This window comes from Streptomyces sp. NPDC104381, from assembly GCF_055583745.1.
On the sequence record NZ_JBVJNK010000003.1, the window covers coordinates 517,244 to 573,496 of the forward strand.

The 56,253-nt window shown below is 72.4% G+C and carries 53 protein-coding genes (2 of these 53 only partly in view); 30 read left to right on the forward strand and 23 right to left on the reverse strand.

Annotated elements, in window-relative coordinates:
* On the reverse strand, positions 1-1,336 hold the 5' portion of the coding sequence (locus tag ACZ607_RS11760) for an ABC-F family ATP-binding cassette domain-containing protein (RefSeq protein ID WP_469734249.1). It extends 524 nt beyond the left edge of the window; the window shows 1,336 of its 1,860 coding nt (coding positions 1-1,336); the start codon lies at positions 1,334-1,336; its stop codon lies beyond the left edge, outside the window.
* 250 nt (positions 1,337-1,586) lie between these two features.
* Positions 1,587-2,255, reverse strand: coding sequence for a DUF4232 domain-containing protein (locus tag ACZ607_RS11765; protein ID WP_469734251.1), 669 nt, complete (start codon positions 2,253-2,255; stop codon positions 1,587-1,589).
* 149 nt (positions 2,256-2,404) lie between these two features.
* On the opposite strand from ACZ607_RS11765, the gene ACZ607_RS11770 reads away from it, so the two are divergent.
* Both ACZ607_RS11770 and ACZ607_RS11775 read left to right on the forward strand, forming a co-directional pair.
* On the forward strand, positions 2,405-3,523 hold the full coding sequence (locus ACZ607_RS11770; protein WP_469734253.1) for a PP2C family protein-serine/threonine phosphatase: 1,119 nt from the start codon (positions 2,405-2,407) through the stop codon (positions 3,521-3,523).
* Positions 3,524-3,665: 142 nt separating this feature from the next.
* Positions 3,666-5,330 (forward strand): MFS transporter, encoded by a 1,665-nt coding sequence (locus tag ACZ607_RS11775; protein ID WP_469734255.1) that lies wholly within the window; start codon positions 3,666-3,668, stop codon positions 5,328-5,330.
* Positions 5,331-5,357: 27 nt separating this feature from the next.
* Here ACZ607_RS11775 and ACZ607_RS11780 read toward each other — a convergent pair whose 3' ends face one another.
* The 3 genes from ACZ607_RS11780 to ACZ607_RS11790 form a co-directional block, all read right to left on the reverse strand.
* Entirely contained in the window at positions 5,358-6,161 is an 804-nt protein-coding gene (locus ACZ607_RS11780; RefSeq protein ID WP_469734257.1) for a DeoR/GlpR family DNA-binding transcription regulator, read from the reverse strand.
* Between the two features lie 86 nt (positions 6,162-6,247).
* Positions 6,248-7,606 carry a GntT/GntP/DsdX family permease gene (locus ACZ607_RS11785; RefSeq protein WP_124278571.1) on the reverse strand — a complete coding sequence of 453 codons (1,359 nt, stop codon included), beginning with the start codon at positions 7,604-7,606 and terminating at the stop codon, positions 6,248-6,250.
* Positions 7,606-9,015 carry a homoserine dehydrogenase gene (locus ACZ607_RS11790; RefSeq protein ID WP_469734258.1) on the reverse strand — a complete coding sequence of 470 codons (1,410 nt, stop codon included), beginning with the start codon at positions 9,013-9,015 and terminating at the stop codon, positions 7,606-7,608. The genes ACZ607_RS11785 and ACZ607_RS11790 overlap by 1 nt, the downstream gene beginning before the upstream one ends.
* 200 nt (positions 9,016-9,215) lie before the next feature.
* Here ACZ607_RS11790 and otnK point away from each other — a divergent pair, with 200 nt between their 5' ends.
* The 5 genes from otnK to ACZ607_RS11815 all read left to right on the forward strand — a co-directional run bounded on the left by otnK (position 9,216) and on the right by ACZ607_RS11815 (position 14,043).
* On the forward strand, positions 9,216-10,499 hold the full coding sequence (gene otnK, locus ACZ607_RS11795; protein ID WP_469734260.1) for a 3-oxo-tetronate kinase: 1,284 nt from the start codon (positions 9,216-9,218) through the stop codon (positions 10,497-10,499).
* A complete protein-coding gene (locus tag ACZ607_RS11800; RefSeq protein WP_469734262.1) occupies positions 10,496-11,137 on the forward strand; it encodes a class II aldolase/adducin family protein in 642 nt (213 codons plus the stop codon). Before otnK ends, ACZ607_RS11800 begins: the two co-directional genes overlap by 4 nt.
* Before the next feature lie 89 nt (positions 11,138-11,226).
* The gene (locus ACZ607_RS11805; protein WP_469734263.1) at positions 11,227-11,793 is read left to right on the forward strand and encodes a PadR family transcriptional regulator; all 567 of its coding nucleotides are present in this window, start codon (positions 11,227-11,229) and stop codon (positions 11,791-11,793) included.
* Between the two features lie 47 nt (positions 11,794-11,840).
* Complete coding sequence (locus ACZ607_RS11810; protein ID WP_469734265.1) at positions 11,841-13,559, forward strand: acyl-CoA dehydrogenase family protein; 1,719 nt, start codon at positions 11,841-11,843, stop codon at positions 13,557-13,559.
* 127 nt (positions 13,560-13,686) lie between these two features.
* The gene (locus tag ACZ607_RS11815; RefSeq protein ID WP_469734267.1) at positions 13,687-14,043 is read left to right on the forward strand and encodes a hypothetical protein; all 357 of its coding nucleotides are present in this window, start codon (positions 13,687-13,689) and stop codon (positions 14,041-14,043) included.
* Between the two features lie 66 nt (positions 14,044-14,109).
* Here the strand turns inward: ACZ607_RS11815 and ACZ607_RS11820 are convergent, their stop codons facing one another.
* Positions 14,110-14,739 (reverse strand): TMEM175 family protein, encoded by a 630-nt coding sequence (locus tag ACZ607_RS11820; RefSeq protein WP_469734268.1) that lies wholly within the window; start codon positions 14,737-14,739, stop codon positions 14,110-14,112.
* Between the two features lie 111 nt (positions 14,740-14,850).
* Entirely contained in the window at positions 14,851-15,114 is a 264-nt protein-coding gene (locus tag ACZ607_RS11825) for a DUF5133 domain-containing protein (protein ID WP_469734271.1), read from the reverse strand.
* 198 nt (positions 15,115-15,312) lie between these two features.
* On the opposite strand from ACZ607_RS11825, the gene ACZ607_RS11830 reads away from it, so the two are divergent.
* Positions 15,313-15,972, forward strand: a complete 660-nt coding sequence (locus ACZ607_RS11830) for a DUF998 domain-containing protein (protein ID WP_469734273.1) — start codon at positions 15,313-15,315, stop codon at positions 15,970-15,972.
* 53 nt (positions 15,973-16,025) lie between these two features.
* Here ACZ607_RS11830 and ACZ607_RS11835 read toward each other — a convergent pair whose 3' ends face one another.
* The 4 genes from ACZ607_RS11835 to ACZ607_RS11850 all read right to left on the reverse strand — a co-directional run bounded on the left by ACZ607_RS11835 (position 16,026) and on the right by ACZ607_RS11850 (position 19,308).
* A complete protein-coding gene (locus ACZ607_RS11835) occupies positions 16,026-16,253 on the reverse strand; it encodes a ferredoxin (RefSeq protein WP_469734919.1) in 228 nt (75 codons plus the stop codon).
* On the reverse strand, positions 16,250-17,443 hold the full coding sequence (locus ACZ607_RS11840; RefSeq protein ID WP_469734275.1) for a cytochrome P450: 1,194 nt from the start codon (positions 17,441-17,443) through the stop codon (positions 16,250-16,252). The genes ACZ607_RS11835 and ACZ607_RS11840 overlap by 4 nt, the downstream gene beginning before the upstream one ends.
* A 138-nt stretch (positions 17,444-17,581) precedes the next feature.
* A complete protein-coding gene (locus ACZ607_RS11845; protein WP_469734277.1) occupies positions 17,582-18,397 on the reverse strand; it encodes an SAM-dependent methyltransferase in 816 nt (271 codons plus the stop codon).
* 212 nt (positions 18,398-18,609) lie between these two features.
* Positions 18,610-19,308 (reverse strand): polysaccharide deacetylase family protein, encoded by a 699-nt coding sequence (locus tag ACZ607_RS11850; RefSeq protein WP_469734279.1) that lies wholly within the window; start codon positions 19,306-19,308, stop codon positions 18,610-18,612.
* Positions 19,309-19,637: 329 nt separating this feature from the next.
* On the opposite strand from ACZ607_RS11850, the gene ACZ607_RS11855 reads away from it, so the two are divergent.
* From ACZ607_RS11855 to ACZ607_RS11865, 3 genes are all read left to right on the forward strand, one after another.
* Complete coding sequence (locus ACZ607_RS11855; RefSeq protein ID WP_469734281.1) at positions 19,638-20,207, forward strand: TetR/AcrR family transcriptional regulator; 570 nt, start codon at positions 19,638-19,640, stop codon at positions 20,205-20,207.
* A gap of 58 nt (positions 20,208-20,265) precedes the next feature.
* Positions 20,266-21,450 (forward strand): GDSL-type esterase/lipase family protein, encoded by a 1,185-nt coding sequence (locus ACZ607_RS11860; RefSeq protein WP_469734283.1) that lies wholly within the window; start codon positions 20,266-20,268, stop codon positions 21,448-21,450.
* 269 nt (positions 21,451-21,719) lie between these two features.
* Positions 21,720-23,780, forward strand: coding sequence for a SpoIIE family protein phosphatase (locus ACZ607_RS11865; protein ID WP_469734920.1), 2,061 nt, complete (start codon positions 21,720-21,722; stop codon positions 23,778-23,780).
* A gap of 30 nt (positions 23,781-23,810) precedes the next feature.
* Here the strand turns inward: ACZ607_RS11865 and ACZ607_RS11870 are convergent, their stop codons facing one another.
* Entirely contained in the window at positions 23,811-24,404 is a 594-nt protein-coding gene (locus ACZ607_RS11870; RefSeq protein WP_469734285.1) for a TetR/AcrR family transcriptional regulator, read from the reverse strand.
* Between the two features lie 63 nt (positions 24,405-24,467).
* On the opposite strand from ACZ607_RS11870, the gene ACZ607_RS11875 reads away from it, so the two are divergent.
* A complete protein-coding gene (locus ACZ607_RS11875; RefSeq protein WP_469734287.1) occupies positions 24,468-25,295 on the forward strand; it encodes a class I SAM-dependent methyltransferase in 828 nt (275 codons plus the stop codon).
* A 60-nt stretch (positions 25,296-25,355) separates the two neighbouring features.
* Here the strand turns inward: ACZ607_RS11875 and ACZ607_RS11880 are convergent, their stop codons facing one another.
* Positions 25,356-26,801 carry a glyceraldehyde-3-phosphate dehydrogenase gene (locus tag ACZ607_RS11880; RefSeq protein ID WP_469734289.1) on the reverse strand — a complete coding sequence of 482 codons (1,446 nt, stop codon included), beginning with the start codon at positions 26,799-26,801 and terminating at the stop codon, positions 25,356-25,358.
* Between the two features lie 233 nt (positions 26,802-27,034).
* On the opposite strand from ACZ607_RS11880, the gene ACZ607_RS11885 reads away from it, so the two are divergent.
* Positions 27,035-28,000, forward strand: a complete 966-nt coding sequence (locus ACZ607_RS11885; RefSeq protein ID WP_469734291.1) for a YihY/virulence factor BrkB family protein — start codon at positions 27,035-27,037, stop codon at positions 27,998-28,000.
* Positions 28,001-28,055: 55 nt separating this feature from the next.
* A complete protein-coding gene (locus ACZ607_RS11890) occupies positions 28,056-28,538 on the forward strand; it encodes a hypothetical protein (protein ID WP_469734293.1) in 483 nt (160 codons plus the stop codon).
* Between the two features lie 27 nt (positions 28,539-28,565).
* On the opposite strand, the gene ACZ607_RS11895 is transcribed toward ACZ607_RS11890, so the two are convergent.
* The 5 genes from ACZ607_RS11895 to ACZ607_RS11915 form a co-directional block, all read right to left on the reverse strand.
* Entirely contained in the window at positions 28,566-29,102 is a 537-nt protein-coding gene (locus tag ACZ607_RS11895; RefSeq protein WP_469734295.1) for a MarR family winged helix-turn-helix transcriptional regulator, read from the reverse strand.
* Positions 29,103-29,186: 84 nt separating this feature from the next.
* Positions 29,187-29,795 (reverse strand): SRPBCC family protein, encoded by a 609-nt coding sequence (locus tag ACZ607_RS11900; protein WP_469734297.1) that lies wholly within the window; start codon positions 29,793-29,795, stop codon positions 29,187-29,189.
* 41 nt (positions 29,796-29,836) lie between these two features.
* Positions 29,837-32,227, reverse strand: a complete 2,391-nt coding sequence (locus ACZ607_RS11905) for a xanthine dehydrogenase family protein molybdopterin-binding subunit (protein ID WP_469734298.1) — start codon at positions 32,225-32,227, stop codon at positions 29,837-29,839.
* 5 nt (positions 32,228-32,232) lie between these two features.
* Entirely contained in the window at positions 32,233-32,769 is a 537-nt protein-coding gene (locus ACZ607_RS11910) for a (2Fe-2S)-binding protein (protein ID WP_469734299.1), read from the reverse strand.
* Positions 32,769-33,638, reverse strand: a complete 870-nt coding sequence (locus ACZ607_RS11915) for an FAD binding domain-containing protein (RefSeq protein ID WP_469734301.1) — start codon at positions 33,636-33,638, stop codon at positions 32,769-32,771. The genes ACZ607_RS11910 and ACZ607_RS11915 overlap by 1 nt, the downstream gene beginning before the upstream one ends.
* A gap of 164 nt (positions 33,639-33,802) precedes the next feature.
* On the opposite strand from ACZ607_RS11915, the gene ACZ607_RS11920 reads away from it, so the two are divergent.
* Together ACZ607_RS11920 and ACZ607_RS11925 are read left to right on the forward strand one after the other, a co-directional pair.
* Positions 33,803-34,894 (forward strand): XdhC family protein, encoded by a 1,092-nt coding sequence (locus tag ACZ607_RS11920; protein WP_469734302.1) that lies wholly within the window; start codon positions 33,803-33,805, stop codon positions 34,892-34,894.
* Between the two features lie 49 nt (positions 34,895-34,943).
* Positions 34,944-36,179, forward strand: a complete 1,236-nt coding sequence (locus tag ACZ607_RS11925; protein ID WP_469734304.1) for a TetR/AcrR family transcriptional regulator — start codon at positions 34,944-34,946, stop codon at positions 36,177-36,179.
* 39 nt (positions 36,180-36,218) lie between these two features.
* Here ACZ607_RS11925 and ACZ607_RS11930 read toward each other — a convergent pair whose 3' ends face one another.
* Complete coding sequence (locus ACZ607_RS11930; protein ID WP_469734306.1) at positions 36,219-37,586, reverse strand: MFS transporter; 1,368 nt, start codon at positions 37,584-37,586, stop codon at positions 36,219-36,221.
* A gap of 290 nt (positions 37,587-37,876) precedes the next feature.
* Here ACZ607_RS11930 and ACZ607_RS11935 point away from each other — a divergent pair, with 290 nt between their 5' ends.
* The 11 genes from ACZ607_RS11935 to ACZ607_RS11985 are packed head-to-tail and all read left to right on the forward strand — an operon-like array spanning position 37,877 to position 47,935.
* Positions 37,877-39,361: an aldehyde dehydrogenase gene (locus tag ACZ607_RS11935; RefSeq protein WP_469734308.1), complete on the forward strand. Its 1,485-nt coding sequence runs from the start codon at positions 37,877-37,879 to the stop codon at positions 39,359-39,361.
* A 32-nt stretch (positions 39,362-39,393) separates the two neighbouring features.
* On the forward strand, positions 39,394-40,377 hold the full coding sequence (locus tag ACZ607_RS11940; RefSeq protein WP_469734310.1) for a VOC family protein: 984 nt from the start codon (positions 39,394-39,396) through the stop codon (positions 40,375-40,377).
* Complete coding sequence (locus ACZ607_RS11945; RefSeq protein ID WP_469734312.1) at positions 40,374-41,171, forward strand: aspartate dehydrogenase domain-containing protein; 798 nt, start codon at positions 40,374-40,376, stop codon at positions 41,169-41,171. The genes ACZ607_RS11940 and ACZ607_RS11945 overlap by 4 nt, the downstream gene beginning before the upstream one ends.
* Positions 41,168-41,965, forward strand: a complete 798-nt coding sequence (locus tag ACZ607_RS11950; protein WP_469734313.1) for an alpha/beta fold hydrolase — start codon at positions 41,168-41,170, stop codon at positions 41,963-41,965. The genes ACZ607_RS11945 and ACZ607_RS11950 overlap by 4 nt, the downstream gene beginning before the upstream one ends.
* A gap of 9 nt (positions 41,966-41,974) precedes the next feature.
* Positions 41,975-42,496: a cupin domain-containing protein gene (locus ACZ607_RS11955; RefSeq protein ID WP_376374394.1), complete on the forward strand. Its 522-nt coding sequence runs from the start codon at positions 41,975-41,977 to the stop codon at positions 42,494-42,496.
* Positions 42,489-43,244, forward strand: coding sequence for an SDR family oxidoreductase (locus ACZ607_RS11960; protein ID WP_469734315.1), 756 nt, complete (start codon positions 42,489-42,491; stop codon positions 43,242-43,244). The genes ACZ607_RS11955 and ACZ607_RS11960 overlap by 8 nt, the downstream gene beginning before the upstream one ends.
* 19 nt (positions 43,245-43,263) lie before the next feature.
* Complete coding sequence (locus ACZ607_RS11965; protein ID WP_469734317.1) at positions 43,264-44,052, forward strand: SDR family oxidoreductase; 789 nt, start codon at positions 43,264-43,266, stop codon at positions 44,050-44,052.
* A gap of 10 nt (positions 44,053-44,062) precedes the next feature.
* Positions 44,063-45,688, forward strand: a complete 1,626-nt coding sequence (locus tag ACZ607_RS11970) for a thiamine pyrophosphate-binding protein (RefSeq protein ID WP_469734319.1) — start codon at positions 44,063-44,065, stop codon at positions 45,686-45,688.
* Between the two features lie 38 nt (positions 45,689-45,726).
* Positions 45,727-46,662 (forward strand): PDR/VanB family oxidoreductase, encoded by a 936-nt coding sequence (locus ACZ607_RS11975; protein ID WP_469734321.1) that lies wholly within the window; start codon positions 45,727-45,729, stop codon positions 46,660-46,662.
* A gap of 29 nt (positions 46,663-46,691) precedes the next feature.
* Complete coding sequence (locus tag ACZ607_RS11980; RefSeq protein ID WP_129260685.1) at positions 46,692-46,916, forward strand: recombinase-like helix-turn-helix domain-containing protein; 225 nt, start codon at positions 46,692-46,694, stop codon at positions 46,914-46,916.
* A gap of 2 nt (positions 46,917-46,918) precedes the next feature.
* The gene (locus tag ACZ607_RS11985; protein ID WP_469734323.1) at positions 46,919-47,935 is read left to right on the forward strand and encodes a Rieske 2Fe-2S domain-containing protein; all 1,017 of its coding nucleotides are present in this window, start codon (positions 46,919-46,921) and stop codon (positions 47,933-47,935) included.
* On the opposite strand, the gene ACZ607_RS11990 is transcribed toward ACZ607_RS11985, so the two are convergent.
* Together ACZ607_RS11990 and ACZ607_RS11995 are read right to left on the reverse strand one after the other, a co-directional pair.
* The gene (locus ACZ607_RS11990) at positions 47,893-48,402 is read right to left on the reverse strand and encodes a MarR family winged helix-turn-helix transcriptional regulator (protein WP_469734325.1); all 510 of its coding nucleotides are present in this window, start codon (positions 48,400-48,402) and stop codon (positions 47,893-47,895) included. The genes ACZ607_RS11985 and ACZ607_RS11990 overlap by 43 nt on opposite strands.
* A gap of 107 nt (positions 48,403-48,509) precedes the next feature.
* Positions 48,510-49,457: a methionyl-tRNA formyltransferase gene (locus tag ACZ607_RS11995; protein ID WP_469734327.1), complete on the reverse strand. Its 948-nt coding sequence runs from the start codon at positions 49,455-49,457 to the stop codon at positions 48,510-48,512.
* A 250-nt stretch (positions 49,458-49,707) separates the two neighbouring features.
* Here ACZ607_RS11995 and ACZ607_RS12000 point away from each other — a divergent pair, with 250 nt between their 5' ends.
* Positions 49,708-51,063, forward strand: coding sequence for a lysine N(6)-hydroxylase/L-ornithine N(5)-oxygenase family protein (locus ACZ607_RS12000; protein WP_469734329.1), 1,356 nt, complete (start codon positions 49,708-49,710; stop codon positions 51,061-51,063).
* Positions 51,064-51,125: 62 nt separating this feature from the next.
* Here the strand turns inward: ACZ607_RS12000 and ACZ607_RS12005 are convergent, their stop codons facing one another.
* Positions 51,126-52,778, reverse strand: a complete 1,653-nt coding sequence (locus ACZ607_RS12005) for an FAD-dependent oxidoreductase (RefSeq protein ID WP_469734331.1) — start codon at positions 52,776-52,778, stop codon at positions 51,126-51,128.
* 9 nt (positions 52,779-52,787) lie between these two features.
* Positions 52,788-53,702 carry an AurF N-oxygenase family protein gene (locus tag ACZ607_RS12010; protein ID WP_469734333.1) on the reverse strand — a complete coding sequence of 305 codons (915 nt, stop codon included), beginning with the start codon at positions 53,700-53,702 and terminating at the stop codon, positions 52,788-52,790.
* A 466-nt stretch (positions 53,703-54,168) separates the two neighbouring features.
* On the opposite strand from ACZ607_RS12010, the gene ACZ607_RS12015 reads away from it, so the two are divergent.
* Together ACZ607_RS12015 and ACZ607_RS12020 are read left to right on the forward strand one after the other, a co-directional pair.
* On the forward strand, positions 54,169-55,509 hold the full coding sequence (locus tag ACZ607_RS12015; RefSeq protein ID WP_469734334.1) for an extracellular solute-binding protein: 1,341 nt from the start codon (positions 54,169-54,171) through the stop codon (positions 55,507-55,509).
* Positions 55,506-56,253: the 5' portion of a carbohydrate ABC transporter permease gene (locus ACZ607_RS12020; RefSeq protein WP_469734336.1), read on the forward strand. 215 nt of this gene lie beyond the right edge of the window; only the first 748 of its 963 coding nucleotides appear in the window; its start codon is at positions 55,506-55,508; the stop codon falls past the right edge of the window. The genes ACZ607_RS12015 and ACZ607_RS12020 overlap by 4 nt, the downstream gene beginning before the upstream one ends.

Sequence of the window (56,253 nt, forward strand, 5' to 3'; positions counted from 1 at the left end):
CCGCACGCTCGGGGCCGAGCGCCTGGGCGTACAGGTCCCGGACGGTGCGCTCCGGACGGCGGAACACGGTGTCCTGGCCCAGCAGCCCCACGGAGAGCCCGCCCCTGTGCCGTACACGGCCCTCCGCGGTGAGACGCCCGGCGAGTACCGCGAGGAGCGTCGACTTGCCCGCGCCGTTCTCCCCCGTCACGAGCAGACGCTCGCTCGCCGACACGTCGAGGCGGTCGAGGGCGAGACGGCCCGGCACCCGTACGTCACGCACGGAGACGAGCAGCCCTTCCGCCGACGGCCCCGTGAGCGCGGTGCGCCGGAACCGCAGCGGCTGCGGAGGCTCGGCGACCCGGCTCCGCTCCAGCTCGTCCAGCCTGCGGGCGGCGTTCCGCGCCCGGCGCGAGATCTGGCTCTGCACCCGGTTGGCCCGGACGCCGTAGCCCATCTTCTCGCTGTCGCGGGGCCCCCGGTCGGGGGCGACGCGATGCGTGGTCGTGCCGATCGACCCGCGCAGTACGTCCACTTCCTCCTGCTCCTCGGCGTGGCGCCGCTCCCAGCGCTCGCGTTCGGCCCGCTTCTCGGCCTGGTAGGCCGTGTAGCCGCCGCCGTAGTGCACCGGGCCGTCCACGGCGGGGTCGAGGTCGATCACGTCCGTGCAGACGGCGTCGAGGAAGGTGCGGTCATGGCTGGCCACGACGACCGCGCCGGGCAGTCCGCACACCTGCTCCTCCAGGAACGCGGCGGCACTGTCGTCTAGGTGGTTGGTCGGCTCGTCCAGCAACAGGGCCGAAGGCCTCCGGACCAGCAGGCAGGCCAGAGCCAGGCGCCCGCGCTGCCCGCCGGAGAGGGAGCCGAGCGTGCGGTCCCGCCGGATCCCGCCGAGGCCCAGACCCTCCAGCACCATCGTGGCGCGCCGGCCGGCGTCCCAGGCCTCCTGCTCCTGCGCCCGCTCCAGCCGCCGGCCGTAGGCGTCGAGGAGGGCGGCGTAACCGGGGGAGCCCTCCTCGGCCCGGGCGAGCCGCGCGGAGAGGCGCTCGATCTCGGCGAGAGCGTCGCGGACCTCGCTCAGTGCCTCGTCGAGCACGCCGGCGACCGTCGCGGCGGCGGTGAACGGCATCTCCTGGTGCAGGAAGCCCAGATCGGCCGGGCGGGTGATGCTCCCCGCGTCCGGTTCGTCCGCCCCCGCGAGCAGGCGGAGCAGCGTCGACTTGCCGACGCCGTTCTCCCCGATCAGCCCGATGCGGTGGCCGGGAGGTGCCGTCAGGGAGAAGCCGTCGACCACCCGTCCGGAGCCGAAGGAGCGGACGATGTCGTGGGCGAGCAGGACTGCGGGAGCGTCGGGCATGGGAGACGACCTCGAGTGACATGCGGGCGGACAGGCTTCCGCCCGGGCGGGCAGGGGGAGAGGGGAACGACACAGGGCCTCGCGGCAGCGGCGCTGTCGCGCACCTGCCCACGGGCGAGCACATCCGGGTGTGTCACCCGGAGATGTCGTCGTCTCCCACCATGTCCGGTCTCCTCACCGAGAGAGCGATGTCCTCGGCGACCCTAGCAGCCGGCCGTCCGCCGGTGCTGAAGTGCCGTCACTCCCGCCGCTACTTGCCCGAGCCGACCGGGGTCACCGTGATGCGGGAGGTGGAGCCGGACCCCGCGGGGACGTTCACCGAGAGGGACATGCTGTGGGAGTGGGTCTCGTTCGGTGGTGTGACGAGCGCCGAGGTGAACGTGACACCGGAGCCGCCGCTGGAGTTCGGCGGGAAGTAGAGGGAGAAGTTGGTGGTCTCGCCGGGCGCCAGCGTGACCACCGGCGCCGACCGGCCGCTGTTACGGGCGGCACTCACGGTGCCGTCCTTGCCCTTGAGGTCCAGGCCGGGGAACCCGTGCATGGAGCAGGACGCCGATCCGGTGTTCTTGAGGTTGATCAGGAACTCGCCCTCGGCCATGCCCCCGGAACTGCTGAAGGAGAGGTCCGCAGTCCGGCAGGCGCCGCCGCCCGAGGAGCCGCCCGAGGAGCCGGACGGACTGGCGGAGGCGGTCGCGGATGCCGACGCCTGGCCGTCCCCGTCGCCGGAACCGTCCGCTCCGCTGTCCGTGCCGTCCGTGGCGCCCCCGTCGCTCGGGCTCGCCGAGCCCGCCGACGTCTCCGACGGCGTGGACGTGGCCCCCGCCGCCCCGGCGTCCCTGCTGCCGCCGCCGTCGTCGCAGGCGGCGAGGGAGAGCGCGGCCACCACCGCGACCGCGACAGATGTCTTCCGAAGGCGCATGAGTTCCCCTGCCGTCAGGCACCGGCTGCTCCGTACGAGCGGGTGCATGTGTCCTACATATGTGCTCATGCCCGTCAGAGGCCCCGGCATGTACGGCGGAAGGCACCGCAGGGGATGCGGAGCTCCGTGCTTGCGGGCAGCGTGGGGGAGTGCCGCAGCTCCTGAGAACCCAGTGGATCCCCGTAGGCCTCATCGTGCTGGCCGTGGTGGTCGACGTGGTCACGCCGCACGACGTGACGTCCGCGCCGCTCCTCATGGCGGCGCCCGTCGCGGCCGCACCGCTCTGCGGTGTCCGCGGGATCATCGGCGTCGGCATCACGGCGATGGTCGTCCACGCGTTCCTCGCACGGGTCGACGGGACCTTCGGCTGGCGGTCGGGCGTGGCCAACCAGATCACCCTCGCGGCCGTCACCGCGCTCGCCGTGCTGATCCACCGGGCCCTGCGCCGGCAGGACGCCCGCGCGCGGCGCGCCCTGCAGGTCGCGGCCGTCGCCCAGCGGGCCGTACTCCCGAGTCCTCCCTCACGGCTCGGGGACCTGCACATCGACGCGCGGTACGTGCCCGCCGAGAGCGAGGCCCTGATCGGCGGAGACCTGTACGTCGTGCAGAACACCCCGTACGGAATCAGGGTCATGGTCGGCGACGTACGGGGGAAGGGCCTCGGGGCGGTCAGTGCCGTCAGCGCCGACCTGGGCGCCTTCCGTTACGCGGCGGACGAGGCCGAGGACCTCCCGCAGCTGGTGGCGCGCCTGGAGCGGGCCCTGCTGCGCGAGGGCGGCCGGCGCGGGGGCCAGCAGCAGGAGGAAGGCTTCACCACGGCGCTCATCGCTGAGTTCTCCCCGGACCTGGAGACCGTGCGCGTGGTCAACCGAGGCCATCCGCCCCCGCTGATCCTGGACGCCGAGGGCCGGGCGACCCTGCTCGAGGCATCCGAGGAGGCGCCCCCGCTGGGCATGAGCGATCTGGGCGTCTGGTCCTCCCCGGTCGACAGCTTCCCCTTCCCGGCCGGCTCCACCCTGCTCTGCTACACCGACGGCGTCACCGAGTCGCGCGACGCCGCGGGCCTCTTCTACGACCCCGTCGCCCGTCTGCCGCTCGTGCTCGGCAGGCGGGCGCTCTCCCATGGGCGCGTCACGCCGGGGCAGATCCTGGACGCGCTGATCCTCGACGTACGGCGCCACCTCGGCGGCCGGCCCCAGGACGACCAGGCCATGCTGGCCCTGCACCGGGCGCGCCCCGCCCCCGCTCCCGGCCACGCCCCGGCCTGAGTGCCCGGTGTGCCGCGCGTGGAGGACACCGGGTCCGCTCCCGCGGACGCGCTGAAGCACCACGGCCCGGCCATCAGCCATCCGCCGTACACCGGACCTGACCTGGAGTGCGCGTGTCAGCCCTCCGGTTCACACTCGGACCATGCGCACCGACCCTCCTCCGGCCCCCGGCCCGGGCCCGGCCGGCCCCCCTGCCGGAGGGGGCGCCCACCAGAAGCTGGCCCTTGCGGCGATGCTCTTCGCGGTGTCGATGACGTTCATCGACCAGACGATCGTGGCCGTCGCCGCACCGAGCATCATCGACGAACTCAGCCTGTCGTCCTCCGGGATGCAGTGGGTCGTCAACGCCTACCTGCTCGCGCTCGCCGCCTTCTTCGCGCTGGGCGGGAGGCTGGCCGACATCTTCGGCCACCGCCGGGTGATGATCATCGGCACGCTCCTGTTCGTCATCTCCTCCGTGCTGTGCGGGTGCGTCCCCCGCGGTGACTTCGCGCAGAGCTGGCTGATCATTTTCCGCGCCACCCAGGGGCTCGGCGCGGCGCTGATGTTCCCCGCCGCGCTCGCCGTGGTCATCGCCGTCTTCCCCGTGGACAGGCGCGGGCGCGCGCTGGCCCTGTTCTTCGGTCTGTCCGGCGCGCTCACCGCGGTCGGACCGCTGCTCGGCGGCTGGCTGACGGCCTGGACTTGGCGCGCGATCTTCTGGGTCAACGTGCCGATCGCCGTCATCGCGCTGGTCCTGGCCGTCATGGCCCGCATCCCCGAGAGCCGCCGGCGCGAGAAGCTCGACGTGCCCGGTGCCGTCCTGGTCGCCGTGGGCATGGGGCTGAGCGTGCTCGGGTTCCAGCAGGCCTCGGCATGGGGCTGGAGCAGCGTCGCCACCTGGGCGTGCATCGTGGGCGGGCTGGCCGTCCTGGCGCTGTTCTGCCGTTACGAACTCGGAGTGGCGGAACCACTGATCAAGCTGCGTGTCTTCCGCGACCGGGCCTTCACCGTGGACACGCTCGTCCTCTTCTTCGCGATGCTGGCCTTCGTCCCGGTGTTCTTCTTCGCGTCCGTCTACGCGCAGGTGTCGCTGAGCGCCTCGCCGAACCAGGCGGCCCTGTACCTGCTGTACTTCTTCATCGGCTTCGGGATCGCCTCCCAGTGGGGCGGCCGCATCCTGGACCGGCGCGGAGCCCGTCCGGCGATGAAGATCGGGACGGCGCTCGGCGCCGTCGGGTTCGCCCTGTGGGCGAACAAGCTGACGGACCTGTCGATGCACGACCAGTGGCCGTACGCCGCTCTCGCCGGCGCGGGCATCGGCTTCCTCCTCGCCCCCGCCTCCACCGACGCGGTCAACCGGTCGATCGGCGCCTCGTACGGCGAGGTCACCGGCATCACCCAGACCGTACGCAACTACGCGGCGGCCGTCGGCATCGCCGTCTTCGGGACGGTCCTCACCCACGTCACCACCGACCGGGTCGTGGAGACCCTCACCGCCAAGGGGGTGCCGGCGGGCGCGGCGAACGACGCCGCCAGATCCGTCGCGGAGGCCGTCACCGGCAACCCGGACGCGCAGGAGCCGACCGGCTCGGGCCCGGTCGCCACCCTGATGCGGGACTCGATGGACGCGGTCCGGATGGACTTCGCCGAGGCCAACCAGTGGGTGTTCTACGGGATGGCCATCGCCCTCGGCATCGCCTACCTGTGCGCGGTCCGGCACCCGGGGACACGGGTCACCGGGGACTCGTCCACGGAGCCCGCCCCCCGGCCGGAGCAGGGCGGCGGACAGCAGGCCGACGGCCGGAGCCGGAGAGCCGACGGCTGAACGCGCGTCCTCCGTACGGCCCGGCGGTCAGAGGCCCGTTCGGACGGCGGCCAGCCGCAGGTCGGCACCGCCGGCCCGCAGGCCCTCGGCGGCGGCCTCCGCCAGGGAGTCGTCGGTGACGATGGTGTCGAACGCGCTGAGCGGCGCCACCCGGAACTTGCCGAACGTCCCGTACTTCGACGCCCCGGCGACCAGCACACTCGATCCGGTGCACTCCATCGCCGCCTGCTTGACCTCCACCTTCGCCGCCGAAGGGGTCGTCACCCCGCGCAGCAGATCCCAGGAGCTGGTGCTGATGAAGGCGATGTCGAGAGCGAGCTGACGCAGCGTCGTGGCCGCGAGCCGGCCCACGCTCGACCGGTTGGACGGGTCCACCTGGCCGCCGATGTGTATGACGTCGAGGTGCGACGAGGCCATGAGCCGGTCGACGGTCGTGAAGTCGTTGGTGACGACCGTCAGTGACGCGTGGCGGGCGAGCAACGGCACCATGGCCAGCAGTGTGGTCCCCGCGTCCAGGTAGACCGTCATGCCCTCCCGTACGAGCCCGGCGGCCGCCGTGGCCATGGCCTGCTTCTCCGGCTGCTCCACCGCCGACTTGGCCTGGAAGCTGGGCTCGCTCTGGAGGTGGCTGGCGATCCGTGCCCCGCCGGGCACGGAGAACACCAGCCCCTGACGCTCCAGTTCGGCGATGTCGCGGCGGACGGTCATGTGGGAGACGCCGAAGAGCTGGGTGATCTGCTGCACGCTGAGTACCCCGTCGCGCCGCAGATGCTTCAACAGGAGCTCCCGCCGTTGATCCGGGATCAGGGGCAACTGCTCTTCGTCGGCCACTGCTTCTTACCTTTCCTTCCGCGACCACCGCGGTCGCTGCTCGATTGTGCCGTCCCGGCGGGCGGCGCCCCAACAGGGCGCGGCCTTCAGGACCCCACGAAGGTGCTGAGCAGGAGCACTCCGCCGAGGCTGAGCAGCGACTGCAGGGACAGCATCAGGGTCCAGGTGCGGAACGTCTGGGCCACGGAGAGCTGGTAGTACTCCTTGAACAGCCAGAACCCGGAGTCGTTGACGTGCGACAGCATCACCGCGCCCGACGCCGTAGCCAGCACCAGCAGTTCGGGGGAGAGGCCCGGGTAGGCGCCGATCAGCGGGGCGACGATCCCGGTGGCGGCGGCCGTGGCCACCGTCGCCGAGCCGAGGCAGATCCGCAGCAGCGCGGCGACCAGCCAGGCGAGCAGCAGCGGGGGGACCGACCAGTCCACCGCGTAGTCGGAGATCAGCTTGTCGATGCCGGTCGCGGTGAGCATCGCCTTGAGGCCGCCGCCGGCGCCGAGGATCAGCACGATCCCGCCGACCGGGCCGAGGCCCTTGCCCGCCATCTTCTGGAGCTGGCCCAGGCCGAAGCCGGAGCGCAGACCCAGCGCGAAGAAGGCGAAGATCACCGCGGCCAGCAGGGATATGACCGAGGAGTCGCACGCCTCGAAGATCGCGTACGGGAGCGAGCCCTCCGCGGTGTTCGAGGTGCCGACCGTTCCGATGAGCATCAGGACGGGCGGCAGCAGCACCGTGATCAGCGCGAGGGCGAACGAGGCCGGCCGCTTGCGGTTCTCCGGCTCGGGGCTCGTCTCCGGGATGGGGCCCTTGTCGAGGTCCGGGGCCGGGCCGAACCACCGGGAGGCGAACTTCGTCAGCAGCGGTCCGCTGATCACCGCGATCGGGATGCCGATGATCAGGCCGTACATGATGGTCAGGCCCGTGTTCGCCCCGTACGCCGAGACGGCGAGCGTGGGGGAGGGGTGCGGGGGCAGCAGGCCGTGCGAGATGTACAGGCCGGCGGCGAGCGGCAGCCCCACGTACAGCAGGTGGGTGCCCGTGCGCTTGGCGACCGCGTACACCAGGGGCACCAGCATCACGAAGCTGACGTCGAACAGGTGCGGCATGCCGATGAGCAGGGCGGCGGCGGTGATCGCCGTCGGGATCCACTTCACCGGCCGGGAGCCGATGAAGACGGTGGCGATCCGGTCGGCGCCTCCGGAGCCCAGCAGGATGCCGCCGAGGATGGTGCCGAGCCCGATGGTGGGGCCGGTGCTCTTCAGCGCGTCGCCGAAGCCGTCCTGGAAGTGCTCGACGGTGTCGCCGGGGCCGAGGCCCGCCGCGAGTCCCAGGCCGAGGGCGGACAGGGCCAGTGCCAGGAACGGATGGAGCTTGGCCTTGGTGATCAGCAGGATCAGGACGACGACCGCGGCGGCGCCCAGCAGGAGGTGTTGGAGGTCGGTACCCATCATCGGCTCACGTAGGGGGCGGAGGAGTCGGTGGCGCGGGAGGTACGCCCGGACGTCCAGGCGTGCAGCAGGTCCGCGTCCGGGTCGGCGAGATCGCCGAGGGTGATCAGGTCGCCGGCCCGGACCTCGCGCGCGAGGGTGGCGTGCGCGGCGAGGTAGAGCGGCGCCGTGTCGGCGGGCGCGTCCTCGTCACGGAGCAGGACGGCCTGGACGCCCGTGACGTCGTGGTGGTGGCCGCCCATGTCCAGCACCGTGCCGGCGGGCAGGTCACGCCTGGCCCGGCCGGCGAGCACGGCGTGGGCGCGCGGGTCGGTGCCGCCGGAGGGCCGGCCGTGGAGCACCGCGGAGAGCAGGGAGACCGGGGTCTCGACACCCATCAGGTGGTACGGCAGGTAGACCGCCGCGTAGCGCCCGTCCCGGCTGACCACGTGTCCCTTGCCGCGCAGCGTCTCCCAGGTGACCGGGTCACCGGTCCGTACGACGACGAAGACGCCGCCGGCGAACGAGGCCTCGTCCGGCAGCCGCAGCGCGCTGAACACGTCGACGGCACCCGCGCGGTGCAGCAGCCCGCCGTCCTCGCGCAGGGCGTACACGTCGGCGAGCTCGGCGATCCGGGCGACCGGGTAGTGCAGGCGCTCGGTGTCCGGGCGGAAGCCGGTGCTGGTCGCGACCACCGCCATCTCGCAGTAGTCGGCGGTGGCGCCGGTCGGCAGGGCGGTCACCGCGGCGGCGCGGGCCGCGAGTGTGGCGCGTACGTCGGAACCGAGGCTCAGCAGCCCGGCCAGCTCCGGGGCGGGCACCGTGGTGTCGAGCTGGGTGACCGTGCCGGCCTCGGGGTCGAGGACCAGGTCGTACTCGCTGGACTTGCCGATCGCCACGATGTCCAGGCCGAGCAGCTCCGCCCAGGTCACGAGCGCGATGAGGTTGGCCGGCTGGTCGCCGTCGGCCGTGGTGTAGACGACGCCGTTGTCACGGGCCAGATCCGCGAGATGCAGGCCGGCGACGGAGTCGACCTCCTTGCTCACCATGGCGACGTGACGGCCGGCGGTCAGCGCCTCGCGGGCCATCGCGTAGCCGTCGGCCGGGCTTCCGGTCGCCTCCACCAGGATGTCCCAGGGGGCCGCGGAGAGCAGTGAACCGTCCGCGACCAGGGCGATCGACCCCTCGCCGGCGGCCCGTGCGACCTCGTCGGCGTCCGCGCAGACCGCCAGGCCCTCCGCCGGGTAGCCGAGCTCGACGAGCATCCCGCGCAGCCGCTCCACGTCACGGTCGCACAGGACGGCGGGGGCCAGACGCCCGATGCGCGGGGTCTGGGCCAGCAGGGTCCGGGCGAAGCCGCCGCCGGCTCCGGACAGTGCGTAACGCACGGTCCGGTCGCCGGTTCCGGCGAACAGGTGATGCAGATTCATGGGCTCTCCTAGACGGGCACACGGCTCGGTTCAACGGCTCCGGCGGACGCGGTCTCGGCCACGGCACGAGCACCACAGGGGAGCGTGTTAACAAGATGTACCAGCACATCTCGTCTGCGTAAAGTCTGTTAACATTTTTTCACACACAGGCTGTCGGGGAATCCCACTCGGCACCGCACCCCCCAACGCAAGGAGGTCCGATGCCGACCCTCGGGGCCATCGCCGACGACTTCACCGGAGCCACCGATCTCGCCACCATGCTCGTCGCCCGGGGCCACCGGACCGTGGTGACCGTGGGCCCGGACGCCCTCGCCGAGGGCCCGGGGGAGACGGCCGTGCGTGACGCCGACGCGGTCGTGGTCGCCCTCAAGTCACGCACCGCGCCCGTGGAGGAGGCCGTCGGTACGTCGATCGCGGCCCTGCGTGCCCTGCGCGCGTCCGGCTGCGCCCGCTTCTACTTCAAGTACTGCTCCACCTTCGACTCCACCCCGCGCGGCAACATCGGCCCGGTGGCCGACGCCCTCCTCGCGGAACTGGGCGAACGCCGCACGGTCGTCGTCCCCTCCTTCCCCGCCACCGGACGCACCGTCCGGGAAGGCCGCCTCTTCGTCCACGGCGAACCCCTCGACGAGAGCCCCATGCGGCACCACCCGCTCACACCGATGCGCGACTCGGACCTCGGCCGGCTGCTCACCCCGCAGACCGGCCACCCGGTCCACGCCGTCGGCCTCGACACCGTGCGGCAGGGCGGCGACGCGCTGCGTGCCGCACTCGACGCGCCCGGACTCGCCGACGCCCTCGTGGTCGTGGACGCCGTGACCGACGAGGACCTGGTGACGATCTGCGCCGCCACCACCCACCTCACCCTCGTCACCGGCGCGGCCGGACTCGCCCTCGGCCTCACCGGCCCGCACGCCGAGGCGGCCCGCGCCGCACCGGCCTCCCGCCCCGGTGACCCCGGCGTCGTCCTCTCCGGAAGCGCCTCCTCCGCCACCAGGGCCCAGGTCGCCCACGCGCGTGCCCGTCTCCCGCACCGCAAGCTGGACCTCGCCGCCCTGCGCGCCGACTTCGCCGGGACGGTCGCCGGACTCGTCGCCTTCGCGCGCCGGGCCTGGGACGACGACCCCGGAAGGCCGCCCCTGATCTACTCCGTGGACGACCTCGGCGACCTCGACCAGCCGGCGCCGCACGACGGCCCCGACTCCTCCGAGCTGGTCGAGCGGGCCCTCGCCACCTGCGCCACCGACCTGGTCGCGGCAGGCGCGCGCCGCCTCCTCGTGGCCGGCGGCGAGACCTCCGGAGCCGTCGTCACCGCCCTCGGCGTCCGCACCCTGGCCATCGGCTCACCCATCGCACCGGGCGTCACCTGGGCGCGCGCCGAAGGCCGGGCCCACGGCCGCGACCACACGGTGGACCTCGCCCTCAAGTCGGGCAACTTCGGCGACACCGCCATCTTCACGGAAGCCTGGAGCGCGCTGGCATGAGCGACCCCCGCACCGACCTCGCCGCCGCGGGCGCCCGGCTGGCCGCCCTCGGGCTCAGCCCCGGCTCGTCCGGCAACCTCAGCGTCCGGATCGACGACCGCGTCCTCATCACCCCCACCGGGGCCGACCTCGCCGACGTCGACCCCGACGGGCTCAGCGTGCTCGCCCTCGACGGCACCCACCTCGACGGGCCGCGCCCGTCGAAGGAGTTCCCCCTGCACAGCGCCTTCTACCGGCGCGACCCCGCCACCCGCGCCGTCGTCCATCTGCACGCCCGGCACGCCACCGCGGTGTCCTGCCTCGACCCGTGGTCGACGAGGAGCGCGGTGCCGCCGCTGACCCCGTACTTCGTCATGCGCGTCGGCCAGACCCCCCTCCTCCCGTACGCGCCGCCCGGCGACGCCGGCCAGGCCGAGGGCCTCGCCCGGCTGCCGTTCCCCTTCCGCGCCGCGCTCCTCCAGAACCACGGCCCCGTCCTCGCCGGCCCCACCATGGCCCGTGCCGTCGACGCCGCGGTGGAACTGGAGGAGGTGTCCGCGCTGCTCCTCGCCCTGGGCGAACGGTCCCCGCGCCTGCTGACACCCGAGGAGACGGGCGCGCTCGCCTCGGCGTACGGATCGCCCTGGGGCGAGCACTGAGGTCGTCCACGCGGCGGCGGGCGGGTGAGGAGCGTCTCACCCGGCCGCCGCCGCTTGCTATGCAACCAGTTGCATAGAACGATCGGGGCATGGCGCTCGAACACGCGATCCTCGTCTCCCTGCTGGAGCAGCCGGGTTCGGGCTACGAGCTCGCCCGGCGCTTCGAGCGGTCCATCGGATACTTCTGGACCGCCACGCACCAGCAGATCTACCGCGTACTCAAGCGCATGGAGAGCGACGGCCTGCTCGACGTCCGCGACGTCCCGCAGGAGCGCCGGCCCGACAAGAAGGAGTACTCCGTCGCCGGACCCGGCCGTTCCGCGCTCTCCGCGTGGCTCCACGAACCGATCGAACCCGAGAGCCTCCGCCACGACCTCGCCGTGAAGATCCGTGGCGCGGCCTTCGACGACCCGGCCGCGCTGCTCCACGAGGTCGAGCGGCACCACCGGGTCCACAGCGACCGGCTCGCGCACTACCTCGCCGGGGAAGCACGTGACTTCACCGGCCCCGGCGCACCCGTGCCGCTCGACGCCGGACAGGAGCTGCAGCACGTCGTGCTGCGCGGCGGCATCGCCTACGAGCGCATGACGGTCGCCTGGCTCGACGACGTACTCGCCACGCTCCACCGGCTCGGCGCGGCCGGCCCGCACCGCTGAACCGCCCCGCACCCTCCCGCCCGTACCCCTTCGGAAGGCGAACCACCATGGCCGACCCGCTGCTGTTCAACCCGCGTACCTACGACCCGGCGCACTTCGACGCCGAGACCCGCAGGCTGCTGCGCGCCACCGTCGACTGGTTCGAGGCCCGCGGCAAGCGCCGGATCATCGAGGACTACCGGGCCCGCGCCTGGCTGGGGGACTTCCTGGAGTTCGCCGCGAAGGAAGGCCTGTTCGCCACCTTCCTCACCCCCGCCTCCGCCGCCGCGCGGGAGGACCAGCGCTGGGACACCGCCCGGATCGCCGCCCTCAACGAGATCTTCGGCTTCTACGGACTCGACTACTGGTACGCCTGGCAGGTGACCATCCTCGGTCTCGGCCCGGTCTGGCAGAGCGACAACGCCGCCGCCCGCAGCCGCGCGGCGGAACTCCTGTCCCAGGGCGAGGTGTTCGCCTTCGGCCTGTCGGAGAAGGCGCACGGCGCCGACATCTACTCCACCGACATGCTCCTGGAACCGGACGGCGACGGAGGCTTCCTGGCCACCGGATCCAAGTACTACATAGGCAACGGCAACGCCGCCGGCCTCGTCTCCGTCTTCGGCAGGCGCACCGACGTCGAGGGCCCCGACGGCTACGTCTTCTTCGCGGCCGACAGCCGCCACCCCGCCTACCACCTGGTGAAGAACGTCGTCGACTCCTCCAAGTACGTCAGCGAGTTCCGCCTCGACGGCTACCCGGTCGGCCCCGACGACGTCCTGCACACGGGCCGCGCGGCCTTCGACGCCGCCCTCAACACCGTCAACGTCGGCAAGTTCAACCTCTGCACCGCCTCCATCGGCATCTGCGAGCACGCGATGTACGAGGCCGTCACCCATGCGCACAACCGCGTCCTCTACGGCCGCCCCGTGACCGCCTTCCCGCACGTCCGCCGTGAGCTGGCCGACGCCTACGTCCGGCTCGTCGGCATGAAGCTGTTCAGCGACCGCGCCGTCGACTACTTCCGCTCGGCGGGGCCCGACGACCGCCGGTACCTGCTGTTCAACCCCATGACGAAGATGAAGGTGACCACCGAGGGCGAGAAGGTCATCGACCTGATGTGGGACGTCATCGCCGCCAAGGGCTTCGAGAAGGACAACTACTTCGCCCAGGCGGCCGTGGAGATCCGGGGCCTGCCCAAGCTGGAGGGCACGGTCCACGTCAACCTCGCCCTCATCCTGAAGTTCATGCGCAACCACCTGCTGGACCCGGCCGGGTACGAACCCGTGACGACGCGTCTGGACGCGGCCGACGACGCGTTCCTCTTCCGCCAAGGGCCGGCCCGTGGCCTCGGCTCCGTACGCTTCCACGACTGGCGCCCGGCCTACGACGCGTACGCCTCGGTCCCCAACGTCGCCCGCTTCCGGGAGCAGGCGGACGCCCTGTGCGCCTTCGTGTCGGACTCCGCCCCCGACGAGGAGCAGAGCCGCGACCTCGACTTCCTGCTGTCGGTGGGCCAGCTCTTCGCGCTCGTGGTCCACGGGCAGCTGATCCTGGAGCAGGCCCGGCTGACCGGCCTCGACGAGGACGTGCTCGACGAGCTGTTCTCCGTACTCGTCCGCGACTTCTCCGCGCACGCCGTCGAGCTGCACGGCAAGGACTCCGCGACCGGGGAACAGCAGCGGTGGGCCCTCGCCGCCGTACGCCGCCCCGTCGTCGACGAGGCGCGCGCGGCACGGGTCTGGGAGCGCGTCGAGGCGCTGTCCGGGTCCTACGAGATGGCTCCGTAGACCACGCCGCCCGCCGGACCGCGCCCGGCCGCCGTTCCGTCCGCCTCCGGGCCGCATCGCCCGGGCGCGCCGGGGCATATGGAAGGTCCGGCGGCCGGATCGGGCCGGCTGCCAGGAGGAGGAGAGCATGGACACGGTCTGGGCAGTTCCGGCACGGCTCGACCGCTCGCTGGGCGACGACGTCATCGGGTACGAGGTCGAAGCACCGGACGGAAGCGTGGGCACCGTCGTCAGACTCTCGTCGGTACCGGGCTTCGGTCATCTGGTGATCGACGCGGGGGTCTGGAAGTTCGGGAGAAGCGTCGTCGTGCCCGCCGGAATGGTGGCGGCCGTCGACGACGCCGAGCGGGTGATCAAGGTCGGATGCACCAAGGAGCAGATCAAGGAAGCCCCGCGCTTCGCACGTGATCAGGACACCGGTGACCTCTTCTACCTGCGGAAGCTCGGCACGTACTACGAGTCCCTGACGGCCGCCCCGGAATGAGCGGCGCCCCGGCGCCACCGGAACCCGGTGGCGCCGGACCGCTCTCCGGGACCCGGGCCCGGGACCCTACGAGGGCCGCGCGCGAGGACTCCTGCGGCCGGTCACGACCTTGACCGGCACGAGAGCCAGCCAGGACCACATGGCGACGGCGGGGGAGAGCACGTAGGCGAGCGGGACCGTGGCACCGAAGACCAGGGCGGTGCCCACGAGGTCGGCGGCCACGAGGCCGGCGGCCCGCTCCGCGGCGGGATCGGAGTGCCTCGCCGCGCGCAGGCCTGTCCTGAGCACCGCCAGTTCCAGGACGTTGGTGACGCACACCGCGCCCGCGTAGACCGCGACCGCCAGGGGTTCGTAGGCGTACTCCGAGAGCAGCGCGGTGGGGAACGGGATGAGGGCGATGGCGCCGAGCCACATGAGCGCGAGCTTCAGCGACGGCCCCTCGAAGCGCGGGACCAGCTCCACGATCCGGCGGTGGTCCCGCCAGAAGGCGGACAGGATCATGAAGCTCAGGGCGTAGGCCCCGAGGTCGGGCAGTACGTCGCGGACGGCGTTCCGGAAACCGTCCGCGCTCAGACCCGGGGGCACACGCACATCGAGCACCAGCAGGGTCATGGCGATCGCGAAGATCCCGTCGGAGAGGGCCGTCAGCCGTTCCGCGTTCTTCTCGTCGCCCGTGCCCGCCCGGGTCTCGTCCACCCGCCCAGCGTCGCGGGGCCGGGGTGCCACCGGGCGTGATTAGGCCGACAGCGGGCATGCCGGGCGCCGGGCCGGGTGTTCGCCGGCCGGCGCCCTCGTGCCGACGGTCGCTCAGGCCGTCTGGAGGCTGTCACCCCGAGGCGCCCCGCCGGGCCGGCGCAGGACGGGGGAGACCGCGGTCCGCACGCCGAGCATGGTGTCGGCGACGTGCAGGGCCTGCGGAACGGCCTGGGTGCCGGTCATCACGCACAGGGTGTAGGCGGCGTCCTCCACCGCACGGGCGGTCGCGGCCGTGGAGCGGCGCGCGTCCTCGATCCGTGCGTCGGCGTAGCGGGCCAGAGCGACTCTCAGGTCCTGAGGACTGGGTGTCAGCACAGCAGGTTCTCCTCTGTTCAGATCCACGTCCGGAGCGGTGCGCCGGGACAAGGGGGCCGTGGCGGTGGCCCGGCCGAGCGGTGCGGTCGCACGGTGTCGGCTGACCCGGCGTCACGCGTGTACCCACGTGCGGGCGGAGTACGCTCCCGTCCGCGTGTGCACCGGCGGTTGCCGGTCCGGGCGTTCTACCGTTCACCGATGCGGTCTGTCTCCTGGTGGGTCCTGCTCTCCTCCCTGTCCGCCCCGATCCTCCTCGTCGGCGGGTGGGCGGTCTCGGAACAGCTCCAGGGGCCCGGTTACGACTCCGCGACGACGACGATCAGTGTCCTGGCGGCCGACGGCGCGGCCGGGTACTGGGTGATGACGTCGGCGCTGCTCGCCCTGGGAGCCTGCCACGTCGTCACGGCGTGCGGACTGCGACCCGCCGCGCCGTTCGGAAGGGCGGCACTGGCCGGCGGCGGGCTCTCGGCGATGCTGCTGGCGCTGTTCCCGGCGCCGAGCAGCGGAGGTTCGTTCGCCCACGGCGTGGTGGTGGCCGTGGGCTTCTCGCTGCTCGCCCTCTGGCCGGTCCTGGCCGTGCGACGCGGCAGGGCGGCGCGGTCCGGCCCTGGCGCGGCGGGCGGGCCGCGGGTGGCGCCTCCGCCGTGGGGGCTTCGGCCCTGGCCGTGCGTCACGGCGGCCGCGCTGATGTGGCTCGGCGGCGCCTGGTTCCTGCTCGCCCTGTTCGTGCTCGACACCGCGGGCGCGGCCGAGCGCGTCATCACGTTCGCACAGTCCTTCTGGCCCCTGGTCGTCGTTCTCTCCTGCGTACGGATGCGGGACGACCGGTTCGGGACGGGGGGCCGGGCCGACGGCTGACGCGGGCAGCCCGGTGCCCCGCTCTCCGGGGAGCCTCTCCCCGGCAGCCCTTCTCAGGGACGCGGCCCGATCGCCCGGTCCCCGTCGCGGACCAGGATCGCCGCCGCGGGGCACGAGTCCGCGGCGTCCAGCGCGCGTTCGTCAGGAGATATCCGCTCCCGGACGGGCCTGGCCCGGTCCTCGTCGTCCAGGACGTACAGATCGGACGCCATCCCCGCGCACATGCCCGACCCCATGCACAGGTCGCGGTCCACCTCCGTCGTCCACGCCACGGCGGTCACCACCCCACCGGCATCTCACGCGGACCGCGCACCAGCATCCGGTCCTTCCACTTCACGTCCCCCGCCACATGCAGGTCGGGGAAGCGCCCGAGCAGCGCCTCCAGCGCCTCCTGGAGCTCCAGCCTGGCGAGCGGCGCGCCCAGACAGTGATGGACCCCGTGCCCGAAGCCCAGGTGCTGGACACCGGTCCGGGCCACGTCGAGGCGTCCCGGGCCGTCGAACTTCAGGGCGTCGCGGTTGGCGGCACCGACCGCGACGAGCACCGGTTCGCCGGCCCGGACGAGCGTGCCGCCGACCTCCACGTCCTCCGTCGCGTAACGGGGGAAGCCGGCTCCGCTGCCGAGCGGGACGAACCGCATCAGCTCCTCGACCGCGCCGCGGATCAGCTCGGGGCGCTCCCGCAGCAGCTTCAGCTGATCAGGGTGTTCGAGCAGCGCGTACACGAAGTTGGGGATCTGGGTCGCGGTGGTCTCATGGCCGGCCACGAGGATGCCGACACAGAGATCGACCAGCTCCAGTTCGGTGAGCCGGTCCCCGGTGTCGCGGGCCTCGATCAGCCCCGTCATCAGATCCTGCTGCGGGCTGCGCCGGTGCTCGTCGATCAGCGACCCCATGTACGCGCGCAGTTCCTCACGGCTGCGGAGGAACTCCTCGGCGGTCAGGGAGCTGGTGGAGAGGGCGGCGTCGCTCCAGGCCCGGAACAGCGGACGGTCCTCCTCCGGTACGCCGAGCATGCGGCAGATGACCGCGACGGGAATCGGCAGTGCGTACTGCTCCACCAGGTCGGCCGGCTGCCCCTGGGCCTCCAGCTCGTCGAGCAGGCCGTGGGCCAGCTCCCGTACCCAGGGGCGTAACTTCTCCACCTGGTGGACGGTGAACGCCTTCGCCACCAGGGTGCGGAGCCGGGTGTGACCCGGGGGGTCCATGCTCAGGATGCCGCTGTCCCGGCTCCCCTCCGACTGGCGCGGCTCGTCGTGGCGGAGGGCCTCGGCCCGGCTGAAGCGGCGGTCCCCCAGGACCAGGCGCGCGTCGGCGTACCGGGTGGCCAGCCAGGCGGGGTCTCCGTACGTCATGCGTACGCGCACGAGACCGGGCCGTTCCAGAGCCTCCTCGTACGCGGCCGCCAGACTGATCCCCTCAGGTTCGTTGAAGGGATAGGGAACCGGCGTCTCTCCGGTTGTGGCCGTCATGGTGGTGCCTCCCTGGTTCTCGGTGGGCGATCGGATCTTCCGAGAATCAGGCGGCGCCGCCGGCGAGGTCAACAGCGCCTTGTCGGCCATCCCGGGCCGTCGCTCCCAGGGTGGCGAAGGCCCGGAGTGCGGGGCGGGTTACGGCTTGCGGCCCACCGCCACATAGCCGGCGCTGATGACGTCGTCCTGCCCGGGGACCGGCTCGCCCAGCTCGGGGTGCCAGGCGTCGGCCACCACGATGCCGGGCTCGACGATCTCGAGTCCCGCGAAGAAGCGGGCGAACTGGTCCCGCGTGCGGGGCGCCAGGGTGAGCGTGTTCGCCTTGTACAGGTCGTCGACCTTGCGGGCCGCGGTCGGGTGGAAGTCGGCGGTGACGTGCGAGATCACCACGTGGCTGCCCGGTGCCAGGACCCCGGTCAGCCGGTCCACCAGCTCGTAGGCGCCGTCCTCGTCGCTCACGAAGTGCAGCAGCGCGATCATCGACAGGGCGACCGGCCGGCTGAAGTCCAGCGTCTTGCCGGCGTGTTCCAGGATGGAGTCCACGTTGCGGGCGTCCGCCTGCACGTAGTCGATGGCGCCCTCCTCGGTGCCCTTCAGCAGGGCCTCGGCGTGGGCCAGGACGATCGGGTCGTTGTCGCAGTAGACGACCCGGGTGGACGGCTCCGCCTGCTGGGCCACCTGGTGGAGGTTCGGCTCGGTCGGGATGCCCGTGCCGATGTCGAGGAACTGCCGTATCCCCTGGCCGGACAGCCACCGGGTGGCGCGGTGCATGAAGGCGCGGTTCACCTTGGCCATGACCGGGACGCCGGGTTCCACGGCGAGCATCTGCCGGCCCATCGCCTCGTCCACCGGGTAGTTGTCCTTCCCGCCGAGGAACCAGTCGTACATCCGGGCGGGATGCGGCCGGCTGGTGTCGATGCGCAGGGCGGGGGCGTCGTTCTCCGGTCGGGACATGGCGGACTCCTGGGTGTGTGCGCGGCAGCGGATGATCAGCTTGCGAACAGAATAGGCAACCCGCGTACCGAAGATGTCGCTACGGCCCCCAACTCTGTTGCCGGGACAGGTCACTTCGTCGGCGATGTCGTCTACGTACCAGGTCGTGCCGGAATCCGGCGGGGGCTGCGGGAAGGGCCGCGTCCCCCACCGGCCCGGTGTGTGAGGGGCTGTCAGCCGGGGGCGACGGCGCGGCCGGTCTGCGGGGAGATCATGCCGGCGCACAGGCCCCGGCTCGCCAGGCTCTGCGCGATACGGGGGATGGCCGCGAGCGTGTTGGCCGGCCAGTCGTGCATCAGGATGATCTGGCCGTTGGTGAGCCGGGCGTTGGCCTGCACGATCGCGTCGGTGCTGGCGTTGTTCCAGTCCTGCGAGTCGACGTCCCAGATGATCTGGGTCAGTCCGTACCTGGCCGCGGTCGCCTGCACCGTCGAGTTGGTCTCACCGTACGGAGGGCGGAACAGCTTCGGCGTACCCCCGCCCCCGGCGGCGATGGCCTGCTGGGTCCGCGAGAGCTCCGAGTCGATCTGTGCCTGACTCTGCTGGGTCAGGTGCGGGTGCGTGTAGCTGTGGTTGCCGACCCACATGCCGGCGTCCACCTGCGCCCGCACCTTGGCCGGGTCGGCCGCCGCGTACTGGCCCTGGTTGAACATCGTGGCCCGCAGCCCGTTCTGTCTGAGGGCGTTGAGCAGGGCCGGGGTGCTGCCCGACGGGCCGTCGTCGAAGGTGAGTCCGACATACCCGTTGCAGGCGGCGCCCGCCGCGGCGTGGGAGGGCGTGGTGTCCACGGCGACCGTGGCGGTCGCGGCCAGCGCGGCCACGGCCAGTGCCGTGACGACCGGCCGCAAGGACAGGTGTGGGGTGAGGTGCATGCAGGTGCGTCCTTCGCGTCAGGAGGGAGCGGAGCATCGAGTCTTGAACTGGACCTGTCATGTGTCAATGGTTTCGGCACGTCTGACGAAAGGGTCGGGCCGGGCGATTGGGCTTGCCTCGGGTGTTGTTGCAGTTCAATGCCGCTCCACGCCGATCGCGGCGAACCTCGTTGTCGCGAAACCTGGAACATGACTCCGAAGTTCGAGCCGCAGAAGTCGAAAGTTTCGTATCGGGTTCCGATCCGACTCCTCTGATCTAGGCGGGCTGGGTATTTGCCTAATGCTCCTAGGTAAATGCATAATCGAATCTGCCGGAGGAGATGATGCGCATGGCCAGGGCAGGACTGACCGCGGAGCGCCTGGCGCGGGCCGGGGCGGAGATGGCCGACGAGGTCGGCTTCGACAAGGTGACCATCGCGGCGCTCGCCCGGCAGTTCGGGGTGAGGGACGCGAGTCTCTACTCGCACCTGAGGAACTCGCAGGACCTCCGGACGAGGATCGCCCTGCTGGCCTTGGCGGAGATGGCCGACCGCGTCGCCGCCGCGCTGGCCGGACGGGCGGGCAAGGACGCGCTGGAGGCGTTCGCGAACGCCTACCGCGACTACGCCAGGGAACATCCGGGCCGTTACGCCGCAGCGCAGACCAGGCTCGACCCGGAGACCGCGGCGGCCAGTGCCGGTCCCCGGCACTCCGGGATGACGCGGGCGATCCTGCGGGGCTACGACCTGACGGAGCCGGACCAGACCCACGCGGTCCGGCTGCTGGGCAGCGTCTTCCACGGCTACATCAGCCTGGAGTCCGGCGGAAGCTTCAGCCACAGCGAGCCCGGCACCGACGAGACCTGGTCACGGGTCCTGGACGCCCTGGACGCCCTCCTGCGCAACTGGCCCGCGCCCTGACCGGAGCCGCCGGCCTCCCCCGACCGAACAGACACCGCACGACGGACAGGCAGCGACCATGAGCACCCGGCCCCAGCTGGTGACCACCCCCCTCACCGAAAGCCTCGTGCGCGGGGCCCTCGAACTGGAGCGCACCGCGCACGGTCTGCTGCCGCACCGGCTGCCCGCCCGTGCGCGCGCCCAGAACACCGACGGCCAGCTCGCCATGGCCGAGGCCCAGCCCTCCGGCGTACGGCTCGTCCTGCGGACCCGGGCGACCGTCGTGGAGCTGGACACCCTGCCCACCAAGCGGGTGTACGTGGGCGCGCCGCCCCGGCCGGACGGGGTGTACGACCTGTTGGTCGACGGCCGCCCCGGAGGCCGGGCCACGGTGGCCGGGGGCAACACCCTGACCATCGACATGTCGACCGGGACGGCCGAGGCCCTGCCGGGCCCGGTGGGGACCCTCCGCTTCGACGGCCTCTCCGCGGATCTGAAGGACCTGGAGATATGGCTGCCGCACAACGAGACCACCGAGTTGGTCGCCCTGCGCACCGATGCCCCGGTCGAGCCGGTCCCCGACCGGGGCAGGCCGGTGTGGCTGCATCACGGCAGCTCGATCAGCCACGGCTCCGACGCCGCGAGCCCCACCACCACCTGGCCCGCGCTGGCCGCCGCCCTCGGCGGGGTGGAGCTGGTCAACCTGGGGTTCGGCGGCAGCGCGCTGCTCGACCCCTTCACCGCCCGCGCCCTGCGCGACACACCCGCCGACCGCATCAGCGTCAAGATCGGCATCAATCTGGTCAACACGGACGCGATGCGGCTGCGCGCCTTCACTCCGGCCGTCCACGGCTTCCTCGACACGATCCGCGAGGGCCATCCCACCACTCCGCTGCTGGTGGTCTCGCCCATCCTCTGTCCCATCCACGAGGACACGCCCGGCCCCAGCGCGCCGGACCTCGGCGCCCTGAGCGAGGGGAAGCTGAGCTTCCGTGCCACGGGGGACCCCGCCGGGACCGCGGCCGGAAAGCTCACCCTGGGCGTCATCCGGGCCGAACTGGCCCGCATCGTCGAGCAGCGGGCGGCCGAGGACCCGAACCTCCACCACCTCGACGGCCGGAAACTCTACGGCGAGGCGGACTCCGCCGAGCTGCCGCTCCCCGACGCCCTGCACCCCGACGCCGCGACGCACCGCCGCATCGGCGAGCGCTTCGCGGAGCTGGCGTTCCGTGCGGGTGGCCCGCTCGCCGGCGCCGCCGGCTGACCTCGCGGGCACCGTGGCCGGGGTTCCTGCCGCCCGGGACGGCTGAGCCAATCGGCCGCGCCCGGGGAGGGGCCGGTTGAGAGCGGGCACCCCCGGGGGCATTCTGGGACAAAGGTCGCATCCGAGGTTCGTGGGCGACCTGCCCAGGCGGGAGGACGAGTGATCGGCCCTTGAGCACGGACGAGACGGAGCCCCCCGGCCCACCCGTCGGCCGAAGCCGCTCCGCACCCACCGGTGACGGGCCGCCCTCCGGCGTGCCCTCCGAGGAGATGCGCTGCCGGATCCTGGAGCAGCTGCCCGTGATGGTGGCGTACTTCGGCCGGGACCAGAAGCTCGCCATGGCCAACACGGCGTCGGCCGCCGTCGTCGGCAAGCCCGAGGCCGCCATGCTGGGTCTGCGGCCCGGGGAGGCGGAGCCCGGGAAGACGCTGCAGGGCGGGGAAGGCCTGGCGGAAGCGATCGAGCGGGTGCTGCGGACGGGCGAGGGCGAGCCGTACGAGACGCACCTCGTGATGGAGGACAGCGAGCACATCTGGCAGGCGGCGCTGTCGCCCGTCCTCGACGCCGACGGCGAGGTCCAGGGCGTGTCCGTCGTGACTCTCGACACGACCGAGCAGTTCTGGGCACGTAAACGCCTGGCCGTGCTGAACAAGGCCAGCAGGCGCATCGGCAGCACCCTCGATGTGGGCCGTACCGCCGAGGAGCTGGCGGAGCTCGCCATCGAGGACTTCGCCGACTTCGTCGCCGTGGACCTGCTCTCCGAGGTGCTGACGGGTGACGAGGCGCGTTCCGTGCTGCACAGGGAGACGATCAGTTTCCACCGGGCGGCCCAGAGCTCCGTGCTCGAAGGGTGCCCCGAGGCGGTCGTCGCGCTCGGGGGGACCCACTCCTACGACCGGAAGTCCGAGATGGGCCGCGCCCTGGTCCTCGGGGAACCGGCGCGCTTCGACGTCGACGAGGAGACGCTGAGCCGCTGGGTCTCGGTCGATCCCGCCCGTACACGCAGCATGCGCGAGCACAAGATCCACTCGGTGCTGGTGGTTCCCCTGCGGGCCCGGGGGATCACCCTCGGCATAGCGCTGTTCTGCCGGCACCGGACCCCCGGCCGGTTCGGCGCCGTCGACCTGCAGCTCGCCTCCGAGCTGGTCTCACGGGCGGCCGTCTGCGTCGACAACGCCCGGCGGTACACCCGCGAGCGTGCCACCGCACTCGCCCTGCAACGCAGCCTGCTCCCACGGCGGGCCGCCCGCCAGCAGGCGGTCGAGGTCACGGCGCGCTACCTCCCGAACACCACGGGAGCGGGCATCGGCGGCGACTGGTTCGACGTCATCCCGCTGTCCGGTGCCCGGGTCGCGCTGGTGGTCGGCGACGTCGTCGGCCACGGTCTGCACGCCTCGGCCACCATGGGCAGGCTCCGTACCGCCGTACGGACGCTCGCCGACGTCGACCTCGCGCCCGAGGAACTGCTCACCCAGCTCGACGATCTCGTGCTCACACTGGACCGCGAGCAGCCGGCGGAGAGCTCCGAGGGCGGGCAGGTCGCCGGCGCGACCTGCCTCTACGCCGTCTACGACCCGGCGACAGGGCGCTGCACGATGGCCAGGGCGGGGCACCCGGAACCGATGCTCGCCTCCCCGGACGGCACCGTGAAACAACTGGCGCTGCCCTCCGGGCCCCCGCTCGGCATCGGCGGCCTGACGTTCGAGGGTGCCGAGTTCGAGCTTCCCGAGGGCAGCCGGCTCGCCCTGTACACGGACGGTCTGGTCGAGACGGCGGACCGGGACGTCGACAGCGCTCTGGACGAACTACGGGAGCTGCTGGGCCGGCCCGCGCGCTCCCTCGAGGAGTCCTGCGACACCGTCATGGACGCCCTGGTCCCCGAGCGGCCCGTCGACGACGTCGCCCTGCTGCTGGCCCGCACCAGACGCCTGGACGCCGACCACTACGCCTCGTGGGACCTCCCCGCCGATCCGGCGATCGTCTCGAACGCCCGTAAACGAGCCGCCGCGCAACTCGACGCATGGGGTCTGGACGAGGCGGTGTTCACCACGGAGCTGGTCGTCAGCGAGCTGGTCACCAACGCCATCCGCTACGGCGGCGACCCCATCAGGCTCCGCCTCATCCGGAACACCGCGCTCATCTGCGAGGTCTTCGACGGCAGCAGCACCGCTCCCCATCTGCGCCGCGCCCGGATCTTCGACGAAGGCGGACGCGGGCTCCTGCTCGTCGCGAGCATCACCGAGCGCTGGGGCACCCGTTACAGCAGCACCGGCAAGACGATCTGGGCCGAACAACCGCTTCCGGACACGGAGGAGCCGGACCTCTTCTGAGCCCGCCGGTGTCGCACTCCCGAGTTCGGGTCACGTCGCTCCGGTGACCCCCGCCAGGACCGTCGTCACCATCCGGTGGACCGCGTCCGCTTCCGGCGGGGCGGCGCTCCGGTCCGCGTACAGCAGATGACCGGCCCCGATCAGGGTGGGCGCGAGCGTGTCGACGTCGGCATCCGGGGTGACACGGCCCAGGTCGCGTTCCGCCGCGAGGTAGGAGGCGACCATCGCCGCCCCTTCGGACAGGATCGGGACGCCCGTCGGCGACGTACGGCGGAGCCTGGCGCGCAGCTCGTCGCGGAAGGTCAGGAGCGGGATGACCGCCACGGCGACCGGACCGAACAGGGCCGTGAGCGCATGGGCGAGATTGCCGGTGACCGTCCCCGTCCCGGCGGAGTCCCGGAGGGCGGCGGCCTGCGCCTCGATCTCGCCCGTCCGGGCCAGGACGAGCGCGGCGAGGAACGCGTCGAAGTCGGTGAAGTGCCGGTGCAGGACCCCCTTGGCGCAGCCCGCCTCCGTGGTGACCGCCCGGCTGGTCAGGGCGCTCGGCCCGTCCCGGAGCAGGACGCGTTCGGCGGCGTCGAACAGCTGCTGACGCGCGTCCTGGATGTGCACCCCTGTCGGCACCGTGCTCCCCTCGTTCGGCCCGGCCCGTTGAGCGAGTGGGCATGCGCCCACTAGAGTGGGCGCATGCCCACTCTATCGCGGAAGCACCCGGAGCCCTCGGACGACCGGCCCCACCGGGCCCGGGAGGTGGCTGAGTCGTTCGGCTCGGACGCCGAGCGCTACGACAGGACCCGTCCCCGGTACCCCGACGCGCTGGTGGAAGCGGTGATCGCCGCCGCCCCCGGCCCGGCCCTCCTCGATGTCGGCTGCGGCACCGGGATCGGGGCGCGGCAGTTCCGGGAAGCGGGCTGCGCGGTGCTCGGGATCGACCCCGACGCGCGGATGGCCGGGGTCGCCCGGCGCAGCGGCATCGAGGTGGAGGTGGCGACGTTCGAGGAGTGGGACCCGGACGGCCGCCGGTTCGACGTGGTGGCCGCCGCGCAGGCCTGGCACTGGATCGACCCGGTCGCCGGCGCGGCCAAGGCCGCGCGGGTGCTGCGGCACGGCGGGCGGCTGGCGGCGTTCTGGCATGTCTTCGAACCCCCTGCCGAGATCGCGGACGCCTTCGCCGCGGCCTACCGGCGGGAGGTGCCGGACTCCCCGTTCGGACGGGTGCCCGACGGGCGGGCCGGCGGTGCGTACGAGGCGATCCTCGACAAGGCCGCCGACGGCATCCGTACGACGGGCGGCTTCGGCCACCCCGAGCGGTGGCGCTTCGACTGGGAGCGGGCCTACACCCGGGACGAGTGGCTGGATCTGCTGCCCACCCAGGGCTCCCTCACCCGGCTCGCGCCGGAACCGCTGGCGAGGGTGCTGGAGGAGGTCGGGGCCGCGATCGACGCGATGGGCGGCGGTTTCACGATGTCCACCACCACGGTGGCGGTCGCCGCCGTACGCACGGGGACCGCCTGAACCGGAGCGGCTCCCGGCGCCGTCGCACGGCACCGGGAGCCGGAGGGGCTTCGGCCCGGATCAGACCGCCGGGGCGGGGTAGGTCGGGTACTCGACGCCGGAGACGTGCTGGACGACCCGGATGACCTGCGAGGAGTAGCCGAACTCGTTGTCGTACCAGAGGTAGAGGATCGCGTTGTCGCCCTCGACCTTGGTGGCGCCCGCGTCGACGATCGAGGCGTGGCGCGAGCCGATGAAGTCGCTCGACACCGCGTCGGGAGCGGTGATGAAGTCGATCTGGCGCCGCAGCGGCGAGGTCAGCGACACGTTGCGGAGGTAGTCGAGGACCTCCTCGCGGTTGGTGCCGCGCGCCAGCTGGAGGTTCAGGATCGCGATCGAGACGTCCGGCACGGGGACCCGGATGGAGCTGCCCGTGATCTTCGCCTTGAGGTCGGGCAGCGCCTTGGTGACGGCGGAGGCCGCGCCCGTCTCGGTGATGACCATGTTCAGCGGCGCCGAGCGGCCGCGGCGGTCCGAGTTGTGGTAATTGTCCAGCAGGTTCTGGTCGTTGGTGAACGAGTGGACCGTCTCGACGTGGCCGCGCAGCACGCCGTACTCGTCCGCCATCGCCTTCAGCGGCGGGACGATCGCGTTGGTGGTGCAGGAGGCGCAGGAGATGATCCGCTCGTCCGGCTTGATCGTGTCGTGGTTGACGCCGTGCACGATGTTCGGGACGTCGCCCTTGCCGGGCGCGGTCAGGACGACCTTCCCGATGCCGGGGCGGAGGTGCTTGGACAGGCCCTCGCGGTCACGCCACCGGCCCGTGTTGTCGATCAGGATGGCGTCCTTGATGCCGTACGCCGTGTAGTCGACGGCCGTCGGATCGTCCGAGTAGATCACCTGGATCTCGTTGCCGTTGGCGATGATCCTGTTGTTCGCCTCGTCCACGGTGATCGTGCCCTGGAACTGGCCGTGGATGGAGTCGCGGCGCAGCAGCGAGGCGCGCTTCACCAGGTCCTGCCCGGCGGCCTGGCGCACCACGATGGCGCGCAGCCGCAGGCCGTTGCCCGAGCCGGTCTTCTCGATGAGCAGGCGGGCCAGGAGGCGGCCGATGCGGCCGAAACCGTAGAGGACCACGTCGCGCGACTCGCGGCGCTCCGTCTTGTTGGGACCCGTGGCGCCGGCCACGGCCTCGGCGGTGAAGTCGGCCACGGACAGGCCGTGGTCGTCGCTCCGGTACGTCGCGGCGAGCATCCCCAGGTCGATCTGAGCCGGGCCGAGGTCGAGCGCCGTCAGGGCCTGCAGGAACGGCAGGGTCTCGGTGACCGAGAGCTCCTCGCCGGCTATCTGGCGGGCGAACCGGTGGGTCTTGAGGATGCTGACCACCGACTTGTTCACCAGGGAGCGGCTGTGGAGCAGGATCGTGACGTCCCGCTCCCGGTGCAGCTTCCCGATGATCGGGATCATCGACTCCGCGATCTCCTCACGGGTCTTCCAATTGGTGAACGAGTCCTCGGTGGCAGTCACAAGTCCATCTTTCGAGCTAGGCGGTGCTCATATGTTAACCGCACCGGATTTTGACCATGCAATCGGTGCCGTCCGGGTGCCCGCCCGCTCGAATCGACGGCGCCCGCCGACCCTCCGGGGCCGTGGCTCCCCGATACGCGCGAGCCCGGGGGCTGCCTGCTCCGCAGCCCCCCGCACGAACTACTGTGCGGGCGGGCCGGACAGCAGGACCGGCGGTCGGAGGAGGGGGTCTCATGGGGACGGTCGTCCATGTTCCGCAGACGCGGGACATGATCGGGGAGGAGCTCTCGGGGGACGAAGCCCTCAGCGCGCTGCGCCACTACGGCGGGCGCAAGCTTCTCCTCGACGCCTTCGCACGGTTCCGGTACGCCGACGGGTTCAGCTTCGCCAGGTCCCTAGGGTTCCAGGTGGTCGTGGGCATGGTGCCGTTCGTGATCGCGCTGGTGGGCGTGGCCACGACGGTGCACACCGAGAGCATCGGCCGCGTGATCGAGCTGACGCTCGGAAGGATCGTGCCCGGAGCCAGCGTGGAGCTCGTGCAGGGAGCGCTGCGGGACACCCGCCGGAGTGCGGATTCCACGACGGCCGGGGCACTGGCCATGTGGCTCGGCCTCGGCTTCGCCGTGCTCAACCTCGCCTCCGCGATGGGCCAGATCGAACGGGGCTGCAACCGCATCTACGGCATCGAGCGCGATCGCCCCTTCCTCGCCAAGTACGGTCGCGGCCTGCTGCTGGCAGTCGCCGCGGGGCTGCCGCTGATGCTGGGGTTCCTCGTGCTGGTCGCCGGCGAGGCCGTCGGGGACTCGGTGGTGGAGGCCCTCGGCTGGTCGCGCTCCTGGCTCGGCTGGTGGGACGTCCTGGAGATACCGGTCGGCACGGTCTGCGCCGCACTGGCCTCCGCCGTGATCTTCCGCTGGTCACCCCGGCGTGTGCAGCCCGGCTACACCTGGCTGGTCTTCGGCTCCGCCGTGCACCTGGTCCTCTGGGTCGCGGCCACCTGGCTGCTCACGTTCTACGTCGGCAGAAGTGGTTCGTTCGGCGCCGTCTACGGGCCGCTGACCGCGTTCGTGGCGCTGCTGCTGTGGGCCAACCTGACCGGCATCGTCCTGTTCCTCGGGATCGCGTTCGCGGCCCAGCTGGAGGCCGCCAGAGCGGGTATCACCGAGCCCGTCCGGCCGGACCCCGGCCCCGGCACCTGAAGGGCATCCGCCCGCGGGGACGCATCGGTCGCCCCAGGCGGGGCAGGCGCCTGTCATGCAGGGAAGCCACGCACAGCCCAAGACGGACATGCCCCATGGTGCGCCCCTCCGTGGGCCGGACGCCGTGGAACACCCCGCGCGCCACGGTGGCGGGGGCCGCCACCGCCTGATCCGCCACCGCAAGGGCGACTGGCACCGGCGCGTACTCGCCTACAGCGAGATCGAGCTGGTGCAGTCGCCCGGACGGGACGCCGGCGACACGCAGTGCCTGCTCCTGGTCCACGTGCGCAAGGTGGTGGGCCACGTGGACTTCCGCCTCTGCGCCTCCTGCGCCGAGGCGGTCATCACCGACGTGCTCATCGAGCAGCGGTTCCATCGCAGCGGGCTGGACACCAGGGCGCTCTCCCACCTGCGGGCCCGGTATCCGGGAGTCGCCTGGAGCACCACGCTCGACCGGCGCGGGACGCGCGACCTCATGCGCAGGATGCGCGTGCCGAGGCAGGCCGAGGGCAACCGGTGCTCCCACGCCGACGGTTGAGGAGCCGGCCCCGGCCCCTCGCGGTCCCTACACCGTGCCGGCCCGCTCCTCGTCCGCGTCGAGGATCGAGATCTCCAGCTTCCGCAGCAGCCGCGCGAGCTGCCGGCGCTCGGAGGGCGACAGCCCCGCGAGCATCCGGCTCTCGTTGTCCAGGTGCTCGGCGAACGCCGTGTCCACCGTGGCGAGGCCCTTCTCGGTCAGCCGGGAGTAGACGACCCTGCGGTCCTCCGTGTCCCGCTCACGGACGATCAGGCCGTCCTTCTCCAGCCGGTCGATCCGCAGGGTCACCCCGGCCGAGGACACCAGCCCGGAGTCGGCGAGCTGCCCCGCCGTCAGCCGGTAGGGCTCACCCGCCCTGCGCAGCGCGGTCAGGACGTCGAAGCCCGCCACGGACAGGCCGTACCGCTCGATCGATTCGGTGAGCCCGGTGCTGTAGCGCAGGAAGGAGCGGTGGAGCCGGGCGAGGACCTCGAGCGGGCCGGTGTCCAGCTCCGGCCGCTCCCGCGCCCAGTCCTCGATCACCTTCGCCACGGCGTCCTGGTCCCCAGGCCTTGATGCTGCCATCTCATCCCCTTGTACGGCGTCAGCCGGCGCCCCCCGGCTTCTCACTGCACTGAGAATCTTACCGCTGAGGCGATAGAAGGATCATCAGCCGAGGGACCGCCGCCGCACCACCCTCACCAGCACCACGGCCAGCAGGACGGCGGCCGTGGGTACGGCCGCCTTCCTGAGCAGCACCGGCAGGGCCGCCGCGCCCAGGTCCACCGCCTCCGGCTCGGCGGCGGAGGCGGCCGGAGCCCGGCCGGCGGGGCCGGGCCCTTCCCGCAGAACGCCTTCGAGGCGGTCCGCGAACTGCTGGACGAGCCGGTCCCCGACCTCGGTCATGATGCCCCGGCCGAACTGCGCGGGACGGCCGGTGATGTCGAGGTCCGTGCGTACGTGCACCCGCGTGCCGTCGGGGCCGGCGGCCAGGGTCGCGGTGACCGTCGCGGACGCGGTGCCCGAGCCACGGGTCTCGCTGCCGCTGAGGTCGAGGTGCATGGAACGGGCGGCCTCGTCGCGCGTGACGGTGCCCTCGCCCCGGTAACTCATCTGCACCGCGCCGATCTTGACCTTGACGCGGCCGGTGAACGTGTCGCCGTCGAGCGTGTCGAGGACCGCGCCGGGCATACAGGGCGCGACCCGGGCGAGGTCGTGGAAGAGCTTCCACGCCTCGTCGGGGGCGGCCGGAACGGTGAAGGTGTGGTCGAGCTGCATGGTTCCCATCCTTGGATCGCGGAGTCGGAAGTCGGGGCCGGTCAGCCGGGGGTGGCCGGGGTGCGGATCAGGTCGCGCACCCGGCTCGGCGAGAGGGGGCCGCGCCGTACGACCACGCCGAAGGAACGCAGCGCGTCCTCCACGGCGTTGGCGAGCACGGCCTGCGGGGCGATCGCACCGCCCTCGCCGAGCCCCTTCACCCCGAGGTCGTTCATCGGGCTGGGGGTGAAGAGCTCGTCCATGTCGAGATCGGGGATCTCCGAGGAGGTGGGCACCAGGTAGTCCATGTAGGTGCCGGTCCTGGGCTGTCCGTCGGGCCCGTAGACCATCTCCTCGTACAGCGCGCCGCCGATGCCCTGCGCGATGCCGCCGGTGACCTGGCCCTCGGCGATCATCGGGTTGACGATGACGCCCGCGTCATGGACGACGACGTAGTGCAGGATCCCGACGGCGCCGGTGTGCTCGTCCACCTCCACGACGGCGGCGTGCGCCCCGCTCGCGACGGCGAAGCCCGGCGGCCGGAAGTGCACGGTCTCGCTGATCTCGGTGCCGTGCCGGCCGTCGGTGGGCTCCGGCGTGCCGGGCAGCGGTGCCCGGCCGGCGAGTTCCGCCAGGTCCATCGACGGGCCGCCGGGCTCCTTCGCCGTCACCACGCCGTCACTGAGGTCCAGGCTGTCCGCCGGGACACCGAGGCGCCGCGCCGCCGCGTCGATGATCTTCTCGCGGACCAGCCGCCCGGCCCGGTGGGTGGCGTTGCCCGCGTTGACCAGGGCGCGGCTGGCGATGGTGCCCACACCGAACGGGGTGGCCTCGGTGTCGCCGCCGGTCACCTCTATGACGCCGAGCGGCACCCCGATGGCGTCGGCGGCGATCTGCGCCATGGACGTACGGTGCCCCTGCCCCTGGGACGGGGCACCTATGGCGAGCCGGACCCGCCCCGTCGGGGCGATGTCGATGCGGGCCGTCTCGAACGGCCCGAGACCGGTCGCCTCGATGTACATCGCGAACCCGATGCCGATGTGCTTCCCGTCGCGGGCGCCCTCGCGCTGCCGGGCGCGTACGCCCTCGGCGTCCGCTTTCGCCACGGCGCGGCGCAGGAGCTCGGGGAAGTCGCCGGAGTCGTAGGACTGGGGGCTGCCGGAGCGGTCCACCAGCCCCGTCGCGTACGGCATCTCGTCCGGGCCGACGAGATTGCGAGCCCGCAGCTCCTCGGGTGCCAGGCCCAGCGCGGCGGCCAGCCGGTCCATCGCGCGTTCCATGGCGAAGACCGTCTCCGGCCTGCCCGCCCCCCGGTACGGCGTCGCGAACGTGGTGTTGGTGAGGACACCGGTGACGTCGATGTCCACATGGGGGACGCGGTAGGGGCCGAGCAGATGGCAGAGCGAGTTGTACGGCACGACCAGCCCGGTCATGTTGTACGCGCCGAAGTTGACCAGGATCCGGTCGCGGACACCGAGGATGCGGCCCTCGGCGTCCGCGGCGAGCTCGATGCTGTGGATCTGCTCGCGGGCGTGCGAGGAGGCGGTGAGGTTCTCGTTGCGGTCCTCGCGCCACAGCACGGGGCGGCCGAGCACCCGCGCGGCGTGCGGGACGAGGAGTTCCTCGACGTAGAGGATGCCCTTCTGGCCGAAGCCGCCCCCGACGTCGGCGGCGACGACATGGACCGTGTCGGCCGTGAGGCCGAGCGTATGGGCGATGGCCTCCCGCAGCCGGTGGGGGGTCTGGGTCCCCGACCAGACGTTCAGCCTGCCGCTGTAGGGGTCGACCTGGGCCGAGACCGCGCGGGTCTCGATGGGCGAGGCCACGTAGCGGTGCGCCTCGAAGCGTTCGGCGACCACGGTGTGCGCCGAGGCGAAGACGGTGTCCGGGTCGCCGACGCGGGCCGTGACGGCGACGGCGGTGTTGTCCGGCAGGCCGTCGTGCAGCAGCGGCGCCTGTTCCGACAGGGCTTCCTCGGGGTCGACGAGCACGGGCAGCGGGGCGTAGCGGACGTCGACGAGTTCGAGGGCGTCCTCGGCGAGATAGCGGTTCTCGGCCAGGACGAGGGCGACCGGCTGGCCGACGTACAGCACCTTCTCCCCGGCGAGCAGCGGCATCGGCGTCATCCGGACCGTGGGGTCCAGGAGCGCGGCGAGGCCCGGCGGGGTGCGCAGTTCCTCCTTGTTGAGCGTCGGCGGCAGGTCCGCGACGTCGTCGCCGGTCCACACGGCGACGACGCCGGGGGCCTCCAGCGCCGCCTTCACGTCGATGGACTCGATGCGGGCGTGGGCGTGGGGACTGCGCAGGAAGGCCGCCTCGACGGCGCCGGGCAGAGCGATGTCGTCGACGTAGCGGCCGTTGCCGCGCAGCAGCCGGTCGTCCTCGACACGCGGGACGGACCGGCCGATCCAGCTGCCGCCGTCCTGTCGGCCCGGGTCGGATGTGTGGGACACGCGGGTCACTCCCCGAAGCTCTCGTCGAGTGCCTGGCACACGGCACGGCGGATGTTGCGGTAGCCGGTGCACCGGCACAGATGGCCGCTGAGCGCGTCGGCGACCTCTTCCGGGCCGGGGCGCTCGGGCTGTTCGGTCAGGGCGGTCGCCGTCATGACGAATCCGGGGGTGCAGAAGCCGCACTGCATGCCGTGGCAGGTGTGGAAGGCGCGCTGGACCGGGGTGAGCGGCGCGTCGCCGGGGGCGAGGCCCTCGACGGTGCGGAGCGCGGCCCCGTCGCACTGCACGGCCAGGGTCAGGCAGGAGCGGGCCGGTTCGCCGTCGAGGAGCACCGTGCAGGCCCCGCACACCCCGTGCTCGCAGCCGACATGGGTGCCGGTGAGGCGGAGCCGGTCGCGCAGGAAGTCGCTGAGGAGCAGCCGGGACTCGACCTCGGCGGTGATCTGCTCACCGTTGACGGTCAGCGCGATCCGGTGCCAGCCGGACGGCTCGGCGAGCGGCGGGGTCCGGACGGTGCGGGGGGCAGGGACGGACGGGGTCATCAGCAGCGCTCCCATGCGGTGGTACAGGCGCGGACGAGGAGGTGGCCGGCGGTCTCGCGCCGGTGGGCGGCGCTCGCGTGGACGTCGTCGGAGGGATCGAGGCCGGCGAGCGCGGCGCGGCGCGCGGCGGCCAGCGCCGCTTCGTCGACCCCGGTGCCGACGAGCGCGTCCTCGGCGGCGGGCAGGCGTACGGGGACGGGGCCGGCCCCGCTGAAGACCACACGGGCGGTGCGGACCAGGCCCGTGCTGGAATCGCGGTCCAGCAGGACGGCCACCCCGACGGTCGCGAAGTCACCGTGTCTGCGCGTGAGTTCCTCGAAGGCCCAGCCCTGCCCGGCGGGCGGCGGGGGGACGATCACCTCCGAGAGCAGCTCGTCGTCGCCGACCGCGGTGGCGAACGTGGCGACGAAGAAGTCCTCGGCGGGGACGGTGCGGCTGCCGCCGGGACCCGTGATCACGAACCGGGCGTCCAGTGCCCGCGCCGCCGTGGGCAGTTCGGCGGCCGGGTCGTGGTGGGCCAGGCTGCCGCAGACGGTGCCGCGGCCGCGGATCTGCGGGTGGCCGATGTGGCCGATCGCCGCGGCCAGGAGCGGCCATCCGTGCCGGACGGCCGGGTCGGCGGCGGCGCGGGACTGCCGCACCGCGGCGCCGATGCGCAGGGCGCCGGACGTGTCGACCGTCAGACGGGCCAGCTCCTCGATCCGGGTGATGTCCACGAGGAGTTCGGGGCGGGCCAGACGCATGTTCAGCATCGGGATCAATGACTGGCCGCCCGCCACGACCTTGGTGTCCCGCGCCGGGTCGGCGAGGAGGGCGAGCGCCTCGGCGACGGTGCGGGGGGCGGTGTAGTCGAAGGGTGTGGGTTTCAATCTGCTGCCACCGGGCCTCTCGGATGGTCGTCACGCCGTCGCACTCGGCGCGTCGGCGTGACGATCGATACGCACAGATCTATCTAGTACCTGAAATGATTTACACTAAAGTTTCTCGTTGGCAAGAGGCTCCCGCAGATTTCACGGCCCGAGGTGAGCGAAGAATGCGACATGTCATCGACCGGGCGGCGGCCTGGCAGAGCTCCGGAACCCGCTGTGTCATGGCGACCGTGGTGCGGACCTGGGGCTCGGCCCCGCACGGGCCCGGCGCCTCCATGCTGGTGGCGGAGGACGGCGGGATCGTCGGCAGTGTCTCCGGCGGATGCGTGGAAGCCGCCGTGATCGCCGCGGCCGAGGAGGTGTTCGCGGGCGGCCCCCCGGTCGTCGAGCGCTGGGGGGTCGGCGACGACGACGCCTTCGCGGTCGGGCTGACCTGCGGCGGGACGATCGAGGTGCTGATCCGCGAGGTGACGCCCGGGACGCCGCTCGACCGGATCTCGGCGGACCTGGCGGCCGGTGTCCCGGTCGCGCTCGTCACGCCCCTCGACGGCGCCGGGAGCCTGGCCGTGGGGCGTGGGCGGGTGAGCGGTTCACTGGGTGGCGGGGCCGTGGACCGGGCGGCCGCCCTGGCCGCCGAGGGCATGCTCGGCCGGGGGGAGAGCGGGCCGGTCACCGTGGGGGAGGGGGCGGAGGGTGCCGGCTGCGCCCCGGAACGCCGGCTGCTGGTGCAGTCCTTCGCGTCCCGGCCCCGGCTGCTGATCTTCGGGGCCGCCGAGTTCGCCCGGCCGCTGGCCGGCTTCGCCGCAGCCCTCGGCCACCGCGTGACCGTCTGTGACGCCAGGCCCGCGTTCGCCGATCCCGGGCGCTTCCCGGGCGCCGACGAGGTCGTCGTCGACCGGCCGGACCGCTGGTTCGACGCCCACGAGGACCTGGTCGACGCGACGACGGCGGTGTGCGTGCTCACCCATGAGCCCCGCTTCGACGTCCCCGTTCTCACGCGCGCCCTGCGCGGCGCCGCCGGATACGTGGGCGCCATGGGGAGCCGCCGCACGCACGAGGACCGGCTGGCGCGTCTGCGCGCGGCCGGCGTGACCGAGGCCGGGCTGGCCCGTCTGCGTTCACCGATCGGGCTCGACCTGGGCGGCCGTGGGTCCGAGGAGACCGCCCTGTCGGTCCTGGCGGAGATCGTCGCCGTACGGCGCGGCGGCAGCGGCCTCCCGCTCACCCTCGGTACAGGACCCTTGCACACGATGTGACCCGTTTTGAACGACTGTTTTTTATGAACACCCGTTTAATCTGAACCACGTGGATCCGGAGAGCAAGAACATGAGCCCGCGACGGCGGACGGAGGACCCCGCGCACGCCGCGGGGCGGGCGGAGGCCGCGCCCCGGCGCCCCGGCTCGCACGACCCGGAAGGCAATCGCCGGGCGGTCCTCGACGCGGCCCGGCGCCTCTTCGGCGCGCACGGCTACAAGGGCGTGGGGGTCCGCGCCATCGCGGCGGACGCGGGGGTGACGCCCGGCCTCGTGATGGCGTACTTCGGCACGAAGGACGGCCTCTTCCGGGAGGCCGTGGGCAACGGGGCCGGCGTCAGCCGCGACGTGCTCGCGGCGACCGGCGGTCAGGCGGCGGACCTGCCGGGCATGCTCGCCCGCGCCTACCTCGACCGGTGGGACCGGCTGCCCGCCGACGACCCCTGGCCGGCGCTGATCCGCTCGGCGGTCGGCCACCCTCCCAGCGCCGAGCTGCTGCGCACGATCCTGGACACCCAGGTGGGGGAGCCCCTCGCCGAGGTCATCGGCACCGGCGACGGGGCGGACGTGCGTACGGCGGTGATCCGCAGCGTCCTCTTCGGCGTGATCATGGAACGCTACGTCTTCGCGCACGAACCGGCGGCGTCCGTACCGACGGCGGAGCTCGCGCCGGCGCTGACGGACGTGCTGGCCACGGCGTTCGGTGCTGCCCGGGGGAGCGCCGCCGGGCAGCACCGCTCGGACCCCCGCCCGGCAGGGGCGGCCCCGGGACCGGAGGGAGCGGGCCAGGACCCGACCGCCCCCGGCCCGGCAGCACCCCTCGTCCCTCCGGGGGAGCCGGACGGCACCTCCGGCTCCCTGTTCGCCCTGCTCGACGCCTGCGCCGCACGCCACCAGCTGGCCGTGGGCAGGGCGGTACGCGCCCACGGCATCAGCCGGGCCGCCTACGACGTACTGGCCACCCTGCGCGAGGCGGGCGCCCCGTACCGGATGACCATGGGCGAGGCCGCCGCGGCCGGCCCCGTCCGTGCGGGCGGACTGACCCAGCAGGCCGACCGGCTCGCGGAGGCAGGGCTGATCCGCCGCGAGCGCGACACCGACGACCGCAGGATCGTACGGCTGTGCCTCACCCCCGAGGGCCTCGCGCTGACCGGCCGGGTGGCGGCCGTACGGGCGGACCTGGAACAGGAGTCGCTGGCCGGCCTGGGCCACGCGGAACGACGGCGGCTCACGGCTCTCCTGGGGACCCTGGCGCAGACGCTCGGGGCCGGTGAGGGGGAGCAGTGAGCGCTGCTGCTCCCCCTCACCGGCCCCGGACCGGCGCGGTCAGGCGTTGAGTTCCTCCAGCGTCCTGCCCTTGGTCTCGACGGCGAACCACGCGATCACCGCGCCGACCGCGCCCACCACGGCGAGCTGCGCGAAGACCAGCGCCAGGCCGCCGCCCGCCCCGATGACCGCGCCGACGGCGACCGGGCCGAGGATGACGCCGAACCGGTTCCACAGGCCGCCGAACGCCGCGCCCTTGGCCCGGTTGTGGGTGGGGTACAGCTCGGGGGAGTAGAGGTAGAGCCCCGCGTTGATCGCGTACAGGAAGAACGTCGTACAGGAGGCGAAGAGCGCCACCTGGCCGCCCGAGGTCGCCCCGGCGAGCGCCAGGACGGCGAGCGAGAGCACCGTGCCGACGAAGGCGCCGATCAGGGCGGGCCTGCGGCCGATGCGGTCGATCAGCATGGCGACGACGAAGGTGCCCAGCAGACCGGTGACGTTGCTGACCAGGGTGTAGACGAGCGCCGTGGTGAGATCCAGGCCGAACTCCTTGGTGTAGAGGGAGGGCAGCCAGGTCGAGATGCCGTGGTTCACGTAGTACGCCACGAACCACAGCCCGGACAGGACCGCCGTACGCCGCAGATAGCGCCCCCGGAACAGATCCATCAGGGTGCCCCTGGGCTCGTTCCGCGGGTCCGCGGAGGGAACCGGCGCCGGAAGCTCCTCGGCTGTCGCGCGGGCGACCTCCGCCTCGATCCGCGCGATGGCGGCCTCGGCCTCGGCCGTACGTCCACGGGACAGCAGCCAGCGCGGGGACTCCTCGACATGGCGCGGCAGCAGCGCGCCGATCACCACCGGCAGGGCGCCCACCAGGAACATCGCGCGCCAGCCGAAGGCCGGGACCACCCAGACCGCCAGCAGGGTGGCGGCGGCGAGTCCGGCCGGGAAGATCATCTCGTACAGCAGGACGAAGCGGCCCCGCTTGTCGGACCGGGCGATCTCGTTGATGTACGTGGCCGCGACCGGGACGACACCGCCGATGCCGAGCCCTTGGAGGAACCGGAAGAGCGAGAACGTCTCGATGCTGCCGGAGAGGGCGACGGCGAGGCTGGCGAGGCCGGTGACCGCGACCCCCAGGGCGACGGTGCGCACCCGTCCGACGCGGTCGCCCAGCCAGCCCGCGGCCAGGGCGCCGAGCAGCATGCCGATCGAGGCCGAGGTGACGGCGAAGGTGGCCTGCCCGGTGGACAGGTTCCACTCCTTCATCAGGACGGGCAGGGCGGACGCGGCCAGCAGCTGGTCGAACGCCTCGAAGAAGGTGACGGCGCCGATGAGGAACCGGACCTTGACGTGCCAGCGCGAGTGAGGCAGCCGTTCGAGTCTCGCGGCGATCGAGCCGAGTGCGGGCTTGCCGGCCACAGTCGTCATGGAGGGGGTCCTTCCGCGGGCAGATGAGTTGCCGAGACAGTAGGGGCCTATACCTAAGCGGTCAATAGTTAAGGACTTAGGAATCTCGTTCCCTGCAACTCGGCCACCATCATCGGCGCCGCCGATGATGGTGCTCAAGGCCTCCCGGGCAACGATTTCACCTCGGGGTCTTGTGTCGAGAAACTTAAGCGCTTAGATTTCTAGCACTTCGGCAGTCCGGTGACGGGGGACCAACGAGCCTGTCCGCACCCGGAGTCCACCCCTTTTCCGCCTCGTCCGGAGGTCCACCCGTGCTGCAGTTCCCCACCGACATCCTGATCGCCGGCCAGTGGCGGCGCGGTGCGGGCGAGCCCGTCGACACGGTCGATCCCGCGACCGGCCGCGTGCTGGCCACCGTCCACTCCGCCACGGCGCGGGAGGTGGACGAGGCGGCCCTGGCCGCCGCGGAGGCCGTGGCCGACCCGGCCTGGCGCGAACTGCCGGCCCACGACCGGGCCCGGCTGCTGCACCGCATCGGCGAGCTCACCGAACAGGCCGCCGACGAGCTCTCCGCGCTGCAGACCGCCGACACCGGCAAGACCCTCACCGAGACCAGGGCGCTCGCGCTCAGTGCGGCGGGCACCTTCCGCTACATGGCGGCCGTCCTGGAGACGGCCGAGGAGTCGGTGACCCCGTCCCGCGGCCCGTACGTCACGGTGAGCACGCACGAGCCGATCGGCGTCGTCTGCGCCGTCAACCCCTGGAACTCCCCGGTCGCCAGCGACGCGCAGAAGATCGCCCCGGCCCTCGCCGCCGGCAACGCGGTGATCCTCAAGCCCGCGGCCTGGACCCCCCTGGTCTCCCTGGCGCTCGGGCGGCTGATCTCCCGGGCGCTCGACGAGTTCCGGCTGCCGCCCGCGCTGCTCTCCGTGCTGCCCGGCAGCGGCCGGGTGGTCGGGGACGCCCTCGTGCGCCACCCGCTCGTCGGCCGTATCGGATTCACCGGAGGCACGGAGACCGGCCGTTCCATCGCGGAGATCGCCGCCCGGAAGCTGATCCCCGCCTCCCTGGAGCTGGGCGGCAAGTCGCCGACGATCGTGCGCGCCGACGCCGACACCGAACAGGCCCTGGCCGGTGTGCTGTTCGGGATCTTCTCGTCCAGCGGCCAGTCCTGCATCGCCGGTTCCCGGCTCTTCGTCGCACGCGAGATCTACGACTCCTTCGTCGGTGAACTCGTCGAGCGGGTGCGCAAGCTGCGCGTCGGCCCCGGTACCGACCCGGCCACCCAGGTCGGTCCCCTGGTCCACCACCGCCACCGCGACTCCGTCGCCGCCTACGTCGACCTCGCCCGGTCGGAAGGCGGGCGCGTCCTGTGCGGGGGAGCGGCGCCCGAGGGGGAGCCGTACGAGAACGGGGCGTACTACCTGCCCACCGTCATCGACGGCCTGCCGAACACCTCACGCACCTGCCAGGAGGAGATCTTCGGCCCGGTCCTGGTCGCCCTGCCCTACGACGACGAGGACGACCTGGTCCGCCAGGCCAACGACTCCGTCTACGGCCTGGCCTGCGGCATCTGGACCCGCGACCTGCGCGCCGCCGGGGCGCTGGCCCGCCGGATCGAGGCCGGAACCGTCTGGATCAACACCTACAAGCAGTTCAGTGCCTCCACCCCCTTCAGCGGGTGGAAGGACAGCGGCCTCGGCACGGAGAAGGGCCGCGACGCGATCCGCGCCTACCAGCGCCAGAAGTCCCTGTACTGGGGCATCTCGGACCACCCGCTTCCGTGGGCCAACTGACCCGGCACGCCCGCCCGTCCTGGAGGGACCCCATGCACCGAACACCCCCCGGTCCGATCGCCCGGCTCCGCTCGCTGCGCTACGTCGAGCTGCACACCCCGGCCTTCACCGAGGCCGCCGACTTCTACGAGGACGTCTGGGGCCTGGAGACCGTCGAGTCCGACACCGGCGCCCGCTGGCTCCGCGGCACGAGCGACGAACACCACGTCCTGCACCTGACCGAGCGCGACCGCGTCGGCCTCGGCAGGATCGCCTTCGCCGTCGCCACCCCCGCCGAGGTCGACGAGGCGGCACGCCGGCTCGAAGCGCGCTCCCTGGTGCCCGTCACCGGGCCCGGCCCCCTGGACCAGGCCGGCGGCGGCTACGGGCTGCGGTTCACCGACCCCGAGGGCCGCCTCATCGAGATCAGCGCCCAGGTCCAGGCCGTCGTACCGCGCGGCAGGGACGGCGCCGTGCCCGTCGGCGTGACGCACGCCGTGCTCAACACCACCGACATCGACGCGGCGGTCACCTTCTACTGCGACGTCCTCGGGCTGCGCGTCTCCGACTGGTCCGAGCACCAGATGGCGTTCCTGCGGTGCAACAGCGACCACCACTGCATCGCCTTCAACCAGGCCGAGTGGACGTCGCTGAACCACGTGGCGTACGAGATGACCTCGGTCGACCACTTCATGCGCGGCCTCGGCCGGCTGCGCCACCACGGGATCACCCCCCAGTGGGGCCCTGGCCGGCACGGCCCCGGCAACAACACCTTCTCGTACTTCACCGACCCCTCCGGCCTGGTCTGCGAATACACCTCCGAGGTCGCCCAGATCGTCGAGGACGCCTGGATCGCCCGGGTGTGGCGGCGCGTCCCCGAGCTCTCCGACCTGTGGGGGACGGCCGGCGCGCCGTCGAAGGAGATCCGCTGCAGCATGGCCGGCTCCCCGGATCCCGGTCCGCTCGCGGCCCCCGGCGCCGCCCCGCCCGTTCCCGTGGACGTCCGTCCCGCAGCAGCCCAGGAGGCCACCGCATGAGCACCGTCCGCAAGGTCGCCGTCGTCGGCTGGGGCGCCATCGGCCGCGTCGTCGGCACCGCGCTCGCCGAAGGCCGCGTGACCGGCGCCGAGCTGGTCTGCGTCGTCGACAACCGCCCGCTCGGCGAGGCCGCCCCCGTGCGGCAGGCCACCTTCGAGGAGGCCATCGACTCCTGCGACCTCGTCGTCGAAGCCGCGGGACAGGGGGTCGTACGCGAATGGGGCGAGCGGGTCCTCGCCTCCGGCACCGACCTGCTGATCGCCTCCACCGGCGCGCTCACCGACGACGAGCTCGCCAAGCGGCTGCTGGCGGCAGGCCCCGGCCGGGTCTACTTCACCGGCGGTGCCGTCGGCGGACTCGACCTGCTCCAGGCGGTGCGTGCCCTCGGTCCGCTCGACGAGGTCCGGCTGACCACCACCAAGCTGCCCTCCACCCTCGAACAGCCCTGGATGAGCGAGGAGTTGCTGGCCCGCATGCGGAACGCCACCGGGCCCGTCGAGGTCATGTCCGGCACCGCCCGCGACATCCCGGTCAAGTTCCCCAAGTCGACGAACGTGGCCGCCTCGGTCGCGCTGGCCGTCGGCGACCTGGACGCTGTGCGGGTCCAGGTCGTCGCCGACCCGGCGGCCCACCACACCCGCCATGTGATCGAGGCGTCCGGCGGACACGGCAGCTACCGCTTCGAGGTCGCGCACCTGCCCGACCCCGGCAACCCCGCCACCAGCCAGGTGGTGCCGTACGCCGTGCTGCGCAGCCTCGCCGCCCTCGCCGGCCGGACCGGGCAGATCCTGTGAGCGCCGCAGCCGCCACCGCCGAGGTCCACGTCGAGGAGGCGGGCGACCACGGCCCCCTGCTGCTGTGCCTGCACGGCATCGGCTCCTCCTCGGCCGCCTTCGCCCCGCAGCTCGCCGAACTCTCCGCGTACGTGAGGGTCGTGGCCTGGGACGCCCCCGGCTACGCCAAGTCGCCCGACCCCGCCGGGCCGATGAGCCTCGACGACTACGCGGACACGGCGGCCGCCCTCATCCGGGAACGCGCCACCACCGCGCACGTCCTCGGCGTCTCCTGGGGCGGGGTGATCGCGCTGCGCCTCGCCACCCGGCACCCCGAGCTCGTCGCCTCCCTGGTCATCGCCGACTCCAGCCCCGGCTCGGGCACCGAGGAGAAGAAGGCCGAGGCCATGCGGGCCAGGGCCGCCGACCTCGCCGAGCTGGGCCCCCGCGCCTTCGCCTCGGCGCGCGGACCACGTCTCGTGTCACCCGACGCGCCGGACGAGCTGGTGCGCCGCGTCGTCGACACCATGGCCGGCTCGGTACGGCTGCCCGGTTACGCGTACGCCGCCGAGTCCATGGCCTCCGCCGACCTGCGCGCCGAACTCCCCTCGATCGCCGCCCCCACCCTCGTCCTCTGCGGCGAACAGGACCGGGTCACCGGCGTCGAGGCGAGCCAGGCCATCGCCGGTGCCATCCACAGGACCGCCTACGTGATCGTCAAGGACGCCGGTCACCTGGCCAACCAGGAGCAGCCGGGCCACTTCGACGCCTGGGTGCTCTCCCACCTCCGCATCACCGCCGCAATCCCCGAATAGGAGCTCACCATGCCTCTGACCACCGACGCCTACGACAACGGCGACGACCTCTCCGCGTACACCGACTCCCTCATCGCCACCAAGGCCTCCCGGGTCGCCGACTTCGACACCCTGTCCTTCCAGGAGAAGGCCGGCCCGCAGTTCCGCCGGGGCCAGATCCGCTACGTCGGCTCCGGCGCCACCGGCAACCACGAGAGCGACAGCCGGATCCTGCCCTCCGGCGGATTCACCTTCTCCAACATGCTGCTGCCGCCCGGCGCCGAGGGTCCCGCCCACACCCACCACGACGTCGAGGAGGCCTTCTTCGTCCTGGAGGGCGAGGTCAAGGTCGGCATCCACCGGGGCGCCGAGGAGGCCGAGTACCGCACCCTGGGCTACCGCGACATGATCGTCGTCCCCGCCGGTGTCACCCGGTCGCTCAAGAACGAGGGCGACACCGACGCCCTCTTCTGCGTCGTCATCGGCACGCAGAAGCCGCAGGTGCCGACCTACCCCGAGTACTCGCCGATGCACGGCGTCACCCGTGGCTGACCAGCCCCCGGCAGGCCGGCGCACCGTCGTCGTCACCGGAGCGGGCCGTGGCCTCGGACTGGCCATGGCCCGCCGGGCGGGCACCGACGGCTTCCGCGTCGTCCTCGCCGAACTGGACGAGGAGCGCGGCGAGCACGCCGCCGCCGGGCTCCGCGCGGAGGGCCTCGACGCCCACTTCGTCCGCTGCGACGTCGCCGACCCCGCCTCGGTGGAGGCGCTCGCCGCCGCCGTACGCGCACTGGGCCCGCTCTACGGCCTGGTCAACAACGCGGCGCTCGCCAACGGCGTGGGCGGCAAGGAGTTCCAGGACATCGACGTCGAGGTGTGGGACCGGCTGATGACGGTCAACGCCCGCAGCCCCTGGCTGGTGTCGAAGACCCTGTACCCGCTCTTCACCGAGCCGGGCCGGATCGTCAACCTCGCCTCCGACGCCGCGCTGTACGGCTCCCCGCGCCTCGCCCACTACATCGCCTCCAAAGGCGCCGTCATCGCGCTGACCCGCGCGATGGCCCGCGAACTCGGCGACAGGGGGATCACCGTGAACGCGGTGGCCCCCGGCCTCACCGAGTGCGAGGCCACCGAGACCGTGCCCGCCGAGCGGCACGACCTCTACCGCGTGAACCGGGCCATCTCCCGGCCGCAGCAGCCCGACGACCTCACCGGGATCGTCTCCTTCCTGCTCGGCGAGGAATCCCGCTATCTGACCGGACAGGTGATCGCCGTCAACGGCGGCTTCACCATGAACTGAACCGCAGGAGATACGAGTCATGGATCTGGGCCTCGCCGACCGCACCATCGTGGTCACCGGCGGCAGCTCGGGCGTCGGCCTGGCCACGGTCCGCGCCCTGCTCGACGAAGGCGCCCGTGTCGCCACCTGCGGCCGCGACGCCGAACGGCTCGCGAAGGTCGCGGCCGACCTGGGCGCGGGACACGACCGGCTGCTGACCGGCGTCTGCGACGTACGGGACGCCGACGCCGTCCGCGGTTTCGTCCGCCGCACCGCCGAGGAGTTCGGCGGCATCGACGGACTGGTCAACAACGCCGGGCAGTCCCGGATGAAGGGCCTCGACGACTCCACCGCCGAGGACTGGCGCGACGAACTGGAGCTGAAGTTCGCCGGGGTGCTCAACCCCCTCCAGGCGGCGCGCCCCCACCTGGCCGCGTCCGGAGCGGCGAGCGTCGTCAACATCAACGCGGTCCTGGCCAAGCAGCCCGAGACCCGGCTGATCACCACCAGCGCGGCCCGGGCCGGCATCCTCAACCTCTCCAAGTCCCTCTCCGTCGAACTCGCCGGCGACGGGATCCGGGTCAACTCCGTCTGCCTCGGACTCGTCGACACCGGCCAGTGGACCCGCCGGTACGCCGCCGCGGACTCCGGCCTGACGTACGAGCAGTGGCAGACCGCGCTGGCCGAGGACCGGGGGATCGCGCTGGGCCGCCTCGGCCGCGCCGAGGAGGTCGCGTACGCGGTCGTCGCCCTGCTCTCGCCCCGCGCCTCCTACATCACCGGCACCGGCATCGACGTCTGCGGCGGCGTCGGCCGCTCCATCCTCTGAGGAGACACCCATGCGTCACCACAACGGAGGCGATCTCCTCGTCACCGTCCTGCGCGAACTCGGCATCGACACCGTCTTCGGCATCGTCAGCGTCCACAACCTGCCGCTCGTCGAGGCCGTCGACCGCGACCTGCGGTTCGTGCCCGTGCGGCACGAGGCGTCCGCCGTCAACGCCGCCGACGCCTACGGCCGCGCCCGGGGCACCCTCGGCTGCGCCCTGACCTCGACCGGCACCGGCGCGGGCAATGCCGCCGGATCACTGATCGAGGCACTCAGCGCCGGCAGCTCCGTGCTGCACGTCACCGGCCAGGTGGAGAGCGAGTTCCTGGGCAGCGGGCGGGGGTTCATCCACGAGACCAAGGACCAGCTCGGCATGCTCCGGGCCGTCTCCGCGTACGCCGCGAGCGTGCCGGACGCCACCCGGGCCGGCCGGATCCTGCGCGAGGCGGCCCGCGCGGCCCTGACCGCGCCCGGAGGCCCCGCCAGCGTGGAGTGGCCGATCGACCTCCAGTACGGCGCGCAGACCGACGAACCCGCCGAGTACACGACACCCGCGCCGCCCGCTCCCGCCGGGAGCGAACTCGCCGCCGCCGGGGCCCTCCTCGCCTCCGCCCGCCGCCCGCTGATCTGGGCCGGCGGCGGCGCGAACACCGCCCGGGGCGAGCTGGCCCGGCTGCTGGAGACGACCGGCGCCGGCCTGATCACCTCCAACTCCGGCCGGGGCAGCGTCCCCGAGGACCACGAGCAGGTCATCGGGAACTTCGCCACCACACCCGCGGTACGCGCCCTGCTCGCCGACGCGGACGTCCTGCTGACCGTCGGCACCCACTTCCGGTCGAACGAGACCGCCGACTACACCCTGGAACTCCCCGGCGCCCACCTCCAGATCGACATCGACGCCGCCGCCCTCGGCCGCGTGTACCCGGCCACCCACGCGCTGCACGGGGACGCCGCCGCCACCCTCACCGCCCTCCAGCCGCACGCCGCAACCGCCGAACCCGGCTGGACGGAGCGCGTCGCGGCCGTACGCACCGAGGTGCGCGCGGTCCTGCACGACAACATCGGCCCGCAGGCGGCGATCTGCGACGCGATCCGCGCGGCCCTGCCCCGCGAGGCCGTCGTCGCCCGCGATGTCACCATCCCCTCCAGCAGCTGGGGCAACCGGCTCCTGGAGATGTACGACCCGAAGGACAACGTCTTCCCGCGCGGCGGAGGCATCGGGCAGGGGCTCGGCATGGGCATCGGCGCGGCGCTCGCCAGGCCCGACGCGCCCACCGTCGTCATCGCGGGCGACGGCGGACTCGCCGTCCACCTGGGCGAGCTCCTCACCCTCGCCCAGGAGCGGCCCCGGCTCACCCTGGTCGTCTTCAACGACGGCGGCTACGGGGTCCTGCGCAACATGCAGGACCGCCACGGCGAGCGCCGCTCCGGGGTCGACCTGACCACCCCCGACTTCGGTCTGCTGGCCCGCGCCTGCGGACTGCCGTACGCGCGCGTCTCCTCCGAGGAACACGCGGAGGAGGTGCTCGGCGCGGCCATCGCCTCCGACGGGCCCACACTCGTCGAGGTCGACCTGGAGGCACTCGGCCCGATGAAGAACCCGTTCACCCCGCCCGTGAGGATCCCGGGCCAGTAGCCCGGCCGCCCGGACTGCCGGTAAGGAGGCACCAGACCATGACCGAGGATTCACTGCGGCTGACCGTCCGCCGTATGACCTGGGAGGCCGAGGGCGTCCTGTCCGTCGAGCTGACCCACCCCGACGGCAAGCCCCTGCCCGCCTGGACCCCCGGCGCGCACCTCGATGTCCACGCCGGCGGCCAGGTCCGCCAGTACAGCCTGTGCGGTGACCCGGGCGCCCCGGACGTCTACCGCATCGGCGTGCTCAACGAGCCCGCCTCGCGGGGCGGTTCACGCTTCGTGCACACCCAGTTGCGGCCGGGCCAGCAGATCACGGTCTCCGGGCCGCGCAACCACTTCGTGCTGGAGGACGCCGACTCGTACGTGTTCGTCGCCGGTGGCATCGGGATCACACCGCTGCTGGCGATGGCCCGTGAGGCGGCCCGCCGGGGAGCCGCGTGGCGGATGGTCTACGGCGGCCGGAGCCGGGCCTCCATGGCGTTCACCGGGGAACTCGACGCGCTCGGCGGCGACGTCACCCTCGTCCCGCAGGACGAACACGGCCACATCGACCTGGATGCCGCGCTCACCGGTCTGCCCGAGGGCACCCTGGTGTACTCCTGCGGCCCCGAACCACTGCTCGCGGCCGTCGAACAGCGCTGCCCGGGCGACCGGCTGCGCCTGGAGCGGTTCGCCGCGCCGACCGTGGAACGCACCGACGACGACGAGGCGTTCGAGGTCGAGTGCCGCACCTCGGGGGTGACGCTCACCGTCGGAGCCGGGACCTCCGTCCTGGAGGCCGCCGAAGGCGCCGGGCTCACCGTGGACAGCTCGTGCCGCGACGGGATCTGCGGATCCTGCGAGACCCGGGTGCTCGAAGGCACCCCCGACCACCGCGACTTCCTGCTCAGCGAGGCCGAACGGGCCGCGGGCGCCTCGATGATGATCTGCGTCTCGCGCTGCGCCTCCGGCCGGCTCGTCCTCGACCTGTGATCCCTTCCCCCGCACCCTCAGGAGACACCGTGACCGACACCTGGCCGTACCTGGACGTCCACCAGTCCCGTACGCACGAGCCCACGCCGTACGAGTACAAACTCGCCGCCACCCTCGAAGAGGTCTACACCCGCGAGGGCCACGAGCTCGCCGACGTCGTGCGCGGGCTCAACGCCCGCCAGGTCCACGCCGCCGACGGCAGCCCGTGGACCGAGGAATCCTTCCGCGCCGAGATGAACCGACTGGGAGCCTGACCATGACGCTGTCGTCCTCCGCCACCGCGGACCACATCTACGCCACCGGTCTGCGCAACCAGTGGCACGCGGTCGTCCCCTCGCACTTCGTCGCCCCCGGCGCGATGCGCAAGGTGACCGCACTCGGCGAGCAGTGGCTCCTGTTCCGGCGCTCCGACGGTGCCCTCTCGATGCTCGCCGACCGCTGCCCGCACCGCAGCGCCCCGCTGTCGCTCGGCAAGCACCTCGGCGACCGGGTCGCCTGCTGGTACCACGGCGTCGAGGTCGAGCCCGACGGCACCGTCTCCTCCGTCCCCGGGCTGCCGGGGTGCAGCCTGGAGGGCAAGCGGCTGGTGACCTCGCTGCCGGTGCGCGAGGTGGCGGGCGCGATCCTCGCCTACTTCGGGGACGAGGAGCACCCCGAGCCCGTCGAGCTGACCCTGCCGGAGCCGCTGACCGACCCCGAGGTGGACGCCTTCCTCTGCTACGCGGAGTGGAACGCGCCCTGGCGCTACGCCGTGGAGAACCTGCTCGACCCCATGCACGGCGCGTTCCTGCACCATGACTCGCACACCATGTTCGACGGGGACACCACGGCCAAGTTCCGCATCCGGGAGACCGCCCGCGGCTACTTCTTCGAGAAGACCGACCAGCGCGGCGTCAACTTCGACTGGGTGGAGCTCTGCCGCACCGGGGTGGACTGGGTCGACCTCTCCATCCCCTACCCGCCGTCGGCCGGCCCCGGAGGCCCGTTCGGCATCGTCGGCATGGTCTGCCCGGTGGACGAACAGCGCACCGGAGTCTTCTTCTGGCGCTACCGCCGGGTCGAGGACTGGCAGCGCGCGTCCTGGCGCTTCCTGTACCGGACGCTGATCGAGCGGCGCCACTGGGACGTCCTGGAGCAGGACCGCGTCATGCTGGAGGCCATGCCCGCCGACGCCGACCAGCGGGAGAACCTCTACCAGCACGACCTCGGCGTGGTGCGGCTGCGCCGGCTCTACCGCGCCGCGGCCGGGTCCCAGTCGACGGCCGGCGCCTGACGGACGGCCCCGCCCGGGCGTTCGCCGGGTGAGGGGCCGTCGACCGTCCTGTCCCGTTCGAGGTGGGCGTGGACCCGGCGCAGCAGGGAGGCGAACAGTTCGCGTTCCTCCGGCGCCAGCGGGACGAGGAGATCCGTCTCGGTGCCGGCCACATCGGCGCTGAGCCGTGCCAGGGCGCGGCCGCCCTCCGGAGTCAGGGAGACCTCGATGCGCCGGCGGTCCGAGGGGTCCCGCGCGCACGCGACGTACCCGGCCGCGTCCAGGTCGGTCACGGTCCTGGTCAGATCGCTCTGGTTCATGTCCAGCCGCGCGGCGAGGTCCCCCTTGGACAGCCGGCCGGCCTCGTCCAGCATGGCCAGGATGGTCAGGTGCCACAGCCGCAGCCCGTGCGCCGTCAGCGTGTCGGTGAGCCGGCGGCGTGCCGCCTTGCCCGTCGCGTACATGAGATAGGCGCTGAGGCTCAGCACTCCGGACGGCGTCACGCCCCCGGCCCGGGGGGCCGGGGCCCTCCCCGGAGAACTCGGCTGGTGCATCGTTCTTCCTAACGTGACGACGGCCGGGAGGGGACCGGAGGTCAGGGCCGGGCGGTGAGGTAGCCGCCCATCGAGGTGAAGTACTCGGCCGCGGGAAGCTCCCTGCCGTCCTCCGTACGCACCCGGGTGACCGCCAGACCGCGGTTGCGTCCGGTACGCGCGTCCGCGCCCGCGACGATCACCACGCCGTCGCCCTCGCGGTAGAAGATCCTTCCCGGGGTGCCGCCGTACCGGCCCTCGGACACGACCGCCGTCACGATCTCCAGACGCGCGCCCCGGTGGTGGGTGAACGCGCTCGGGTACGGGGCGGACTGCGCCCGCACGAGACGCTCCAGGTCCTCGGCCGGCCAGTTCCAGTCGATGCGGATGTCCTCGGCGGCGCGCTTGTGGAAGAACGTGGCCTGGGACCGGTCCTGCGGGGTGAAGTCCGTACGCCCCGAGGCGATGAGGTCCAGCGCCTCCGTGGTGACCGGGGCGATGAGGTCGACCGTCTTGTGGAACAGGTCCGTGGCCGTGTCGGTGGGGCCGACCTCCACGGCGCGCTGCATCACGATGTCGCCGGCGTCGAGTTCGGCGTCCATCATGTGCGCGGTCACGCCGACCTCGCGCTCGCCGTTGATCAGCGCCCAGATCAGCGGCGAGAAGCCCGCGTACTTCGGGAGCAGCGAGTCGTGCACGTTCAGCGTGCCGTGCCGGGGGAGACCGTAGATGTGCGGCGGGATCCAGGTGCGCCAGTTGTTGGCCACGATGATGTCCGGTTCCGCCTCCTTGAGACGGGTGAGCAGCTCCTCGTCGTCGGGCCGGTTGCGGATCAGGACGGGTACGCCGTTCTCCTCGGCGAGATCGGCGACCGAGTCGCTCCAGATCTTCTCGTACGCGTGCTCGCTCTTGGGATGCGTCACGACCATCACCACGTCGTGCGTGGAGTCCAGAAGGGCACGCAGGGTGCGGTGCCCCCAGGTCTGATAGCCGAACATGACGACGCGCACAGGTTCCTCCTCGGAACGACAAAGAAAAGATTGCTTAGTAAAGCAAGCCTAACCTAAGTGCATAATGGCTGTCGCTGCAAGGCCACTTGACGTCGGTTCATGCGCGCCCTCGCCGGATGCGCCCTGTCGACAGGGCGCGAAGATGAGGTTAGCTTTACCTAAGTTCCGCCCCGGCTGCCGCTCAGCCGGTGTGCTCTTTTCCGCTTTCCCCGCGTCCGCCAAGCGGCTGCACCCGCACGATGGGAGTGACATGTCACAGGCTTCACCCGACGACGCACCACCGGTCCATGACCTCATAGGCATCGGCTTCGGACCGTCCAACGTGGCCATGGCCATCGCGCTCACCGAGCGCAACTCGCGCGTCGGCAGGCAGGAGGCCGTCACCGCTCACTTCTTCGAGAGCCAGCCGCGGTTCGGCTGGCACCGCGGGATGCTGATCGACGACGCCACGATGCAGGTCTCCTTCCTCAAGGACCTGGTGACGCTGCGGAACCCGTCGAGTGAATTCAGCTTCCTCTGCTACCTGCAGAGCCAGGGGCGCCTGGTCGACTTCGTGAACGGCAAGAGTCTCTTCCCGCTGCGGGTCGAGTTCCACGCCTACTTCGAGTGGGCCGCCGCGCAGGTGGACGACATGGTGTCCTACGGGCACGAGGTCATCGACGTACGCCCCGTCGAGCGCGACGGTGTCGTGGAGTACGTGGACGTGACCTCCCGTTCGGGGTCGGAGACCGTGGTCCACCGGGCCCGCAACCTCGTGATCGGCACGGGTCTGCGGCCGCAGATGCCCGACGGCGTCAAGCGCACGGACCGCATCTGGCACACCTCGGACCTGCTGCGCCGGGTGGACGGCCTGGACACGGCCGAGCCGCCGTCCCGCTTCGTCGTGGTCGGGGCAGGCCAGAGCGCCGCGGAGAACGTGGCGTACCTGCACCGCCGCTTCCCGCAGGCCGAGGTCTGCGCGGTCTTCTCCCGCTACGGCTACAGCCCGGCCGACGACAGCGGTTTCGCCAACCGGATCTTCGACCCGGACGCGGTCGACGAGTACTTCACGGCCCCGGACGAGACCAAGCGCAGGCTGATGGACTACCACGGCAACACCAACTACGCCGTGGTCGACATCGACCTCATCGACGACCTCTACCGCACGGCCTACCAGGAGAAGGTCCTCGGCACCGAGCGGCTGCGCTTCCTCAACGTCTCCCGGGTCGTCGACGCGGTCGAGACGCCGGACGCGGTCCGCACCACCGTCGAGTCGCTCGTCACCGGTGACCGGACGACCCTCGACGCCGATGTGGTCGTCTACGCCACCGGTTATCTCCCCGCCGACGCCCTCGGTCTCCTGGGCGACGTCGCGGAGCACTGCCTCCTCGACGACCAGGGGCGGGTCCGGGTCGAGCGCGACTACCGGATCGCTACCGATCCCGGACTGAGCTGCGGGATCTATCTGCAGGGCGGGACGGAGCACACCCACGGCATCACGTCGTCCCTGCTGTCGAACACCGCGGTCAGGGTCGGCGAGATCCTCGACTCGGTCGTGGAACGCGCGCCGAAGGAGGCCCCCGGCCGGCCCCACGACACCGTGGGTGGGGTGGGCGCACCCCTCTAGAGGGCTCCGGGCCTCTCGCCCGGCCCGCCGGTGCCACCGGCGGGCCGGGTCGGGAGGGCGGCTCAGCCGGGGATCCGCCGGCGGCCGCCCCTCGCCGCCGCCACCAGCTCGGGAAGCGTGGCCAGCTTGACCCGGGGGCGCCCGTCGCGGCGGCCCAGGGCCAGCTCGGCGCGCTCGATCTCCGCGAGCCCGCGCGCGTCCACGATCCGGCGGTTACGGCGCCGCACGAGGCGCTGGAACGCCTTCGCTCCGTGCTCAGGCGCGGGCAGGGAGCCGTCGACGGCATCGCCGAGCAGCGTGCCCACGGTCTCGGCGGCACACGTCCGGTTGGCCCCGATACCGCCGGAGGGGCCGCGCTTGATCCACCCCACGACGTACGTCCCCGGCCGGCCGGTCACCCGGCCGCCCTCGTGCGGGACGGTGCCCGTCGCCTCGTCGAACGGCAGCCCGGTGACCGGCAGTCCACGCTGGCCGACGGCGCGCAGCAGCAGTCCGGCCGGGATCTCCCGTCCGTCGTCGCCGCCGGTGACCCGCACCGCGGCGACGCCGCCGTCACCGCCGAGAGCCTCCACCGGCGCGGAGTGGAAGCGGAACACGATGCGGCGCCCCGCCGGGGGCGGCCGCGACCAGTCCACCTCCTCCCGGGCGACGTCCGCCAGCAGCGCGGCCCGGTCGCCCGGCCCCGCGGCACCGATCGCCTCGGCGATCCTCGGATCGTGGTCGTCCACGACCAGCTCCACCCCGGGCAGATGCTTCAGCGCGAGCAGCTCGGACCTGGTGTACGCCGCGTCCTCGGGCCCCCGCCGCCCCAGCACCACCACCTCGCGCACCGAACCGGCCCGCAGGGCATCCAGGGCGTGGCCGGCGGTGTCCCCGGCGGCCAGCGCGTCGGGGTGCGAGACCAGGATCCGGGCGGCGTCCAGGGCCACGTTCCCGGTGCCGACCACGACGACCCGCTCCGCGGACACGTCCACGGCGTCGGGGGCGACCTCCGGATGGGCGTTGTACCAGGAGACGAACGTCGTCGCGCAGATACTGCCGGGCAGGTCCTCGCCGGGGATCCCCAACGGGCGGCCCGCCGGCGCGCCCACGGCGTAGATCACCGCGTCGTGGTGCGCGGCGAGCTCCTCCGCGGTGACGTCCCGCCCCACCTCCAGGCCGAGTCGCATGCGCACCCTGGGGTGCGTGTGGAACCGGGCGAAGGTGTCCCCGGCCTTCTTCGTGGCGAGGTGGTCGGGCGCCACGCCGTAGCGGATGAGCCCGCCCGCCACGGGCAGCCGGTCGATCAGCGTGACCTCCGCGTTCGTGTGCAGCAGCAGGTCCTCGGCGGCGTACATCCCCGCAGGTCCCGTGCCCACCACCGCGACGCGCAGCGGTGCGAAGTCCGACGGCAGGGTGCGCGTGAAGGACGGCTCCCCCCACGTGTGGAAGTTCGGCCCCTCGGGGGCCGGCGCCGGCTCACGGTCCGCGAAGTACGCCGCGTTGAGCGGGCCGTACTCCTGCTGCGCCGGGGAGAGGCTGTCCACCGGGAAGACCGCGTCGACCGGACAGGCGTCGGCGCAGGCACCGCAGTCGATGCAGGACTTCGGGTCGATGTACAGCATCTCCGTCCTGCCGAAGTCCGGTTCCTCCGGCGTCGGGTGGATGCAGTTGACGGGGCACACCGAGACACAGGTGGCGTCGCCGCAGCACGTCTGGGTGATGGCGTAGGTCATGTCGTCCGCTCAGATCAGATGGGCACGCTTGTAGAACGCCAGGGCGGGCCTGGTGAGGAGACGGGCCGAGGCGAGGAACTCCATGAGGCCCGAGCAGCTGGAGCGCATCATCGACTTGTGGTGCTCGTTGGCCTTCGCCTCCTCGACGGCGCGCTTCCCGTCGAGCCCGGCGTTGGCGTAGACGCCCTTGTTCACCATGCTGGTGACGATCACGTACGACGCGATCGCGATGATCAGCGCGTTGATCCGCCGCCGCACCGGGCCCGCACCGCTGAGGTGCCTGCGGGTCTCCGCGCGGGCGAACTTCATGTGCCGGGACTCCTCGACGACATGGATGTTGTTGATGGTGCGGACGAAGGGCACGACCCGCTCGTCCCGCATCCAGTCGCGCTGCATGACGTCGAGGACCTCCTCGGCGACGAGGATCGCCGCGTACGCCGCCTCGCCGAACGCGAGTGTCTTGAAGGCCCGCCCCAGCTCCACCGCGAGCCGGTGCGGCCGGTAGGGCGGAGCACCCAGCTTCTGCGCGCCCCGGGCGAACATGATCGAGTGCCGGCACTCCTCGGCTATCTCGGTCAGCGCCCACTGCACGTCGGCGCTCGTGGGGTCCTTCGCGTAGACGTCGCGCAGGACCATCTGCTGGAGGATCATCTCGAACCAGATGCCGGTGCTGGCCACCGACGCCGCTTCCTGGCGCGTCAGCTCCTTGCGCTGCTCCTCGGTCAGCTCGCCCCAGTACGCGGTGCCGTACAGGGTGCTCCACTCCGGGCTCGCGCCGTGGAAGTCCTTGTCCAGCGGCGTGTCCCAGTCGACCTCCGTGGCGGGGTCGTACGCCAGGGTGGCCGCCGATTCCAGCAGCCGCCGGGTGAGGTGGTCCTCGGGCGGCCGGTCCTCGGCATCCGGTCGAACAGTGCTGCTTGCCATGGTGCGACTCCTCGGTTCGTCAGTGCTGTCCCTGGTGCTGTCACTCGTGCGCCGGCGGTGACGGGCCGTCATATGCGGTTTCGCCGACCGGAGATGACGGCAGCCGTGAGCAAGGAACCGGCTCCGGCCGCCTCGGCCGGGCAGCCTTGCGTCCCGCTTGTTAGACGGAAGGTATAGCAAGGGGGGCGGGCGAGCCTACCCCCCAGTAAGAAATGTGTCGGCATCCCCGCGATATCTCCTCCCGCGCACCCCCGCGCGTGCGCCTCCGGCGGCCCGTGGGCGGGCCGGGGAGGGAGTTTCGTTCGTGATACCGAACATCGTTCGCAATTTCAGCGCGAGTCATTGACGCCGGGTTTCCCCGCGCCTACGGTCCCGTCCGAAGTAGCGGGCAGGCGTCGAAATATCGAACGCAATGCCTCCCCGTCACGCGTCCCCGCACCTCAGAGACGAGCCGAGACGAGCCGCCATGCAACCACCCCTTCTCAGCCGGCGCCGAGCCCTCGCGGGCGGTGCCGGCGCCCTGGCCGCGGCCGGAGCCCTGGGCTCCCTGTCGGGCTGTGCCGCACCGGCCACCGCCGCGGGCCCCGGGCAGACCCTGCTGCGGTACTGGCATCTGTTCGGCGGCGGCGACGGCGTCAACATGCAGGGAATGCTGGACGACTTCAGGGCCGGGCACCCGGAGATCGCCCTGGAGGCCTCGACCCTGCAGTGGGGCGCCCCGTACTACACCAAGCTCGGCATGGCCGGCGCGGGCGGACGGGCCCCGGAGCTCGCCGCCCTGCACCTCGCCCGGCTCGCGGGCTTCGCCCCCGGCCGGCTCCTCGACCCGTTCGACCTGGACCTGCTGGCCGAACACGGCGTGCACGAGAAGGACTTCCCGCCGGACATCTGGCGCAGGGGCCAGGCCGGCGGCCAGCAGTACGCCGTCCCGCTCGACACCCACCCCTTCGTCCTCTACTACCAGACCGAGGTCTGTGAGAAGGCCGGACTCATGGCGGGCGGCCGGCTCAAGCCGATCAGCGGCGCGGAGGAGTTCGCCGACGCCCTGCGCGCCGCGAAGAAGGCGACCGGACAGCCGGGCCTGGTCACCGAGACGCTCGGCCCCGACTGCATCACCCCCTGGCGCCTCTTCTCCAGCCTCTACGCCCAGACCGGCGGCACGGTGCTCTCCCCGGACGGCAAACGCCTCGCGCTCGACGACGCCAAGGCGCTGCGGGTCCTGGAGTACCTGGCCCGCCTCATCGAGGAGGGGCTGATGGTGCGCCGCGTCGACTACCCGGGATCCGTCGGCGTCTTCAACGGCGGGAAGACGGCGTTCCACCTCAACGGCGAATGGGAGATCTCCACCTTCAAGGCCACCGGGCTCCCGTTCTCCATGACCCGCGTCCCCGCGCTCTTCGGGACCGCCGCCACACAGGCCGACTGCCACGCCTTCGTCCTGCCGCACCAGAGGGACCGCGGCGGCGCCCCGAACGAGGCCGCCCACGCCCTCGTCGCCTGGATGCTCAAGCACTCCGTCGCCTGGGCCGAGGGCGGCCATGTGCCCGCCTATCTGCCCGTGCTCGACGATCCGGCGTACCTCGCGCTGAAGCCGCAGTCCGAGTACCGCGGTGTGATCGACGACGTGGCGCTCGACGAACCCGCGTGGTTCGCCGGCTCCGCCTCCCGGATGTGGATCGAGCTCGGCGCCGTGTTCTCCGGGGTCCTCACCGGCTCCCGCACCCCGCGCGACGCCCTCACCGAGGCCAAGGCCCGGCTCCGGACCCTCCTCGACACCCGCAACCCCCTTCCGGGAGCCGCGTCATGACCTCCACCACCACGGCGGCGCCGGCCCCCGTGACGAGGCCCGCCGGGGGCGCTGCCGGACGACCCGGCCGCGCCGTGCACAGGAAGTGGACCGAACACGGCCTGGTGTTCGTCGCGCCCTTCCTCCTCGTGTACGCCGCCTTCCTGGTCTGGCCGCTGATGTCCGGCCTGGGCATGAGCCTGACCAGCGAGAACATCACCGGCTCCGGAGGGGAGTTCGTCGGCCTCGACAACTACGCCGAGGCGGTACGCGACCCCGACGTGTGGTCCTCGCTGTGGAACACGGTGTGGTTCACGGTCCTGTCCACCGTGCCCCTCGTCGTCGTCGGTCTCGCCCTGGCGCTGCTCGCCCACCAGCTCCGGGTGGTCCAGTGGCTCTGGCGGCTCAGCTGGTTCGCGCCGTTCCTGCTGCCGTCCGGAGTCGTCTGCCTGCTCTTCCTCAACATGATCCTGCCGTCCGACTTCGGCCTCGCCGACCAGCTGCTCGCCTCGGTCGGCCTGAAGCCGGAGATCGGATGGCTCACCGACGAGCGGTACGCCATGCTCAGCATCGTGGCGACCACCGTCTGGTGGACCGTCGGCTTCAACTTCCTGCTGTACCTCGCCGCCCTCCAGGCCATCCCGGCCCATCTCTACGAGGCGGCCGAACTGGACGGCGCCGGCGCCGGGAAACGGCTCCTGCACATCACCCTGCCGATGCTCCGCCGCACCACCGGACTGGTCGTGGTGCTCCAGGTGCTGGCCT

Bases quoted from the DNA above. Each gene is read 5' to 3' on its own strand.
- ACZ607_RS11765 (WP_469734251.1), bottom strand. From the start codon at position 2,255: ATGCGCCTTCGGAAGACATCTGTCGCGGTCGCGGTGGTGGCCGCGCTC.
- ACZ607_RS11775 (WP_469734255.1), top strand. From the start codon at position 3,666: ATGCGCACCGACCCTCCTCCGGCCCCCGGCCCGGGCCCGGCCGGCCCC.
- ACZ607_RS11785 (WP_124278571.1), bottom strand. From the start codon at position 7,606: ATGGGTACCGACCTCCAACACCTCCTGCTGGGCGCCGCCGCGGTCGTC.
- ACZ607_RS11790 (WP_469734258.1), bottom strand. From the start codon at position 9,015: ATGAATCTGCATCACCTGTTCGCCGGAACCGGCGACCGGACCGTGCGT.
- otnK (WP_469734260.1), top strand. From the start codon at position 9,216: ATGCCGACCCTCGGGGCCATCGCCGACGACTTCACCGGAGCCACCGAT.
- ACZ607_RS11800 (WP_469734262.1), top strand. From the start codon at position 10,496: ATGAGCGACCCCCGCACCGACCTCGCCGCCGCGGGCGCCCGGCTGGCC.
- ACZ607_RS11805 (WP_469734263.1), top strand. From the start codon at position 11,227: ATGGCGCTCGAACACGCGATCCTCGTCTCCCTGCTGGAGCAGCCGGGT.
- ACZ607_RS11810 (WP_469734265.1), top strand. From the start codon at position 11,841: ATGGCCGACCCGCTGCTGTTCAACCCGCGTACCTACGACCCGGCGCAC.
- ACZ607_RS11815 (WP_469734267.1), top strand. From the start codon at position 13,687: ATGGACACGGTCTGGGCAGTTCCGGCACGGCTCGACCGCTCGCTGGGC.
- ACZ607_RS11830 (WP_469734273.1), top strand. From the start codon at position 15,313: ATGCGGTCTGTCTCCTGGTGGGTCCTGCTCTCCTCCCTGTCCGCCCCG.
- ACZ607_RS11840 (WP_469734275.1), bottom strand. From the start codon at position 17,443: ATGACGGCCACAACCGGAGAGACGCCGGTTCCCTATCCCTTCAACGAA.
- ACZ607_RS11845 (WP_469734277.1), bottom strand. From the start codon at position 18,397: ATGTCCCGACCGGAGAACGACGCCCCCGCCCTGCGCATCGACACCAGC.
- ACZ607_RS11850 (WP_469734279.1), bottom strand. From the start codon at position 19,308: ATGCACCTCACCCCACACCTGTCCTTGCGGCCGGTCGTCACGGCACTG.
- ACZ607_RS11855 (WP_469734281.1), top strand. From the start codon at position 19,638: ATGGCCAGGGCAGGACTGACCGCGGAGCGCCTGGCGCGGGCCGGGGCG.
- ACZ607_RS11860 (WP_469734283.1), top strand. From the start codon at position 20,266: ATGAGCACCCGGCCCCAGCTGGTGACCACCCCCCTCACCGAAAGCCTC.
- ACZ607_RS11865 (WP_469734920.1), top strand. From the start codon at position 21,720: ATGCGCTGCCGGATCCTGGAGCAGCTGCCCGTGATGGTGGCGTACTTC.
- ACZ607_RS11875 (WP_469734287.1), top strand. From the start codon at position 24,468: ATGCCCACTCTATCGCGGAAGCACCCGGAGCCCTCGGACGACCGGCCC.
- ACZ607_RS11885 (WP_469734291.1), top strand. From the start codon at position 27,035: ATGGGGACGGTCGTCCATGTTCCGCAGACGCGGGACATGATCGGGGAG.
- ACZ607_RS11890 (WP_469734293.1), top strand. From the start codon at position 28,056: ATGCAGGGAAGCCACGCACAGCCCAAGACGGACATGCCCCATGGTGCG.
- ACZ607_RS11895 (WP_469734295.1), bottom strand. From the start codon at position 29,102: ATGGCAGCATCAAGGCCTGGGGACCAGGACGCCGTGGCGAAGGTGATC.
- ACZ607_RS11900 (WP_469734297.1), bottom strand. From the start codon at position 29,795: ATGCAGCTCGACCACACCTTCACCGTTCCGGCCGCCCCCGACGAGGCG.
- ACZ607_RS11910 (WP_469734299.1), bottom strand. From the start codon at position 32,769: ATGACCCCGTCCGTCCCTGCCCCCCGCACCGTCCGGACCCCGCCGCTC.
- ACZ607_RS11920 (WP_469734302.1), top strand. From the start codon at position 33,803: ATGCGACATGTCATCGACCGGGCGGCGGCCTGGCAGAGCTCCGGAACC.
- ACZ607_RS11930 (WP_469734306.1), bottom strand. From the start codon at position 37,586: ATGACGACTGTGGCCGGCAAGCCCGCACTCGGCTCGATCGCCGCGAGA.
- ACZ607_RS11940 (WP_469734310.1), top strand. From the start codon at position 39,394: ATGCACCGAACACCCCCCGGTCCGATCGCCCGGCTCCGCTCGCTGCGC.
- ACZ607_RS11945 (WP_469734312.1), top strand. From the start codon at position 40,374: ATGAGCACCGTCCGCAAGGTCGCCGTCGTCGGCTGGGGCGCCATCGGC.
- ACZ607_RS11955 (WP_376374394.1), top strand. From the start codon at position 41,975: ATGCCTCTGACCACCGACGCCTACGACAACGGCGACGACCTCTCCGCG.
- ACZ607_RS11965 (WP_469734317.1), top strand. From the start codon at position 43,264: ATGGATCTGGGCCTCGCCGACCGCACCATCGTGGTCACCGGCGGCAGC.
- ACZ607_RS11970 (WP_469734319.1), top strand. From the start codon at position 44,063: ATGCGTCACCACAACGGAGGCGATCTCCTCGTCACCGTCCTGCGCGAA.
- ACZ607_RS11975 (WP_469734321.1), top strand. From the start codon at position 45,727: ATGACCGAGGATTCACTGCGGCTGACCGTCCGCCGTATGACCTGGGAG.
- ACZ607_RS11985 (WP_469734323.1), top strand. From the start codon at position 46,919: ATGACGCTGTCGTCCTCCGCCACCGCGGACCACATCTACGCCACCGGT.
- ACZ607_RS12000 (WP_469734329.1), top strand. From the start codon at position 49,708: ATGTCACAGGCTTCACCCGACGACGCACCACCGGTCCATGACCTCATA.
- ACZ607_RS12005 (WP_469734331.1), bottom strand. From the start codon at position 52,778: ATGACCTACGCCATCACCCAGACGTGCTGCGGCGACGCCACCTGTGTC.
- ACZ607_RS12010 (WP_469734333.1), bottom strand. From the start codon at position 53,702: ATGGCAAGCAGCACTGTTCGACCGGATGCCGAGGACCGGCCGCCCGAG.
- ACZ607_RS12015 (WP_469734334.1), top strand. From the start codon at position 54,169: ATGCAACCACCCCTTCTCAGCCGGCGCCGAGCCCTCGCGGGCGGTGCC.